The sequence below is a fragment of the Actinomycetospora chiangmaiensis DSM 45062 genome, assembly GCF_000379625.1.
GTDB lineage: Bacteria > Actinomycetota > Actinomycetes > Mycobacteriales > Pseudonocardiaceae > Actinomycetospora > Actinomycetospora chiangmaiensis.
The window spans coordinates 54,249-99,793 of the sequence record NZ_KB903217.1; the positions used below are offsets into that span (position 1 = coordinate 54,249).

A 45,545-nucleotide genomic window follows, 5' to 3' on the forward strand; every position below is an offset into this window, starting at 1 on the left:
TGGGCGTCGCGCGAGCCCCTGCCCAGGGCGACCGGACCCTGCTACGGTGCGCCGGTGATTGCAAAGTGCAACTGCTGGGGGTTCGGATGACGGACACGACCTGCCACATGTCGATCTCGGTGGACGGCTTCGCCGCGGGCCCGGACCAGAGCCGCGAGAACCCGCTCGGGAAGCGGGGGATCGAGGTGCACGGCTGGCACATCGGGGACCCCCGGGCCACCGAGGCCGACGAGACCGCGACCGGCTGGCTCATGCGGCCGCGCGGGGCCTACGTGATGGGCCGCAACATGTTCGGGCCCGTCCGCGGCGAGTGGGACGAGGACTGGCGCGGCTGGTGGGGCGACGAGCCGCCGTACCACGCCCCCGTCTTCGTCCTGACCCACTACGCGCACGACCCGATCGAGATGGCCGGCGGGACGACCTTCCACTTCGTCACCGACGGGTTCGACGCCGCCTACGCGCAGGCGCGGGAGGTCGCGGGCGACCGCGGCGTCGACATCGCCGGGGGCGCCTCGACCGTGCGGCAGGCGCTGATCGCGGGCGTCGTCGACGAGTTCACCCTCGACATCGCACCCACGCTGCTCGGGTCGGGGGAGCGCCTCTTCGACGGGGTCGGCAGCTTCGACTTCGAGCCCGTCGAGGTCCTGCACTCGCCGCTGAGCACCCACATCCGCTACCGGCGGACGTGAGGGTCAAGCAGCCGCGAGCACCATCCCCGCCGCGACCACGCCGCCGGCGGTCCACGCGACGACGCGGTACCGGTTGGTCCGCACGAGCCGGGCGAGGACCTCGTCGTCGTACCCCTGCGAGAGCCGCTGGTGGCAGGGCACCGACACCAGCACGGTCACGACGACGGTGGCGGCGCCGCACACCCCGGCGAGCGCCGCCGCCCAGAACGGCACGCCCGCCGGGCGCCAGACCAGCAGCACCGCGCAGGTGACGCCCTGCACCGCCCACGGCGCGGACACCGTCCACGCCATCAGCCGGGTGTGCCGGTCGTGCCAGGCCGACCACGCCGACCGGTCGATGCCGGCGAACCCGGGGTAGACGAGCACCTGGACCACCCACACGAGCCCGACGCAGAACCAGACGGCGGCGGCGTGGACGACGAGGAGCGGCACCGCCTAGCAGTACCCGCGCCCGGCGCCGTCAGGCACCGAGCCGGGCCGAGAGGTCGGCGGCCGCCTCCACCGTCGCCGCGACGATCTCCGGCAGCGCCGGGCGCACCCGGCCGACCGGCCCCGAGACGTTGACCGCGGCGACCACCCCGCCGTGCACGTCCCGAACCGGGGCCGACGCGCCCGCCAGGCGGCGGTCCAGCTCGCCGTCGACCACCGCGTGCCCGTCGCCGAGCGTGCGGCGGGCGATCGCGGGGTCCAGCCCGGCTGCGGTCAGCCTGCGGACGAGCAGGGCCTCGTCGCGGAAGGCGAGCAGCACCCGGCCCGCCGAGCTGACCTCAACCGGCACGTCGGACACGTCGAAGGCGACGCGGGGCGGCGACCCGTCCCCGGCCACCGTCAGGACCGTGGCCACGGCGTCGCCGTGCAGGCGGCAGAGGTGCGCCCCGGTCGCGAGGCGGGCGGCCAGCACCGTCAGCACCCGACCCGCCGTCCGGACCAGCCGCGCCTCGGTGGTCCGGGCCGCGAACGCGTACAGCCGCCACCCGAGCGCGTACCGCCGGGTGCGGGCGTCCCGCTCGACGAGGCCCTGCCCGGCGAGGGCGGCGAGCGCGCGGGACACCTGGCTCTCGGTGCGCCCGGTGAGGACGGCGAGCCGGGCCACGCCCAGGCCCCCGGCCTGCGCCTCGGGGGCGGCGAGCGCGTCGAGCAGGTCCACGTCGCGTCGCAGCCCCTCCATCAGGCCAGGCTACTTGCGCTCACCGCAAGAGTCCCTTGCCCGCCGGCGGGACCGCGGGTGCACTCCACGCCGGGAGGTGGCGGCCGTGAAGATCACCGACATCCGCGTCACGGAGCACGTCGTCGAGCTGGACCCGCCGATGCACGCGGCGTGGGACCCGGACCCGCGGCACACGTTCGCGGCGACCGTGGTGCGGGTCGAGACCGACGCCGGCATCACCGGGGTCGGCTCCGGCGACACGATGGCCGGGTTCGCCCCGCACGTCGGTCACTTCCTCGGCACCGACCCGCTCGCCATGGCCGTCCAGGTGCGCCGCATCGAGTCCGTCGCCTTCCACGGCGGACGCTTCTGGCCGCTCGAGGCCGCGCTGTGGGACGTCGTCGGACAGGCCACCGGACTCCCGGTCTCGGTGCTGTTCGGCGGGACGGCCGACCGGCTCCCGGTCTACGCGTCGTGGTGCTCGGTGCAGCCCGCCGCGCGCCGGGCGCAGGACGCCGCCGACCTCGAGGCGCTGGGCTTCCGGGCGGTCAAGGTCCGGGTGGACCCCCGCGACCCGGAACCGGGGATCGCCTCGGTCGCGGCGGTGCGGGAGTCCAGCGACCTCGACGTGCTCGTCGACCTCAACCAGGCCTGGCGCATGGCGGGCGACGTCCGGCCCGCCGTCGAACTGGTGGAAATCCGGCGGCTGGTGCGCCTCCTCGCCGAGTTCGAGCCGGGCTGGATCGAGGAGCCCCTGCCGTACGACGACGTCGAGGGTCACCGGCTGCTGCGCGCCGAGAACCCGGGGCTGCGGATCGCCTCGGGGGAGATGTGCGACAACCGGCCCCAGCTCGACGCGCTCACCGACGCGCTCGACGTGGTCCAGACCGACGTCGTGCTCTCCCTCGGGATGTCGCGCACCCGGACGCTGGCCGAGTCGCTCGCCGCCCGCCACCGCCGGTTCACCCCGCACACCTGGTCCAACGGCCTCGGCCTGCTCGCGAACCTGCACGTCGCGGCCGGTGTCGGCGCCGGGCCGTACCTGGAGTTCCCCTACGACCCCGCCGGCGGCTGGACCCCCGAGCGGCGGGACTTCCTGCTCGCCGACCCGCTGTGGCCGGCCGCCGACGGCACCCTCGCCGTCCCGCAGGCGCCCGGCCTCGGCGCCGTCCTGCACCCCTCGCTCTCGGACACCTGACCCCCCACCGCCGCTGACCCCGCACCCGACGGAGCCCCCGATGACCACCGTGCCGACCGGTGCCTGCGCCTGCCCCGCGACCACGCCGTTCCTGCACGAACCCGGCCCCGCGGTCGACTCCGGTCCCGGGGCGCTCGCGCGGCTCGGCGACCACGTCCTCGACGTGCACGCCGGCGCCCGCTCCGGCGGGGCCGTCGTCGTCACCGACGCCGGGCTCCGCGCCACCGGCATCGTCGACGAGGTGCTCTCCGTGCTCGCCGCGACGGGCTGCCCGACCGTGGTCGTCGACGACGTCCCCGGCAACCCGACCGTCCCCGCCGTCGAGGCCGGCGCGCGCATCGTCGCGGAGGCGTTCCCGGGCAGCCGACCCGTCGTCGTCGCGGTCGGCGGGGGCTCGGCGCTCGACGCGGCCAAGGGGATCGCGCGGCTCGCCGCCGACCCCACCGGACCCGGACTCCCGCTCGTCGCGATCCCGACGACGGCGGGCACGGGCGCCGAGACCAACGGCTTCGGCGTCCTCGAGGACCCGGCCCGGCGCTGCAAGGTCTACTGCGGCGACGGCACGACGACGCCGCGGGTCGCGCTGCTCGACCCGCTCCTGACGCACGGCCTCCCGCCCGGTGCCACCGCGGCGACCGGGGTCGACGCCCTCGTCCACGCCCTCGAGTCGCTCGTGAGCCGCGGCCGCAGCCCGATCTCGGAGGCGTATGCGGCCGAGGCGCTGCGACGGGTCTGGCGGTGGCTGCCGGTCGCCCACGCCGACGGGTCCGACCCCACCGCCCGCGCCGAGATGCTGCTGGGCGCGCACCTCGCCGGGCAGGCCCTGACCCGCTCCGGGCTCGGCCTCGTGCACGGCCTGGGCCACGCCCTCACCGCCCACCACGGCGTGGTCCACGGCCGGGCGCTGGCGATGGTGCTGCCGGAGGTGGTGGCCTGGTCGCTCGACGACGTCGGGTCCACCGACGCCGGCGCCTGGGCCCGCGTCGCCGACCTGCTCGGCCTGCGCCACCCCGCGGAGCTGCCGGGAGCCCTCGCGCGCTGGACCGACGCCGTCGGGGTCCCGCCCGGGATCGACCGCGCCGCGCTCGCGCTCGGGCCCGCCGGGATCGAGGCCCTCGCCGCCACGGCCGCCGCCGATCCGGTGTGCCGCAACGCACCCCGGACGGCCGACCGGGGGGCACTGTCGGGTCTGCTCACACGCTCCGCACACTGAGCCCGCGCGCTTTGTGGAGATGCAACAGAACCCGTGAGCCACTCGTCGCTTCGGCTGTAGAGACGCGGGGGAAGGCGTCCTTACCGTCGAGAGCATGATCGCTGGAGTGCTCGCCCGGGCCACGCGTGCGTTGACCACGCCGCTGCTGCCCGACGACTGCCTGGCCTTCGTCAACCCGCTGTGGTCGGTCCGCGTGCCGCGGGGGCGCATCGTCGCGACCCGTCCCGTCGGTCCGTCGACCACCGAGCTCACCCTCCGCACCGGCGCGGGCTGGGGCGGCCACCGGCCGGGCCAGCACGTCGGCCTCGGGGTGGACCTCGGCGGTCGCCGGCACTGGCGCACCTACTCGATCACCTCGGCCCCCACCGACGAACACCTCACCGTGAGCGTCACCGCCGTGCCGGACGGGTCCGTGTCGACCCACCTGGCACGCGTGGCGCGCCCGGGCGACCTCGTCGGCCTCGGTCCGGCCGCGGGCGGGTTCACCGCCGAGGGGTCGCTCCTGATGATCTCCGGCGGCAGCGGCATCACCCCGATGCTCGGCCTGCTGCGCGGCGGGACCGCCGACGACGTCGTGCTCGTCCACTCGGGGCGTGGCGCCCACGTGCACGCCGACGACCTGGCCGGGCTCCCCGCCACGGTCCACCGCCACGACAGCACCACCGGGCACCTGCGGCCCGCCGACCTCGACGCGCTGGTGCCCGACTGGCGCTCGCGCACGATGCTCGTCTGCGGCCCCGCCGGGATGCTCGAGACGTTCACCGCGGCGGCCGCGGCCGCCGGCGTGCCCTGCGTCGTCGAGCGGTTCCGCCCGCCCGAGCCGGTGGCGGCCGGGACCGGCGGCACCGTCACCTTCACGACGTCGGGTGTCACCGCGGAGGCCGACGCCGTCACCCCGCTGCTGCGCGCCGGCGAGGACGCCGGCGCCCTGCTGCCCAGCGGCTGCCGCATGGGCATCTGCCACACCTGCGTCGGACGACTCACCGCCGGCGCCGTCCGCAACCTGCACACCGGCGAGCTCGAGACCGCGGACGACGGCGAGGTCGTCGTCCGCACCTGCGTCTCGGCCGCCGCCGGCGACTGCGCCGTCGACCTGTAGCCCTCCGCTCCCCAGCTCCGAGGAGACCCCATGACCGCCCTCGACCATCGCCCGCTCACCGATCCCGAGGTCATCCCGGACCACGTGACCCGGATCAACGAGGCCAAGACGCCCACCGGCCCCGGCCGCCCGGGCGCCTCGACGGCGCACATCACGGCGTCGACGGCCCACCTGTCCGTCGAGGACATCGAGCGCATCGGGTCGGAGCTCGAGGCCATCCGCGACGAGGTCATGTCCTCGCTCGGCGAGGCCGACGCCCGCTACATCCGCCGGGTCATCCGCACCCAGCGCGGCCTCGAGATCGCGGGCCGCATCCTCCTGCTCGGCGCGCTCTTCCCGCCGGCCTTCGTGCTCGGGTCCGCGTCGCTCGGCGTCGCGAAGATCCTCGAGAACATGGAGATCGGGCACAACGTCCTGCACGGCCAGTGGGACTGGATGCGCGACCCGGAGATCCACTCCACCACCTGGGAGTGGGACCACGTCTCCACCGCGTCGTCGTGGCAGCAGACGCACAACTACCTGCACCACACCTACACCAACGTCCACAACAAGGACCGGGACATCGGCTACAACGTGCTGCGGGTGGACCCCGACCAGCCGTGGCACCCGACCCACCTGTGGCAGACCGTCACCAACCTCGGCCTCGCGCTGATCTTCGAGTACGGCATCGCGGCCTTCGACCTCGAGATCGACCAGGTCCAGCGCGGCGAGAAGACCTGGGCCGAGAAGATGCCCGAGATCAGGGTCATGCTGCGCAAGGCCGGCAAGCAGGCGCTCAAGGACTACGTGGTCTTCCCGGCGCTCTCCGGGCCCTCGTTCGTGCCCGCGCTGGTCGGCGGCCTGCTCGCCAACACCATCCGCAACGTGTGGTCGCACGCGGTGATCTTCTGCGGGCACTTCCCGGTCGAGGTCGAGACCTTCGACGAGGAGCGCCTCGAGAACGAGTCGCAGGCCGAGTGGTACGTGCGCCAGATGCTCGGTTCGGCGAACATCGAGGGCTCGGCGCTGCTGCACATCATGACCGGGAACCTGTCCCACCAGATCGAGCACCACCTCTTCCCGGACATGCCGTCCAACCACTACGCCGCGATCGCGCCCAAGGTGCGCGACCTGTGCCGCCGCTACGGGCTGCCCTACCACTCGGGCCCGATGTGGAAGCAGTACGGCGGCGTGCTGTGGAAGATCGCGCGGCTGTCGTTCCCCGGCGGGCACGAGACGATCGACAAGCGTCGTCGTCGGGCGCTGCCGGTGGGCCGGAAGGCGGCGGCGACGCTGCGCCGGTTGCGGCAGCGGGCGGTGCCCCAGGCCGCCTGAGCCCGCGTCGGCTCCGCGCCGCACCCGCTGTTGCCTATGATTCGTCCGTGACGGACGAACGTCGGTGGCAGGAGGATCGGGAGCGGTTCGTGGACAGCAACTCCGACGACGCACTGGGGCCGCTGGCCGAGCAGTTCGTGGCGCTCGGCCAGTCGCTGGTCGGGGCGCCGGACGACGGGGTGACCGCGGTGCTCGATCGCATCGTGCAGGCGGCCCGGGAGGTCACGGGCGTCGACGTCGTGTCGGTGACCCTGCGCGAGGGCGACGGCTTCACCACGCCCGTGGAGACCGACCCGGTGGCGAGCAAGGCCGACGCCGTGCAGTACGAGGTCGGCGAGGGACCGTGCGTCGCGGCCACGGTCGAGGAGGGGCTCGGCTACGCGGCCTCCTCCGACCTCGCGAACGACACCCGCTGGACGCGCTTCGGACCCGCCGCGGCCGAGCTCGGGCTGCACTCGGTCTTCGCCACCGGGATGTTCCCCTCCGGCGACCAGCCGCGGCTCGGCGCGCTGAACTACTACTCGCGCCAGGTCGGCGGGCTCGACGACGTCGACCGCGACATGGCGCTCATCTTCGCCACGCACGCCGCGGTGGTGCTGCGCAGCGCCCAGGCCGTCGAGGCGGCCGAGCTGCGGGCCGCGCAGCTGCAGGAGGCGGTGCGCTCCCGCGACGTCATCGGCCAGGCCAAGGGCATCCTCATGGAGCGCCGCGGCCTCACCGCCGACCAGGCGTTCGACACGCTGCGCCGCACCTCGCAGGAACTCAACGTCAAGCTCCGCGACCTGGCGGCGACCCTCGCGTCGCGTCGGGCGGACCTCTGACCGGTTTACGACACCCGTTCGAACGGGCACCCACTGTCACCCGTGGAGACCTTGCGGGACGCCATGTCGCACAGTCTCCGGAGGTTCCCGTGGCCGCCCCCACCCCGTCCGAACTCCCCGCCGGTCTGGCCGAGCGCCGTCGGCACGCCCGTTCCGCCGCCGCGCGTCGCGCCGTCGCCGGGGTCGGCACCAGCTGGTACGACGACGGGTGCGTCGCCCTCGCCGTCGTCGGTGTCGCCGGCCCCTGCCAGGTCAGGGCGCTCCGGGAGCTGCGTCCGCAGCTCGCGCGGGAGGCGTGGGCGGAGCTCGTCATCGACCTGTCCCACCTCGACGGCGAGTGCGGCCCGGCGCTCGTGCGGGTGCTCGGCCAGCTCCGCGTCCAGCGGCTGACCGCCGGCGCGCGGGTCGAGGTGCATGGCGCGCCGGCCGAGGCCGTCGCCGAACTCGGGGCCCGGCGCGCCACCACCTTCACCGTGCGGGACGAGCCGGCCCGGAGCCGGTGACCTACCCCTCGACGGCGGGTTCGGCGGCGGCGAAGGCCCCGCCGAACCGCAGCGCCAGCGCCACCTCCAGCCGGGCCACCGGGTCGTCGAGCGCGCCGGCGAAGGACTCCTTGAGGCGCGCGAGCCGGTAGCGCACGGTCTGCGGGTGCACGTGCAGCGTGCCCGCCGCCTCGGCGACGTCGCCGTGCGCGTCGAGCCACGCCCGCAGCGTCTCCACCGCCCGGTCCCGGGCCGAGGCCGTCATCCGGCGCAGCGGCTCCAGGCGCTGGGCCACGAGGTCGGCCGTGACCGACACGTCGGCGTGCAGCAGCAGCGTGAGCAGGTGGTCGTCCGAACGCACGAGCCGCGACGGCGGGCGGTGGCCGCGGGAGGGCCCGTCGTCGGGAGCCGCGATGTCCCCGGCGGCGACCAGGGGCCAGGCCGAGCGGGCGCGCGTGACGGTGCGGGGGATCTGGTCGAGGCCGACGGTCGGGCCGACGACCGCGGCCACCCCCGCCGTGGCGTCGGCGAGGTAGTCGGCCCGGCCCGGCCCGTCGGGGTCCGGGACCACGACGACGCCGAGGCCGTCCACACGCGACCCGAGGGCGTCGGGCGGCAGCCGGCGGAACACCGCCTGCAGCGACTCCTCGTCGCAGATCATGACGGCCAGGCGCCGCGGCAGGGACCACTCGGCGTCGCGGGCGAGGCGTTCGAGCTCCGGACCCTCCGGCGGCGGGGTGCGCAGCAGCGCCGAGACCAGCGTGTGCCGGCGGGCCTGGCGCGACCCCGCGGTGAGGCTCTGCTCGTGGGCGTACCCCGCGACCGACGCCGCGGCGAGCTGCTCGGTGTAGGCGAACAGCGCCTCGGCGAGCCGGAAGATGTCGTCGGAGGTGAGGCCGTAGTCGTCGCTGCCGGCGGAGATGCGCCGCCAGAGCACCCGGGTGCCGACGCGGTAGGCGGTCTGCAGCGCGTCCATCGTCCGGCCGTGGCGGTGCTCGACGCGGCCGAGCTCGAAGTAGACGCGGGTGTCGGGCAGGTCGGCGTCGGTACCGAGCAGCTGCAGGAACTGCTCGAGGGCCACCGAGACGCCGCGGCGGATGTTCTGCCCGAACACGCCGTTCATCGACAACGCGTACTCGGCGACCTGGGCGCGGACCTGCTCGATGATGTCGTCGGAGGTGTCGAGCACGACCGCGCGCATGCGGTCCGCCGCGGCCGGAGGCACCTCGGCCCACGGATGGCGCCGCGCCGGATGGGTGTGCGCGCAACCGTCGACGGCGCGCAGGGGCGTCCGCGCCGCATCGGCGGCGCACGCGTCCACACCCACTCGCTCGGTCACGGCGCCATTGTGGCGCAGACGCGGCGACGCGGGGGAGATTCGGCGATCCGGGACACAGCACCTGCACAGGGGCGGAGCGCAGGGTTGAGGGACATGATCGGGGTGGGTACGGGAGGCGGCGAGGGGGTGGCGCGTGCCGGACACCGAGGCGGTGCCGCGTCGCCGGGCGACGGGGGAGCTGCTGGCGCTCGTCGGCGGGGCCGCCGCCACGCTCGTGACGACGGCGGGCTACCGGCCGCTCACCCGGCGGTGGCCCGCGGCCATCGGGGCGTCGCTGCTGGCCGCCTTCGCCACGGAGCTGCCGCGCCCGACCGCGGCGCTCACCGGCGGGGTCGCCCTCGTCGCTGCCCGTCGCGGGGCGGGTCGGACCGTCACCGGCCGCGTCGGCCTCGCACTCGCGACGGGCTCGGTGGCAGCGCTGCTCGCGCTGGACCGCCGGGCCCGGGCCACCGACGGCGTGCTGCGCGACGCGCTGGTGACCGCGTTCGGCCGGTCGGGACCCGAGCCGGAACCGGCGGCCTGGTTGTCCCCCCGGGCGGTCACCGCGCCGCGGCGCTTCCGGGCCGCGGGGGCGCGGGACGTGGCGTACGGGCCCCACGGGGTCGCGAACCTGCTCGACGTCTGGCGCCACCCGGACCTCCCCGACGACGCCGCCGCCCCCGTCCTGGTCGAGATCCACGGCGGGGCGTGGTCGTCGGGGCGCAAGGAGGGCGAGGGGAACCCGCTCATGGCCTACCTCGTCGCGCGGGGCTGGGTGTGCGTCACCGTGAACTACCGCCTCGGCCCGCGGCACCGGTGGCCGGCCATGATCGAGGACATCCGGGCGGCCCTGGGCTGGGTGCACACCCACATCGACGAGCACGGGGGCGACCCCGGGTTCGTCGCCGTGAGCGGAGGCTCGGCCGGGGCCCACCTCGCGGCGCTGGCCGCGCTGACCGGGCGCGACGACGACCACAGCCGGGTCGACGCCGCCGTCACCCTCTACGGCATCTACGACCTCACGGCCGACGACGGCAGCGGCACCCTCGACCAGCTGCTGACCGAGACGATGATGTCGGGCACGGCCGCGGGCTGGACCGCCGCCTCGCCGACCCACCGCGTCTCCGCGGCCGCACCGCCGTTCTTCGTGCTGCACGGCACCGGTGACGCGATCGTGGTGCCCGAGCAGAGCCGGGGGTTCGTGCGGGCGTTGCGGTCGGTCTCCCGGGCACCCGTGGCCTACGCCGAGCTGCCGTACGCCCAGCACTCCTTCGACGCGCTGCCGACCCCGCGGACCATGCTCGTGGTCCGCGCCGTCGAGGCGTTCCTCATCGGCGTCCTGGGCCACCGTCCGACCCGGCCGGGCGCGGCGGCCCTCGTCGCCGGGCAGGGACCCGGGGGTGCACCGGCCGGGCCCGCCGCCCCGAACGGTGTCGGGGGCGGTCGATAGGCTGGAGGGACCGCGGGGGAGTCCGTCCGCCGCACGGGATCCCAGGAGTTCCAGCGTGTCCTCGCCAGCCTCGCCCGCGTCCACCCAGCACGTCCGGGTCGCCGCGGGCACGACGGCGGGTCAGGCCGTCCGCGAGGCGGGGTTCCCGGGCAGCGGGCCGCAGGCCGTCGTCGTCGTGAAGGCCCCCGACGGCACGCTGAAGGACCTGGCCTGGGCCCCCGAGGAGGACGTCGACGTCACCCCGGTCGCGGCCGACACCGAGGACGGCCGCGCCGTCATCCGGCACAGCGCCGCGCACGTGCTCGCCCAGGCCGTGCAGCAGAAGTTCCCGGACGCCAAGCTCGGTATCGGGCCGCCCGTCACCGACGGCTTCTACTACGACTTCGCGGTGGACACCCCGTTCACGCCCGAGGACCTCGCCGACCTCGAGAAGTCGATGAAGAAGATCATCAAGGCGAAGCAGCGGTTCGCCCGCCGCGAGTACTCCTCGCTCGACGAGGCCCGCGCGGAGCTGGCGGACGAGCCCTTCAAGCTCGAGCTGGTCGACCTCAAGGGCAACTCCGACGCCGAGGCCGACGGCGAGATCATGGAGGTCGGGGCGGGCGAGCTCACCGCCTACGACAACATCCACGCCCACACCGGCGAGCGGGTGTGGGGCGACCTCTGCCGCGGCCCGCACGTGCCGACCACGGGCTACATCCCGGCCTTCAAGGTCACCCGCAGCGCCGCCGCCTACTGGCGCGGCGACCAGCGCAACGCCCAGCTGCAGCGCATCTACGGCACCGCGTGGGAGTCGCAGGAGGCGCAGGACGCCTACCTCGAGCGGCTCGCCGAGGCCGAGCGCCGCGACCACCGCCGGCTCGGGTCCGAGCTCGACCTGTTCAGCTTCCCCGACGAGATCGGCTCCGGCCTCGCCGTCTTCCACCCCAAGGGCGGGGTGATCCGCAAGGAGCTCGAGGACTACTCGCGGCAGCGGCACGCCGAGGCCGGCTACGAGTTCGTCAACACCCCGCACGCCACCAAGGGGTCGCTGTTCGAGCTCTCCGGGCACCTCGACTGGTACTCCGAGGGCATGTACCCCCCCATGCAGCTCGACGAGGAGCGGGGTCCCGACGGCGAGCTCAAGCGGGCCGCCGTCGACTACTACCTCAAGCCGATGAACTGCCCGATGCACAACCTGATCTTCCGGTCGCGCGGGCGGTCCTACCGGGAGCTGCCGCTGCGGCTCTTCGAGTTCGGCACGGTCTACCGCTACGAGAAGTCCGGCGTGGTCCACGGTCTGACCCGGGCGCGCGGCTTCACCCAGGACGACGCGCACATCTACTGCACGCGCGAGCAGATGGCCGGCGAGATCGCCTCGCTGCTCGAGTTCGTGCTGAACCTGCTGCGCGACTACGGCCTCGACGACTTCTACCTCGAGCTGTCGACCCGCAACCCGGAGAAGTCGATCGGCTCCGACGAGGCGTGGGAGGAGGCCACCGAGGCGCTGCGGCAGGCCGCGTCGAGCTTCGGCCTCGACCTCGTGGACGACCCGGGCGGCGCCGCGTTCTACGCGCCGAAGATCAGCGTCCAGGCGAAGGACGCGATCGGCCGCTACTGGCAGATGTCGACGATCCAGGTCGACCTCATGCTGCCCGACCGCTTCGAGCTCGAGTACACCTCCAGCGACGGCTCCCGGCAGCGTCCCGTCATGATCCACCGCGCGCTGTTCGGCTCGATCGAGCGGTTCTTCGGGGTGCTCACCGAACACTACGCGGGCGCCTTCCCGGCCTGGCTCGCCCCGGTGCAGGCGGTCGCGATCCCGGTGTCGAACGACCAGTCCGACTACGTCGACGGCATCGTGGCGAAGCTCCGGGCCCTCGGGCTGCGGGTCGACGCCGACCACTCCGACGACCGGATGCAGAAGAAGATCCGCACGCACACCCTGCAGAAGGTGCCGTTCCTGCTGCTCGCGGGCGGCAAGGACGCGGAGGCCGACGCGGTGTCGTTCCGGTTCCGCGACGGCAGCCAGGTGAACGGGGTCCCGGTGGACCGGGCGGTCGAGGCGGTCGCGGACTGGGTGGCGCGCCGCGAGAACGCCTCGCCGGACGAGACCACCTTCGGACCCCGAGTGACCGGGTGACGAGTGCCTGAGCCGTCCAGCACGATGGAGCCGTGGTGACCGACGGGGTGACGTCAGGTCGGCCGCCCCAGCCCGGGCGGCCCGACTCCGGTGTCCCGCTCGAGCACCCGCAGGGTGCCGACGAACTGGCCGGGGCGGGCACGCCCGACGGCTTCCGTCGTCTCTGGGCCCCGCACCGCATGGCCTACATCGCGGGGGAGGAGGGGACCGGTGAGGTCGACGGCGGGTGCCCGCTGTGCGCCATCCCCGGCCGCTCCGACGCGGACGGGCTCGTCGTCGCCCGCGGCGACACCGTGTACGCGGTGCTGAACCTGCACCCGTACAACCCGGGGCACCTCATGGTGGTGCCCTACCGTCACGTCGCGAAGCTCGACGAGCTGACCGACGACGAGTCGACCGAGCTGATGCGCCTCACGCAGCAGGCGGTCCGGGCGCTCCGGGTGATGTCGTCCCCCCACGGCTTCAACGTCGGGATCAACCTCGGCCACGTGGCCGGCGGGTCCCTCGCCGACCACCTGCACCAGCACGTCGTCCCCCGCTGGGGCGGCGACGCCAACTTCATCACCGTCATCGGCCAGACCAAGGTGATCCCGGCGCTGCTCGCCGAGACCCGGGAACGGCTCGCGGAGGTCTGGACCTCGACATGATCAACGACTGGGGCCGCGCGGCCATCAACCGCAGCCTCGAGCCGGCCGGACGGTGGCTCGTGCGCCGCGGTATCCACCCCGACGCGATGACCGTCTTCGGGACGGTGGGCGCCACCGGCTTCGCGATCTGGCTCATCCCCACGGGGCACCTGTTCGCGGCCGCCATGCTCGTGTGGGGGTTCGCGATGCTCGACGTCCTCGACGGGGCCATGGCCCGCGCGCGGGGGGTGACGAGTCCGTTCGGCGGCGTCCTGGACTCGCTGTGTGACCGGATCGTCGACGGCTCCGTGTTCGCCGCCATCGCGTGGTGGGCGGCCGCGAACGACCGGTGGGTGGTCGTGGCGCTCGCCCTGATCTGCCTGGTCTCGGGCCAGCTCATCTCCTACATCAAGGCGCGGGCCGAGGCCGCCGGGCTGCGGGGCGGCGGCGGGGTCGTCGAGCGTGCGGAACGGCTGATCCTCGGGCTCGCCGGGATCGGGCTCACCGGGCTCGGTCTCCGGTGGGCGGTGGACGTCGCCCTCTGGCTGCTCACGCTCGGCTCTCTCGTGACGGTCGGCCAGCGCATCCACACCGTCTGGACCAGCGCCCGCGAGCAGTACGGCGCCGCGACCGGCCGCACGGACCTCCCCTCCGACGTCTCCACCGTCGTCGAGCCCGGCGGGCCCCGCCGCGCGCCGGGTCGGGACGCCGGGTGAGCTGGTCCGACCGCGCCGTCGACCTCGGGTACGCCGCCGGCTGGCAGGTCGTGCGGGGCCTCCCCGAGCCGGTCGCCCGCGGGGCGTTCGACCTCGGCGCCGACCTCGCGGCCCACCGCGGCGGTCGGGGTGTCCGGCGCCTGCGCGCGAACTACGCGCGGGTGCGGCCCGACCTGTCCGACCCCGCCCTCGGCGACCTGACCCGGGCCGGCGTCCGGTCCTACGCCCGGTACTGGCGCGAGGCGTTCCGGCTGCCGTCGATGAACCCCAAGGCGCTCGCGGAGGAGGTCGACGACGACGTCGTCGGCCGCGAGCACCTCGACGCGGCCCTCGCCCGCGGCCGGGGCGCGGTCGTCGCGCTCACCCACTCCGGGAACTGGGACGTCGTCGGCACCTGGGCGGTGCAGCGCTACGGCGGGTTCGCGACGGTGGCCGAACGCCTGCGCCCGGAGTCGCTCTTCCAGCGGTTCGTCGCCTACCGGGAGTCGCTCGGCTTCGAGATCCTGCCCATGACCGGGGGAGAGGCGCCGGTCCGCGGGCTGCTGCGGGCCCTGCGGGCGGGCCGGATCGTCTGCCTCGTGGCCGACCGCGACCTGTCGCACCACGGGGTCGGCGTGGACTTCTTCGGCCACCGTGCCGCGATGCCGCCCGGACCCGCGTCGCTCGCGGCCGCCACCGGCGCCCCGCTGCTCCCGCTCGGCTGCTGGTTCACCGAGCGCGGCTGGGGCTTCCGCATCAACCCGCCGATCACGGTCGGCTCCCGGGCCGAGGTGCCGGCCGCGACCCAGGCGATGGCCGACGCCTTCGCCGGGGAGATCGCCGCGCACCCGCAGGACTGGCACATGCTGCAACGGATCTGGCCGGACCTCACCGTGGGGTGAGCCGGGCGCGCAGGGCGGCCAGACCCGGCGTCAGGACGGCGAGGTCGTCCCCGCCGAGATGGTGCCGCAGCTCGTCGGCCACGACGGCCTCGGCGCGGTCGTGCGTCTCCCGCCCGGCGGGCGTCGGGGTGAGGACCGACGAGCGCCGGTCCTCGGGATGGGGGACACGCACGACGAGGCCGCCGGCGACGAGGCGGTCGGTCAGCTTGCTGGCGGCGCCGACCGTCACGTGCAGCGCGGTCGAGATGTCCTGGACGCGGCAGGACGGCACGCGCACCACGGCCCGCAGGGCCTCCACGCGTCCGAGGGGGAGGTCCAGGTCGCGGCGGACGCGGCGGTCGACCGCCTCCCACAGGACGATCTGCACGCGGACCAGGTCGTCGAAGACCTCGACGATCGCGGTAGATTCCATGGAAGCATTTTCCACGGAAGGGTGTTGGAGGTCGACATGAGCCTTCCCGAGACCATGCGAGCGGCCGTCCTCGACGGGCCCGGCCCGCCGGAGTCGTTCCGGCTGCGCGACCTGCCGGTGCCGGTCCCGACGCCCGGCCGGGTGCTGATCCGCGTCACCGCCTCCGGGGTCAACCGCTCCGAGCTGCACACCCGCCTCGGCCTCGCGGAGGGGGTCACCTTCCCGCGGGTGCTCGGCATCGAGACCACCGGCGTCGTCGCGGCCTGTCCGGGCGGCGAGTTCGCGGTGGGCGCCCGGGTGGTCGCGATGATGGGCGGGATGGGCCGTCAGTTCGACGGTGGGTACGCGGAGTACACGAGCGTCCCCGCCGGGCAGGTCATCGAGATCCACACCGACCTGGCCCCGGAACTCGTCGGGGCGCTGCCCGAGATGCTGCAGACCGCGTACGGCTCGCTGTCGGTCGGGCTCGACGCCCGCGCCGGGCAGACCCTGCTCATCCGCGGCGGGACCTCGTCGGTGGGGCTCGCGACCGCGGTGCTGGCCAAGCGGATCGGCATGACGGTGCTGTCGACGACCCGCGACCTCGGGCGCTCGGGCCTGCTGACCGCGGCCGGCGTGGACCACCCCGTGCTGGACGACGGGGCGGTCGCGCCGCGGGTGCGCGAGCTCGTGCCGGAGGGGGTCGACGCGGCCCTGGAGCTGGTGGGGACCCCGACCCTGCGCGACACGCTGCAGGCCGTCCGGGTCCACGGCGTGGCGTGCGTGTCCGGGATGCTGTCCAACGTCTGGACGATCCCGGACTTCTACCCGATCGACTACATCCCGCGCGGGGTGCGGATGACCGGCTACGGCGGTGACGCCTCCGACCTGCCGGCGGAGGTCCTGCAGGGCTTCCTCGACGACCTCGCCGCAGGCCGCGCCTCGATCCCGACCGGACGGGTGTTCGGACTCGACGAGGTCGCCGACGCGCACCGCCTGATGGAGTCCGGGCACGCGGGCGGCAAGCTCGTGCTCGTGCCCTGATCAGAGGTCCGGAATCATGTCCACGGTGACGTCCACCGCCACGTCCACGCGGCTGTCGTCGAAGGCGACGAGGCCGGTGATCGCGGTGAGGGCGACGGTCGGCGCGCCGTAGCTCCACGCCACGTCCCCGAGGTCCTCGGCGGCCCACCAGTCGGTGGTCACGCCCTTGTACGGGCAGCGGGTGACGGTGGCGGTCCGGGTCAGCAGCGACCAGGCGACCGTGGTCGGGTCGAGGTACCACCGCGGCGGCAGACCGGTCTCGAACACCGCGACCGGCGCGGTCGACCGCGCGAGCACAGCGCCCGAGCCGGGCACCCGGACCGTCACAGTCCGCTCCGCGCGCAGGGCGTCCACCCGCACGTAGGGGCTGCGGGGATGGCCCCGGACGCGCTCGGACTCCTCGAACCAGGCGACGTCGTCGTCGAGCGGCACGACGACGTGGTCCGTGAGGTGGCTCTCGGGCGGGGTGGGCCGGGACCGTGCCAGCAGCCGGTCCGGGAGGTCCGCCCGGGGCACCGCGTACTGCGGGTAGTACGGGTGCTCCCAGACGTAGGACGCGCGGGTGGTGTCGAGGACCGACCCGTCGTCGAGCCGGGCCCGGAGCCGTCGCGGGCACGGGGCGACGTGCCCCGCGACGACGGGCGGACCGGGGAAGTGGCCGGGCGCGAGGCCCTCGGCGGCGGGACGGGAGGTGGTCACGGAACCGGCTGCCCGCCGGCCGGCCCGAGGACACAGAACTCGGTGCCCTCCGGGTCGGCGAGCACCACCCACGGGTGGTCGGGAGCGGGGTCGACCACCCGGGCGCCGAGGCCGGTCAGCCGCACGACCTCGTCCTCGGCGGTGCCGTCGTCCGCCCGCAGGTCGAGGTGGACGCGCGCCTTCCCGGGCGTCGGCTCGGCCACCTGCTGGACGAGGAGATCCGTCCCCCCGTCGACGGGGACGGCGACGTAGGTCGTGCCGTGGGCGTCCGTGGAGCGTGCGCCCACCGCCACGCCGAGGGCCCGGGCCCAGAACGTGGCCACCGCCACGGGGTCGACGACGTCGATGGTGACGGCGAGCAGGGTCGAGCGGCTCACGAGGTCACCGCCGTCGTCGCGGCCGCCCGTGTGAGCAGGACGCGGTGGAGGTCGTCCCACTGGCCGGGCCGCCCCACCCACCGCACACGGCCGGGCGACCGGCGGAGCTCCTGGAGCAGGGTTAGCCGGTCGGTGGCGCTTCCCGGGGCGTCGAGCACCGGGTGCGCCCGGAGCGCCGCCCGCCACCGCGGGGGATCGAGGACGACGACGTGGTCCGCGGCCAGCCCGGCGATCGCCCGGGGGTCGGCGGGGGCGACCCGGGCGTCGGCGAGCCCGGACAGCAGGGCGACGGCCCGGGCGGCGGCGCCGCGCCCCCGCGCGTCGGGGCGGACGGGTACGACGAGCACGCTCGGGAGCGGCGAGGGTGACATCGGCATCTCCTGCTAAGGGGTAAAGTGTCGCTGACACGCTTACCGTAGGAGAGGGTGAGTAAGGGGTGCAAGTATCCTTTGACGATTACGTGTGGTCGGGGGGTGTCGTGACGGACCTCGTGAACAGCGCTCCCGAGGTGTGGCGCGGGGTCGAGCACCTCCCCGACGCCGAGGCCCTCCGCGCGTTCCTCGCCGAGCACGGCCTCGCCGGATCCACCTCCGCGCCCCGACCCGTGGGCGACGCCGACCTCGCCCCGGTGCACGCGCTGCGCACCCGGCTGCGCCCGCTGGTCGAGGGGTCCGACCCGGAGCACCGGATCGCGGAGGCCGGCGCGCTCACGGCCGCGCTCGCCGGCATCACGCTGGCCGACGGCTGGGCGGGCACCGTGCCCGACGACGTCCCGGTCGCGGACCTGCTCGGTGTGGTCGCCGGCGTGGGCCTCCTCGCCGTGCAGCTGCACCTCGGCCCCGAGCGCTTCCGCCCGTGCTCCTCGGACACCTGCGAGGGGGTCTTCATCGACACCAGCCGTCCCGGGCGCCGCCGGTACTGCATGCCGGGTCAGTGCGGGAACCGGGCGAACGTGGCCGCCCACCGCGCCCGGCGTCGCGCCGCCGGGACGGGGTGAGGGCGGTTCGCTCCCCGTCGCACACGGCCGATCGTGGACCGTTCAACAGCGTAAACGGTTACGGGTACCGGGGGTACCGGACACCCTGGTAGGACGACAGGATGGTCCGATCGCGCGTCGCGCACGTCCAGGCGGAGGTGGAGCGGCTGTGCCGTGTCCTCGGCCCGGGTGCGCTGCTCCCCGGGGAGCGCGAACTCGCCCAGACGTGCGCGGTGTCCCGCTCCACGGTGCGGCTCGCGCTCGCCGACCTGACCACCCGCCGCGTCGTCGAACGCCGGCACGGCGCCGGGACCTACGCCCGCCGCACGTCGCCCGCGCACCCGCTCGACGCGGTGTCCTTCCACGACGACATGGCCCGCCGCGGCTTCCGGCCGGCCACCCGGGTGCTGTGGAGCGACGAGGTCCCGGCCGACGAGGAGCTGGCCGCCGCCCTCGAGGTCCGGGCCGGGGACCCCGTCGTCCGGGTCGCGCGGCTCCGACTCGCCGACGACGAGCCGATGGCGCGCGAGGTGCTGCACGTGCCCGCCGCCGTCGCGCCGGGACTCTGCGCCCACGACCTCGACGGCGGCGCCTCCTGGTACGAGCTGCTCGAGGTCCGGCACGGCCGGCGCGTGGCCGACGGCCGCCAGACCGCGGAGCCGGTGCTCGCGCTGGGGGACGACGCCGTGCTGCTCGACGTGGCGCCCGGGAGCCCGGCGTGGCGTTTCGTGCGGACCTCGCGCGACGAGCACGGCGAGGTGGTGGAGCGGGTGGACGCGCTGGTGCGCGCCGACCGCTACCTCGTCGAGCTGCCCATCACCCGACCGCGCGGTCGGGGGCACTGAGCGGCGGCGGACCTCCCGGCCCCGCCCGTAGGGTGACGCGTCGTGACGGCCACCAGCGCACCGCCCGGGCCCCGGCACCGCGTCGGCGGGGTGCTGGCCGGTGTCGTGCTGCTCCTGCTCGGCGCGGTGGCCGTGCTCCTGCTCCTGGTCGCCCTCGGCGCGCTCGTGCCGGGACTGGGTTCGCTCTCGGGGAACGCCACGGCCGCGGTCCAGGCCTACGGACCGCCACTCGTGGTGATCGGCCTGGTCGCGACGCTCGTGGCCCTCGTCGTCCGGCTGCGGCTGCGGCGCGCGGGCACCGTCGTGGTCGGGCTCGGGGCGCTGGGCACCGTCGCGCTCGGCGTGATCGTGGGGCTCGTCGTCGCCGCGGCGGGTGCCGCGGGCGGCGCGGTCGACCTGATCCGCGCGGTCGACCCGCACGGCGACGTCTCGCTGCCCGACGGCTACCCGCAGTACGGCACCGGGCCGGACGGCGCACCCCTGCGCGCGGCGATCTACCGCCCCGGCGGCGCCGTCGGTCCGTCCCCGATCCTGCTGTACGTGCACGGCGGCGGCTGGGCGGCGGGCTCCGAGCTCGACAACTCCTCGGACCTGCGGTGGTTCGCGGAGCGCGGCCGGCTCGTGATCAGCGTCGGCTACACCCTGGCGACCGCGCAGCGCCCCACCTGGGACCTCGCCGCCGCACAGGTGGCGTGCGTGCTGGCCCAGCTCCCGGCGCTCGCCCCCGGGCTGGGTGGCGACCCGACCCGCATCGTGCTCTCCGGCGACTCCGCGGGCGGTCAGCTGGCCGTGTCGGTGGCCTACCACGCCGCGTCGCGCACGCAGCCCTCCGCGTGCGGCGGACGCGTGCCGGTCCCGCAGGGGGTGCTCGTGCAGTACCCCGCCGTCGATCCCGTCGGCGCCTGGCGCGACGGCCACTTCCCCGGACAGCCCGATGTCCCCGGACGGGTGCTGCTCGAGACCTACACCGGCGGCACTCCGACACAGGTGCCGGACCGGTACACCGCGATCGGCGGGATCCCCGCCATCACCCCGGCGGCGCCGCCGACCCTGGCGATCGTGCCGGCCGACGACGAGCTGGTGCCCCCCGCCGGCCCGGACGCGTTCGTGGCCGCCGCCCGGTCCGCGGGCGTCGACGCCACGCTCGTGACCGTGCCGTTCGCCGACCACGCCTACGACGTCGACGGCATCGACTCCCTGGGCAACCAGGTGCGGCGCACCGTCAGCGACCGGTGGCTCGCTAACCGGCGCTGGTGAGCCGCGCCGCCGTCGGTCGGGCGTCGCGCAGAACACCGGGCCGGGGGTTGACCCGCCCGGAGACGCGGGTGTTCAGTGATCACCGGTGTTCCACGCGAGACGAGGAGGTGCGCGATGAGTCCCGGTCACAGTCCCGGCGCCGGATTCCGGCTCCGCTCGGCCCGCCCCTCCTCGCCCGCCTCCCGCCCGGCCTGACGTCGGCGCGCGGTGCGGGTGTGCCCGCACGCGTCCCGGAAGCACGAAGCCGCCATGAGCATCACCGTCACGTTCACCATCCCCGCGCCCACGGTCCTCACGCGCCGTCCGGACCTCACCTGGCGCTCCGTGCGCCCGTTCGTCCCCGTCCTGCTCGCCGGCGCCGAGCAGCTCGTGCCAGGACTCGGCCTCGTCGTCGCGATCGCGGGCCTGGTCGGGGTCACGGCAGCGGTCGAGGTCCCCGCCGGGGACCTCCCCGTCGTCGACGAGGCGACGACGGACGACGCCGAGGAGCGGTTACTGCGGCTCGTCGCCTGATCCCGGCGCGGGTGGTTCACCAGGCGGGCCCGGTCGCCGGGCTCGCGTGGCGCGCCCCTCGCGCGGCGGGGACGGCACCTCGCCGGGTCACGACCCCGACGACACGCCCGTGAGGTCCACGACCGCCAGGGTGCCGGCGTCGCGCACGGCCTTCGGGTCGCCCTCCCCGGCGAGGTCGGCGAGCGGCCGGTAGGTCAGGCGCCGCGGGTCGAACCCGAGGGCGGCCGCGTCGTCGGCGTCCAGCCGCTCCACGAGGGTCTTCGACACCAGCGTCTGGCCGCCTCGCGCGACCTGCTCCACCCGCGCACACTCGTTCACCTCGTCGCCCAGCGCGGTCACCTCCAACCGGCCGCCGGTGACGATCTGTCCGATGTAGAGGTCGGCACCCCAGTGGACGCCGACGTTCACCCGGCAGTCGTCGGGACCGACCCCGGCACCGTCGGCGGCGAGGGCCTCGACGATGGTGCACACCTCCTCGGCCAGGGTCAGCCCGACGGCCAGCGCCGCCCGGGCCGCGGTGGACTCCGACCCGGCCCCCGGACCCGCGGCGCAGTCCGCGAGGAAGAACGCCGAGGCCCCGTCCCCGGCGTGCTTGCCGACGATCCCGCCGTGCCGGGCCACCAGGTCGTCGAAGACCGTGGTGAACCGCCGCACGAGATCGAAGTAGACCGGGGTGGGCAGCCGGCGGGCGAGCGGCCCCGACGAGTCGATGTCGGCGAACAGGACCGCGGTCGGCCGCCGGCCGGGCTCGGTCAGGTCGGCCATGCGCGTGAACATCGCCTCGTCGCCCTCGCTGACCAGGGCGAGCACCCGGGCGGGGAGCAGCGGCGCGAAGACCAGCGCGGTGCCCGCGGGCCGTCCATCGGGGGCCCGGAGGCTCAGCCCGAGCATCCCGACGGGCCGCGTGCGCCCGGCGAGGTTCAGCTCGACGGGTGACACCCACAGCGGGGGAAGGTCGTGGGCCGGTTGCAGCCGTCGCGCCAGGTCGGCCCGCAGCTCCTCCCGTGTCGACTCCGACAACATGCCCGACCAGATCGGCAGGTCCAGGCCCTCGTCGAGGTGCAGGCCGAGGCCGACCTCGGTCGACGCGTCGGCCCCCGCGAGCTGGAGCAGCTGCTCGGAGACCCACTCCAGGCGGCCGTCGTCGTCGTGCACCTGGGCGGCGGTGCGGCTGTCGACGAGGGCCTCGATCACGGCCTGCCGCAGTGTGCGGAGCTCTGCCTCGGAATCGGCCACCGGGCGGACGCTAGTGCTGCTCCGGATGCCCCGCCGCGAGAGTGGGTGAGGCCGCCGTTCGATCGGAGAGTGACACAGGCCACAGCACGGGGCTAGATTCATCGGATGAACGCGGCGAGGCCCGGTTCCCCGGCGGGCCTGCGGGAGGCGAACCGTCGGCGGGTGCTCGACGCCGTGCTCGCGGCGGGGGAGCCGACCCAGTCCGGCATCGCCGCCGCGACCGGGCTGGCGCCGGCGACCGTCTCGAACATCGTGCGCGACCTCTGCCGCGAGGGCCGCCTGACCGCCTCCACGGCCGTGCGGGGCGGGCGTCGGGTGCGGGCCGTGCGCCTGACCCCGGTCCGGGGCGTGGTCGCCGGGGTCGACTTCGGTCACCGCCACGTGCGGGTCGGGGTGCAGCCCGCCGCCGCGCCGGGGGCGGACCGGTTGCTCGCCGAGCGGGCCACGGATCTCGCGGAGGGCCACGACGCGGGCGTCGGGCTGGACGCCGCGGCGGCCCTGCTCGACGACGCGCTGACCGCCGCCGGGATCCCGCGGGCCGAGCTGCTCGCCGTCGGGATCGGGCTCCCCGCGCCCGTCGACGCCCGCACCGGCGTGGTGGGGGAGCCGGGCATCCTGCCCGGCTGGGTCGGCATCCGGCCCGCCGCGGTGGCGGCCGAGCGGCTCGACGTCCCCGTGGTGGTGGACAACGACGCGCTCCTCGGCACCCTCGCCGAGCAGGCGTGGGGCGCGTTGCAGGAGGTGAGCGACGGTGTCTACCTCAAGCTCTCGGACGGGGTCGGTGCCGGGCTCGTGCTCGACGGCCGTCCCTACCGCGGACGGGCGGGCACCGCGGGCGAGCTCGGCCACGTCGTCGTCGACGACTCCGGCGGACCGCCCGGCGGGGCCGTGTGCCGCTGCGGCAACCGCGGGTGCCTCGAGACGTGGGCCTCGACCGCGACCGTCGTCGGCCTGCTCGAACCGCTGCTCGGGGCGCCGCTGACCGTCGAGGAGGTCGTCGCCCGGGCCCGCGGCGGGCACGCCCCGTCACGACGGGTCCTGGCCGACACCGGCGGCCACGTCGGACGGGCGCTCGGCGGGCTGTGCAGCGTCCTCACGCCCGCCCGGATCGTCGTGGGCGGCGAACTGGCCCAGGCGGGCCACCTCCTCCTCGACCCGCTGCGCAGCGCCCTGGACCGGTGGGCGCTGCCCGGGGCGGCCGACGGCGTCGAGGTCACCACGGCCCGGCTGGGTCGCCACGCCCACGTCCTCGGGGCCGTCGCGCTGGCGCTCGAGCACGTCGTCGCCTCGCACGGCTGACGGGTCCCGGCCCGCAGGACACGGGCGGTCACGCGTGCCAAGATCGGCGCCGCGCGTTCATCCGTTGACCGCGTGATGCCCCGGAACTAGCCTGTGAAGCGTGTCACAGACCGACCGCTGACCGTGGTCGAGCGGGTCGTGGCCCACGCCGACGTGGAGGTCGCAACAGATGAGCGCGCGTGCGTCGCAGCTGCCCGGTCCGGCCGAGGTGCTCGCGGACCGGGGCGACGGCCGCGTGCCGGCGGTCTTCCTCGACTACGACGGCGTGCTCACCCCGATCGTCGACACCCCGTCCGACGCGGTGATGACCGACGAGATGCGCCGGATCGTGTCCGACCTCGCGAAGCGCACGAACGTCTGCGTCGTGTCGGGCCGCGACCGCGCGGTGGTCATGGAGCTCATGGGCCTCGACGACCTCGTGGTCGCCGGCAGCCACGGCTTCGACATCCACCACCCGCGCACGGGCCGCATCACCCACGACGCCTCGACCGGCTTCGAGGAGCTCGTCGAGGAGGTGACGTCCGAGGTCACCGAGCGCGCCGCGGAGATCCCGGGCACCCTCGTGGAACCGAAGCACGCCTCGGTCGCCCTGCACTACCGCGGGGTCGACCCCGCCGAGCACGACCGGGTGCAGCACCTCGTCGACGACGTGCTCGCCGCGCACCCCGACCAGCTGCGTGTGACCCCCGGGAAGTTCGTCCACGAGATCCAGCCGAAGATCGACTGGAACAAGGGACGCGCCGTCGAGCACCTGCTCGACGTCCTCGACCTGCGGGACGCCGCGGTCCTGCCGATCTACGTCGGGGACGACGTCACCGACGAGGACGCCTTCAACGCCCCGAGCATCGCCGACGGCGGGCTCGGCGTCCTCGTCATCGACCCGGCCGACGCCGACGCCCGCGAGACCGCCGCCGCGGCGGTGCTGCCGGACGTCGAGGCGGTCGGCGCCTTCCTCGACGGCCTCGCCCGCTGAGGGACACCCAGAACCCGCCGAGCACCCGCCCGAGACGCTGCCGCTGCAGGAGGAGACCGACGGTGACCACCGACGAGCCGACCGACCACGGGCACGACCCCGAGGGCTGGACCCTCACCTGGCGGGGCATCGACCCCGAGGAGGAGGGCCTGCGCGAGGCGCTGTCCTCCACCGGGAACGGCTACTTCTGCACGCGCGGTGCCGCGGAGTGGGAGGAGACCGACCCGCCGAAGCACTACGCGGGCACCTACGCCCACGGCGCCTACAACCGCGAGACGACGATCCTCGGCGGCCGGCCGGTGCTCAACGAGGACCTGGTCAACCTGCCGAACTGGCTGACGCTGATGCTGCGCATCGAGGGCGAGGAGGCCATCACCCTCGACAACGTGGAGGTGCTCGACTACGAGCACAGCTACGACATCCGCACCGCGCTCGTCACCCGCACGCTGCGCTTCCGCGACCGCAAGGGCCGCGAGACGAGCCTGCGCAGCCGCCGCTTCGTGTCGATGGCGCACAGCCACCAGGCAGCGCTGGAGTGGGTGCTGACGCCGGAGAACTGGTCCGGCCAGATCGGGATCGTCACCGCGATCGACGGGCGCGTCGACAACGACATGGTGGCCCGCTACCGCGACCTCGAGGGCCGCCACCTCGACCCGGTGAGCCCGCGCACCTTCGGCCCGGAGATCATCGCGCTCAAGGTCCGCACCCGGCAGTCGAACCTCTACATCTCCGAGGCGGCGCGCACCCGGGTCGCGCGCAGCCGGGGGCGCTCGTGGCAGGCCGTCGAGCCGAAGCGCACGTTGCACCAGATGAACGACTACATCCAGCAGGTGCTCGACCTCGAGGCGCACGAGGGCGAGTCGATCAAGGTCGAGAAGCTGGTCTCGTTCTTCACCAGCCACGACAACGCGATCACCGAGACCCTCACCGCGGCCGGGCGGCACGTCGAGCGCTACCCCGACTTCGCCGAGGCGTTCGCCGAGCACGAGTCCGCGTGGACCGAGCTCTGGGACGTCTGCGCGATCGACCTGCCGTCGGAACCCCGCGTGCAGCTGCTGCTGCGGTTCCACACCGCGCACATCCTGCAGGTCTGCTCCCGGCACACCGCCCGACACGACGCCGGCGTCCCGGCCCGCGGGCTCAACGGCGAGGCCTACCGCGGCCACGTGTTCTGGGACGAGCTCTACGTCTACCCGTTCCTCAACTTCCGCCTGCCCGAGATCACCCGCGGCCTGCTGATGTACCGCTACCGGCGCCTCGCCGAGGCGCGTGCGGCGGCCGCCGAGGCCGGTTACTCGGGCGCGATGTTCCCGTGGCAGTCCGGCTCGGACGGGACCGAGGAGACGCAGGTCGTCCACCTTAACCCGCTCTCGGGCCAGTGGGACCCCGACCACTCGCACAACCAGCGCCACGTCAACGCCGCGATCTTCTACAACGTCTGGCAGTACTACCAGGCCACCGACGACCTGGAGTTCCTGCGCGACTACGGCGCCGAGCTCATGCTCGAGATCGCGCGGTTCTGGGCCTCGATCGCCCACAAGAACCCGCAGACGGGCCGCTACGAGATCCACGGCGTGATGGGTCCCGACGAGTTCCACGAGGGCTACCCGGGGGCCGACACCGGCGGCCTGCGCAACAACGCCTACACCAACGTCATGGTGGCGTGGATCTGCTCGACGGCCCCGAAGGTGCTCGACCTGCTCACCGCCAGCCGCCGCCGCGCGCTGCGCAGCCGCCTCGGCATCACCGACGCCGAGATCGCGCGCTGGGAGGAGATGACGCGGCTGATGTACGTGCCCACCCACGACGTCGGGGACGGGCACCGCGTGGTCAGCCAGTTCGAGGGCTACGAGGACCTCGAGGAGCTGGACTGGGAGGGCTACCGCGCCAAGCACACCAACATCCAGCGCATGGACCGCATCCTCAAGGCCGAGGGCGACGACCCCGACCGCTACAAGGTGGCCAAGCAGGCCGACGCGGTGATGCTGTTCTTCCTGTTCTCCGACGTCGAGCTGCGCGAGGTGCTCGACCGGCTCGGCTACGGCGAGATCGCCGACGACCCGGAGTTCGCCCGCCGTGCCATCGACTACTACGACCACCGCACCTCGCACGGCTCGACGCTGTCGCTGGTGGCGCACGCGGCCGTGCTGGCCGGCATCGACCCGTCGTCGTCCTGGGAGCGCTTCCTCGTCGCGCTGGAGTCCGACGTCGGCGACGTGCAGGGCGGGACGACGAAGGAGGGCATCCACATGGGTGTCATGTCGGGCACGCTCGACCTCCTGCAGCGCGCCTACGTCGGGTGCGACGTCCGCGGCGGCGTCCTGCAGTTCGCCCCGCGGGTGACCAGCCGGCTCGACGGGCTGCGCTACTCGATGGTCTTCCAGGGCACGTCGCTGCAGGTGTCGATCACCGGGGGCGAGCTCGTCGTCGAGGTCGCCACCGAGGGGTTCTCCCACCCCGTGAAGGTCGACGTCGGCGGCGAGGTCCGCGAGATGGGGGCCGGGGACCGGGCCACCGTCCGGCTCGTCGACGACCCGTCGCAGATTCCCGGTCCCACCGAGCTCGAGCACGTCTGAGGAGAATCGATCGTGGCAGCTTTCAAGGGCGGCATCTTCGACGTCGACGGCGTCCTCGTCGACTCGCCCCACGAGCAGGCGTGGCGGGAGTCCCTGCAGGAGCTGATGGAGGGCCCCTGGTCCGACATCCGCGACCAGACGTCGTGGAGCCCCGAGGCCTTCACGTCGGAGGTGTACCACCAGCGCATGTCCGGGAAGCCGCGCAAGGCGGGAGCGACCGCGGCGCTGGAGTACTTCGGGGTGCCGGACATCGACCGGCGGGTCGAGGAGTACGGCGACCACAAGCAGGAGATGATCATCCGGCTGATCAAGGACGGGAAGTTCTCCGCCTACGACGACGCCGTGCGCTTCGTCATCGCCGTCAAGGACGCCGGCATCCCCATCGCGGCGGCCTCGTCGTCGAAGAACGCGAAGCTCTTCCTGGAGCGGATCGACCTCGCGAACTACGGCGGCTCGGGCAACCTGCACGAGGCCTTCGACGTGGACGTCTCGGGGCGCGACTTCGCGCAGGGCAAGCCCCACCCGGAGATCTTCCTGACGGCGGCGGAGGAGCTCGGCGTCGACCCGCACGACGCGTTCGTCTGCGAGGACGCCACCAACGGCATCCAGGCGGCGAAGGCCGGCGAGTTCGCCGCGATCGGCGTCGCCCGGGCGGACGACACCGACGCGCTCGCGGCCGAGGGCGCGGACCTGGTCGTCACCGACATGGGGACCATCGACGTCGAGAAGTTGACGTCCCACGAGTTGTCGACGAAGTAGGTGGGATCATGACGGGAGACGCAGCGGAGCGGAGCTCGGCCCCGCCGGAGAGTCCCGAGGACGTTCCCGACGACGGGTTGACCGTCGGGGTGGACGTCGGCGGCACCAAGATCGCGGCCGGTGTGGTCGACGGCGACGGCAAGCTGATCGCGCACACACGGCGCGAGACCCCCGCGCAGTCGACCGAGGGCGTGCTGTCCGGGATCGCCGACGCGGTCCGGGAACTCACGGCGGCCCACGAGGTGCACGCCGTCGGGATCGGCGCGGCCGGCTTCGTCGACGCGGACCGGTCCACGGTGATGTTCGCCCCCAACCTCGCGTGGCGCGACGAGGACCTGCGCACGAAGCTCTCGGTCCAGCTCGGCCTCCCCGTCGTCGTCGAGAACGACGCGAACGTGGTCGCCTGGTCGGAGTCCCGCTTCGGGGCGGGCCGCGACCACGACGACCTGGTGGCGATCACGATCGGCACCGGGGTCGGCGGCGGCATCATCTCGAGCGGCCGGCTCCTGCGCGGCGGCTTCGGCGTCGCCGCCGAGATCGGCCACGTCACGATGGTGCCCTACGGCCGTCGGTGCGGGTGTGGCCTGCAGGGGTGCTGGGAGCAGTACGGCTCCGGCCGGGCGCTGGTCACCGAGGCCCGGGAGATCGCCCGGCACTCGCCGGCATTCGCCGCGGGCCTGCTCGACCGTGCTGGAGGCGACCCCGACGCGATCACCGGCGAGATGGTCACCGAACTCGCCCAGCGCGGCGACGTCGGCGCCCTGCACTGCTTCGACGAGATCGGCCGCTGGATCGGGTTGGGCTGCGCCCAGCTCGCCGCCGTGCTGGACCCGTCGTTGTTCGTCATCGGTGGTGGGGTGTCCGAGGCGGGGGAGGTGCTGCGGTCGCGCGTGGAGGCGACCTTCCGCGGCAACCTCACCGGCCGCGGGCACCGTCCGGTGGCGGAGGTCCGTCTCGCCGAACTCGGCTGGGAGGCGGGCATGGTCGGCGCGGCCGACCTCGCACGGACACATCCCGACACCGCAGTCACGAAGGGCACCCCATGACCACTGACTCACCGGCGGGCCCGGGGGGCTCGTCGGTCTCCGGCACCACCCAGCCGAAGACGACGACGAAAGCCATCCTGGTCTCGATCGTCGCCGCCGTCGGCGGCTTCCTGTTCGGCTTCGACTCGAGCGTCATCAACGGCGCGGTCGACGCCCTCAAGACGAACTTCGAGCTGACCAACAGCCCGCTGCTCTCCGGCTTCGCCGTGGCGTGCGCCCTGCTCGGCTCCGCCGCCGGTGCCTGGTTCGCCGGGCCGGCGGCCGACCGCTACGGCCGCGTCCGGGTCATGCTCATCGCAGCGGCGCTGTTCGCGATCAGCTCGATCGGCTCCGGCCTCGCCTTCGCGGTCTGGGACCTGATCATCTGGCGCATCCTCGCCGGCGTCGGGATCGGCATCGCCTCGGTGATCGCGCCCGCCTACATCGCCGAGATCGCCCCCGCGCACATCCGCGGCCGGCTCGGCTCGCTGCAGCAGATGGCGATCGTGCTCGGCATCTTCGTCGCCCTGCTCTCCGACGCCCTGCTGGCCGGGGTGGCGGGTGGCGCCGCGAACCAGTTCTGGTTCGGCCTCGAGGCGTGGCGCTGGATGTTCATCGTCGGCATCATCCCGTCGGCCATCTACGCGATCCTCGCGCTGCGCATCCCGGAGTCGCCGCGCTACCTCGTCGCCAAGGGGGAGCTGGACAAGGCCGGCCAGGTGCTGCAGTCCGTCGAGGAGTCGCGGTCGCCGGAGTCCGTCCGGCGCAAGGTCGCGGAGATCGAGGACTCGCTGCGCCGGGACGTGAAGCCCTCGCTGCGCGACCTCACCGGGGAGCGCTTCGGCCTCAAGCCGATCGTCTGGGTCGGCATCCTGCTGTCGGTCTTCCAGCAGTTCGTCGGCATCAACGTGATCTTCTACTACTCGACGACGCTGTGGCAGGCCGTCGGTTTCTCCGAGTCGCAGTCGTTCCTGGCCTCGGTGATCAACGGGCTGATCAACGTCCTCTCGACGGTCGTCGCGATCCTCATCGTCGACAAGGTCGGCCGCCGTCCGATGCTGCTCGGCGGCTCGCTCGGGATGACGGTCACGCTCCTCGTGATGGCGATCTCGTTCTCGCAGGCCGTGCCGACGGTGAGCGAGAGCGGCAAGGCCTCCGTCCAGCTGCCCGGGGTCTGGGGGCCGATCGCCCTGGTCGCGGCGAACCTGTTCGTCGTCTCGTTCGCCATCACGTGGGGCCCGGTGGTCTGGGTGCTGCTCGGCGAGATCTTCCCGAACTACCTGCGCGCCGCCGCCCTCGCAGTCGCGGCCGCCGCGCAGTGGATCGCGAACTTCCTCATCACCGTGACGTTCCAGTCCCTGGCGGACGTGAGCCTGACGCTCGCCTACGGCCTGTACACGGCGTTCGCGGCGCTCAGCTTCATCTTCGTCTACCGGGCGGTGTCCGAGACGAAGGGCAAGGAGCTCGAGGAGATGGTGGCCTGACGCAGTGAGCGCAGGGTGGAGCCGCCGGAGGCCTGCTTGAACAGGTACTCGGCGCGCTCGTAGGACAACCGCCGACGCCCGGTGTGCGGACAGAGGTCCCGCGCACCGGGCGTCCGCGTCGGTGCGGGGCGCCGGTCGGAGAGGAACAGCGGCCCGGCGGTCCGGGTCCCGACGAGGGCCCGCAGCAGACCCGCGGTCGCAGGGGAGAAGCGCACCGGCCCGGCCCGGTGCGCCGCGAGGTCGAGGTCGGTGACGTCGAGGGCCAGCACGGCGGTGACGGTGGCGCCGGAGTCGGCGAGCACCGCCCAGAGCGTCCGCTCGCGGAGCGCGCCGTCGGGGACGGTCGCGGTGGGTCGGGGCTCCCGACGTGCCGGGGTGCGGACGGGGAGCCCACCCGCGAGCTCCGGGCGCCCCAGCGAGCCGGCGAACGACCGCAGCGCCGCGCGGTGGCGGTTCCACGTCGCGGGGGAGACCGCGTCCCAGGTGGTGGTGACCGTCGCGGTGACCGTGTCCACGTCCAGGCCGGCGAGCGGCAGCGCGTCGCCGAGGGCGCGCACGAGCCGGTGCAGCGTCTGCCCGTAGGACCGGCGCGAGGCGGGGGACAGGTCCTCGCGGGCGAGGAACCGGTGGACGGCGGGACCGAGGGTCGGGCCCGTCGTCGCGGCGGCCGCTAGTGCGTCGGCGCGACGCAGCAGCACGGCCCGCTCGGCGGCGTTGGCAGTCAGGGCGGCCGCCCGCCGCCACTCGATCCGCGCCTCGGGGTCCCGACCGAGCCGGCCGAGCAGGTCGGCCCGCACGGCGGGGAGCAGATGGTAGTCGGGGAGCCGGCCCTCCCCGACGAGCGCGTCCACCAGGTCGAGGCCCGCCTGCGGACCGTGCGCCCGCCCGTGGGCCACGGCCCGGTTCAGCCGGACCACCGGGGTCGGCAGGACCGCGACGAGCAGGTCGTACAGCGCGACGACCTGCGGCCAGTCCGTGCCCTCCGGGCGGGCGTGCCCGACGGCGATCGCGGCCTGCAGCACGTACGGCCCCGGCGGGCCCACCTGGACCTCGCGGGCGTGCAGCAGCGCGGTCAGGCCACGGCGGACCGCCGCGGCGTCCCAGCGGGACCGGTCCTGCTCGGCGAGGGGCACCGGCGCGCCGGTGGCGTCGGTCCGGGCGGCCGAGCGGGAGGCCTGCAGCTCCATCAGGGCCAGCAGGCCGTGCACCTCGGGGTCGTCCGGGACGTGCCCGGCGAGCAGCCGCCCGAGGCGCAGGGCCTCGTCGACGAGGGCCGGACGCAGGAGGTCGTCCCCGGCGGTCGCGGTGTAGCCCTCGTTGAAGACCAGGTACACGACCTCGAGGACGGATCCCAGCCGGTCGGCCGTGCCCGACGGGGGATCGACGCCCAGCTCCGCGAGCCGACGCTTCGCGTGCGCGATCCGGGCCACCACCTGCGGTTCGTGCAGCAGCAGGGCACGGGCGATCTCGGCCGTGGAGAGCCCGGCGACGAGACGCAGGGTCATCGCCGTGCGCTCGTCGCGGGCGAGGGCGGGGTGACAGGTCAGCAGCACCAGGCGCAGGACGTCGTCCGGGGCCGCCGGGTCGGCGACCGCGGGGGACGCCTCGTCGTCGGGAAGGTCGGCCAGCCGTCCCGCGCGGCGCAGGTGGTCCACGGCGCGACGGCGGGCGACCGTGGTCAGCCACGCCGCGGGCGCGTCGGGGACCCCGGCGGCCGGCCACTGCTCGAGGGCGGCGACCAGCGCGTCCTGGGCCAGCTCCTCGGCGAGGCCGACGTCGCCGACCATCCGCACCAGGCCCCCGACGATCGTCGCGGACTCGGCGCGCCAGACGGCGGCGGCGACCTCCCCGGCGTCCATCAGGGCGTGAAGACCTGGTGGATCGTGGACTGCCCGTCCCCGACGATGGCCCGGAAGCGGCGGGCGAACGCCATCGCGTCGTCCCAGGTCTCCGCGTCGATGATCGCGAAGCCGAGGACCGCCTCCTTGGCCTCGACGAAGGGGCCGTCCGTCACGGTCACCTCGTCGCCGGCCGACTCCATCCGCCGGGCGTCCGGCGCGAGGCCGCCGGTGAGGACGAGGTGCCCGGCCGCGGTCATCTCCTCGATGAAGGCGCCCATCTCGGCGAAGAGGGCCTCGTCGGGGCGGCGGCTGTTCTCACCGGTCGTCATGAGGAATCGCATCGAAATCTCCCGGGGTGGAGCGGATCGGTCGTCATGACGTCGGGTGGGTCGATGTGACAGGGAATGTAATCGTTCCCTGTCACATCGCGTGGTCCGACGTCCTCCCGACAGCCCGATCCGAGGAGGACGCCATGACCACCACGCTCACCCGCCCCGCCGCCGAGACCACCCCGACCACCCCGACCACCCGCCGGCTGCTGCTCGCCGGGGCGATCGCCTCCCCGCTGTGGGGCGCCCTCGCCCTCGGCCAGGCGGCGACGCGGTCGGACTTCGACTTCACCGTCGAGCCGCTCTCGGCGCTCTCGACCGGATCGCTGGGCTGGCTGCAGATCACCAACTTCGTCGTCGGCGGTCTGCTCACCGTCGCTGGCGCCCGCGGGCTCGGGCGCACGGTCTCGCGGGCCGTCGGGCGGTGGTGGACGGTGAGCGGCCTCGGACTCGTCGCGGCCGGCGCCTTCGTGCTCGACGCGCCGGGCAGCGGCACCCTGACCTGGCACGGGGCGGGTCACCTGCTGGCCGGCACCGTCTCGTTCGCGGCGCTGGCCGTCACCTGTGTGCTGCTCGCGGCGCACTTCCGGCGGGCGGGACGTCGTGGTGCCGCCGTGGTCTCGGTCCTGGCCGCGGTCAGCGTCGTCGCCGGCAACGCGTGGGCGACGACCGGCGGCGCGTACGGCTCGATGACGCTGGGGTTCGGCGTGCTCGCGGCGATGCTCTGGGTGTCCGGGGTGTGCGCTGCGCGCAGGTGAGCACCAAGTGGGCCTATAGCCCCACTTAGTGCTCACGAGCGAAGCACCTACAGATCGATCAGCACCTTCATCCGTGCGCCCTTGCGCAGCTCCTCGTAGACCGTGAGCAGGTCGTCGAGCGGCGCGTGGTCCACCCAGCCCTCGGGGCTGATCTCGCCGCGGGACATCGCGGCGATGACGGCGCGGTAGTCGTCGTCGGTGTAGGTCAGCGAGGCCACGATCTGCGCCTCGCCGAGCAGCAGGGCCGTCGGGTTGAGCTCCATCGCCTGCTCGTGGATGCCGACGACGACCACCTTGCCCTGCGGTGCGAGGGCCCCGATCCCGGTGAGGATCGCGGCCCCCACCCCGGCGGCGTCGAACACGATCTGCGCGCCGAGCCCGTCGGTCGCCGCCGCGGCGGCCGCGGCCACCTCGGTCTCCGTCGGGTCGATGACGTACCCGGCCCCGAGCGCGGTGAGGATGTCGCGGCGGGCCGCCGACGGGTCGCTCGCGATGATGTTCTCGACGCCCCGGGCGCGGAGCGCGAAGAACAGTCCGACCCCGATCGGTCCGAGGCCCGCGATGACCGCGCACTCCCTGGACCCGATGCCCGACACCTCGACGGCGTGGAAGGCCACGGCCATCGGCTCGACGAGCGCCCCCATCTCCAGCGAGACGTTCTCGGGCAGCGGGAACACCATGCTGTCGGGCAACACCGTGAACTCCGAGAGCCCGCCGCCGTGCCCGGACAGGCCGTGGAAGGCGAGCACGCGGCAGGTGTTCGGCGACCCGGCCCGGCAGGACGGGCACTGCCCGCAGGTGATGGTCGGCCGCGCCGCCACCCGGTCGCCCTCGGCCACCCCGGTGACGCCCTCGCCGACGGCGACGACCGTCCCGGAGAACTCGTGTCCCAGGACGACGGGGGCGCTCACCCCGGTCTGCGGGTGCGGCTCGACCGGCACGAACGTCTCCGCGGCGAAGTACTCGTGCAGGTCCGAGCCGCACACGCCGTTGTGCGCGACCCGCAGCTTCACCTGCCCGGGCCCGGGGTCCGGCTCGTCGAGCTCGGAGATCCGGACGTCGTGGGGACGGTGGTAGACGGCGGCGCGCATCGGTGGGGTCCTCTCCTGGCGACGGGTGGGTGGGTTTAGCCGCTCATGCCGCCGTCGATGGCGAAGGTCGAGCTGGTCACCATCGCGCTCGCGTCGGAGGCGAGGTAGAGGGCGGCCTGCGCGATCTCGTCGACCGTCGTGTGCCGGCCGAGCGGGATCATGGCGTCGAAGTCGCGGGCGGCGTCGGCCTGCGACTTGCCCGTCGCGGTCATCTCGATGTCGTCCTGGAAGGGCGTCGAGGTCGGCCCCGGGTGCAGGGTGTTGACGCGGATCCGCCGGGGCGCGCACTCCTTGGCGGCCGAGCGCATCAGGCCCACCTGGCCGTGCTTGGCCGCGACGTAGGCCGAGAGGTCCCCGAAGCCGACGAGCCCGACGACGCTCGAGGTGATGATGACGCTGCCGCCGTCGTTCATCCGGGGCAGCGAGTGCTTGAGGACGTGGAACGCCCCGCCGATGTGCACGGCGAGCGTGCGGGCGAAGACGTCCTCCGGGTAGTCGGGGATCTTCGCGACGGCGCCCGAGATGCCGGCGTTGGAGAACACCACGTCGAGCGGCCCGAACTTCTCGACGCCCGCGGTGACGGCGGCCGCGACGGCGGCGGAGTCGGTCACGTCGGCGACGACGGCGAGCGCGTGCTCGGAACCGATCTCCTTCTCGGCGGCCTCCAGCGCGGCCTGGTCGATCCCGACGAGGACCACCTTCGCGCCCTCGCGCACGAAGAGCTTCGCGGAGGCGAGACCGATCCCGCTCTCACCGCCGGTGATCAGGGCGACCTTGTCCTGGAGCTGCGTCATGCCAGCAGTGGTAGGGGATGGGGGCCCCGGTGAGCAAGGCCACACTGCCCGACCGGCCAGGTCCGGTCGAACGATCATCCGGTCCTCGTCGTCCACGACTGGACACCAGCGCAGGCCCGACGCATCATGGTGGACACATGGCCAGTCCGGCGGTCGGCGATCCCGAGCGGCGGACGGTGTCGAGGCACCGCGACCCGGTGGAGAGACCCTGATGGAGACCTACGTCCTGCTCGGCGCGGACGGACGGCTGAGCGACGAGCCGGCCGCGCGCGACGTCACCCCCGAGCTGTGTCGGGGCCTGTACCGCGACATGGTGCTGGCCCGGCGACTGGACTCCGAGGCCTACAGCCTGCAACGCCAGGGCGAGCTCGGGCTCTGGCTGCAGTGCCTCGGTCAGGAGGCCGCCCAGGTCGGCTCGATCCGCGCGATCCGCGACGACGACCCGGTGTTCCCCTCCTACCGCGACCACGCCGCCGCGCTCTGCCGCGGCATCGGCCCCGAGGCGCTGCTCGCGCAGTGGCGCGGGGTCCGGCAGAGCGGCTGGGATCCGGCCGAGCACCGCTTCGGCGTCTACACGCTGGTGCTCGCCGCCCAGCTGCTCCACGCCGTCGGCTACGCGATGGGTGTGCAGCGCGACGGGACCGACGAGGTGGTCCTCGCCTACTTCGGCGACGGCTCCTCGAGCGAGGGCGAGGCGAACGAGGCGTTCAACTGGGCGGCGACGGTGAACGCCCCGGTGGTGTTCTTCTGCCAGAACAACCAGTGGGCGATCTCGACGCCGACGAGCCGTCAGTTCGGTGCCCCGCTCCACCGGCGCGCCGCCGGGTTCGGGCTCGCGACGGAGCTCGTCGACGGCAACGACGTCCTCGCCGTCCACGCGGCGACGCGGCGCGCGGCCGAGACCGTCCGCCGGGGCGGGGGACCGGCGCTCGTCGAGGCCACCACCTACCGCATGGCCGGGCACTCGACCTCCGACGACCCGACCCGGTACCGGACCGAGGCCGAGCTCGACCACTGGCGGGCGCGCGACCCGATCGACCGGCTCCGGACCCTGCTGGACCGCGAGGGCTGGGCGGACGAGGCGTTCCACGCCGACCTCGACGCCGAGGCCGACGCGTTGGGCGCCGAGACGCGGCGGGTGTGCCGGGCGATGCCCGACCCGGACCCGTCGACCATGTTCGACCACGTGCTGCCGGGCGGCTCGCCGGTCCTCGCCGCGCAGCGCGACGGCTACGCGGCCTACCTCGCCTCCTTCGAGGACGCCTCGTGACCACCACCCTGTCCCGCGCGCTCACCACCGCCCTGCACCACGCCCTCGAGACCGACCCGAAGGTCCTGGTGATGGGGCAGGACGTCGGCGGCCTCGGCGGCGTCTTCCGCGTGACCGACGGCCTGCAGAAGGACTTCGGGCCGGACCGCGTGATCGACACCCCGATCGCCGAGGCGGGCATCGTCGGGACCGCCATCGGGCTCGCGCAGCGCGGCTACCGCCCGGTGTGCGAGATCCAGTTCGACGGCTTCGTCTACCCGGCGTTCAACCAGATCGTCTCCCAGCTCGCGAAGATGCACGCCCGCACGGGCGGCGCGATCACACTGCCGGTGGTCATCCGCATCCCGGTGTCGGGCGGTATCGGCGCGGTCGAGCACCACTCGGAGTCCAACGAGGCCTACTTCGCCCACACCGCCGGGCTGCGGGTGGTCGCCGCGGCCACCCCGCAGGACGCGCACTGGCTCTTGCGCCAGGCCATCGAGTCCGACGACCCGGTGATCTTCTTCGAGCCGAAGTGCCGGTACTGGTCGAAGGGCGAGGTCGCGGACGGGCCCGACCTCCCGATGCACGCCGCCCGCACCGTCCGCCCCGGCGGCGACCTGACCCTGCTGACCTGGGGCTCCATGGTCGAGACCTGCCTCGCCGCGGCGGCCGCCGCGGAGGAGGAGGGGCACGACCTCGAGGTCGTCGACCTGCGCTCGCTCGCGCCGATCGACGTCGAGGCCCTCGTCGGGGCGGTCGGGCGGACCGGACGCGCCGTCGTCGTCCACGAGGCCCCGGTCACCGGCGGGCTGGGCGGCGAGGTCGCCGCGTCCCTGGCCGAACGCTGCTTCGACCGCCTCGAGGCGCCGGTGCGCCGCGTCGGCGGCTTCGACGTGCCCTACCCCGCCGCCCGGCTCGAGTCCCACTACCGCCCGGACCTCGACCGCGTCCTCGACGCCGTCGACCGCACGCTCGCGTACTAGGGGGCGCCGTGACCCGCGAGACCTTCCGCCTCCCCGACGTCGGGGAGGGGCTGACCGAGGCCGACGTCCTGCAGTGGCACGTCGCCGTCGGGGACACCGTGACCGTCAACCAGACCCTCGTCGAGGTCGAGACCGCGAAGGCGGCCGTCGAACTCCCGTGCCCGTTCGACGGGACGGTGCGGGAGCTCCTCGCGGCCGAGGGCGACACCGTCGCGGTCGGCTCCCCGCTCATCACGATCGCCACCGGGGCCGAGGAGCCGGAGCCGGCACCCGCCGCGTCGGAGGGGTCCGGGGCCGTCCTCGTCGGCTACGGCACCAGCGCCGCCGCGACCCGCCGTCGTCGACGGCGACCCGTGACGCCCGAGCCGGCCCGACCCGACGTCGGGAACGGGAACGGGGAGCGCCCCCGCGCGACGCCGCCGGTGCGGAAGATGGCCAAGGACGCCGGCGTCGACCTCGCGGCGGTGGCCCACGACGGCGAGCGCATCTCACGCGAGGACGTCCGCCGCCACCTCGAGCGGGACGAGGCGCCGTCGACGCCGGCCGAGCCGGGAGAGACCCGCGAGCGCATCGCGGGCGTCCGCAAGGCGACCGCGGCCGCCGTCACCGCGAGCGCCTTCACCGCGCCGCACGTCACCGAGTTCCTCACCGTCGACGTCACCGAGACCGTGGCGACGGTCGCCGCGCTCAAGGAGCACCCAGCGTTCGCCGGGGTGCGCGTGACGCCGTTGCTGCTGGTCGCCCGCGCGCTGCTCTCCGCGATCCGCCACCACCCGGAGGTGAACGCGCGGTGGGACGAGGCGAACCAGGAGATCGTCCGGCTCCGGACGGTGAACCTCGGGATCGCCGCCGCCACCGGGCGCGGCCTCATCGTGCCCAACGTTCCCGACGCCGGGTCGCTGACGCTGCCCGGGCTGGCCCGGGCCCTGGAGGACCTGACGACGACGGCGCGCGCGGGCCGGACGCCGCCGGAGCGGATGCGGGGCGGGACGGTGACGATCACCAACGTCGGGGTGTTCGGCGTGGACGCCGCGACCCCGATCCTGAATCCAGGGGAGTCGGCGATCCTCGCCGTCGGCGAGATCGCCCGGCGACCCTGGGAGTACCGCGGGGAGGTGGCGTTGCGCGAGGTCACGACCCTCTCGCTGAGCTTCGACCACCGGCTGGTCGACGGCGAGCTGGGCTCGAGGGTGCTGGCGCGCGTCGCAGCCGTGCTGCGCGATCCCGCGCGGGAGTTGCTCCTCGACTGACTACTCCTCGACCGACCCCGTGCGGCGGCGCGTGTCCAGGATGATCATCGTCTCGCTGTGCTGGAAGTCCGCAACCGACCAGACGTCGGCGAGGAGCACCTCGCGCAGGTGGTTCTGGTCGCGGACCAGCAGGGTCAGCACGAGGTCCCAGCGCCCGGTCACGAGCTGGATGGAGCGGACCTCGGAGATGCCGGAGAGCAGGTCGATCGTCGTCTCGACCGGCTTGCCCTGCCGCAGCTCGATCGCGACCAGCACCTCGAGCCCGTAGCCGAGGGCGGCCGGGTCGACGTCGAGGGTCCAGCCCCGGATCACGCCACGCTCCTGGAGGCGCTCGAGGCGCTCGCCGACCGCGCCGGGGGACATGCCGATGGCGCGGGACAGGCTCCGGGCCGACGCCCGCGGATCGGCGCCGAGCAGACGCAGCAGCTGCCGGTCGACGTCGTCCACCGAGGCCATCGGTGCACGGTACTCCTGCCGTGGGCTGCCACACTGTCACCAATGCGCGTCGGCATCGTGTGTCCCTACTCGCTGGACGTGGCGGGCGGCGTGCAGGCCCACGTGCTGGATCTGGCCCGCGCACTGCAGGGTCTGGGCCACGACGTCGACGTGCTCGCGCCGGCGAGCGAGTCGACCCCGGTGCCGGCGTTCGTCACCCGGGCGGGCCGGGCGGTCGCCATCCCGTACAACGGCTCGGTCGCGCGGCTGACGTTCGGCCCGGTGTCGATGCACCGGGTGCGGCGCTGGCTCGCGGCGGGCGACTTCGACGTGCTGCACCTGCACGAGCCGACCGCCCCGAGCCTGTCGATGCTGGCGCTCGCGGTGGCCGAGGGACCCGTCGTCGCCACCTTCCACACCTCGACCCCGCGCTCGCGGACCATGCTCGCGTTCCAGCCCCTGCTGCGGCCGCTGCTCGAGCGCGTCACGGCCCGGATCGCGGTGTCGCCGCTGGCCCGCCAGGTCTACGTCGAGCACCTCGGCGGGGACGCGGTGGAGATCCCGAACGGGGTCGACGTCCCGGCGATCTCGGCGGCGGCCGCCGACCCGTTGCCGCGCCCCCCGGGACCGCCGACCGTCGGCTTCGTCGGCCGGTTCGACGAGCCGCGCAAGGGGATGCCGATCCTGCTCGAGGCGCTGGCGCCGCTGGAGGCCCGCCTCCTCGTCGTCGGGCGCGGCGACGTGGCCGACCTGCGCCGCCGGCTGCCCGCGGCCCTGACCGACCGGGTCGACGTGCTCGGCGCGGTCGACGACCGCACGAAGGCCCGCGCGCTCGGCGCGATGGACGTGCTGGCCACCCCCAACACCGGCGGCGAGAGCTTCGGCATCGTCGTCGCCGAGGGGCTCGCCGCCGGCACGCCGGTGGCGGCGAGCGACATCGAGGCCTTCCGCCGGGTGCTCACCGACCCCGAGACCGGGGCGCCCGCCGGGCTGCTCCTCCCGCCCGACGACCCCGCCGCGTGGACCGCCGGACTCGCCGCGCTCCTCGGGGATCCGTCCCGACGACGGGCGCTCGCGACGGCCGGGCGGGCCCGCGTCCGGGCCTTCGACTGGAGTGCCGTGGCGGCCGCCGTGCTGCGGGTCTACGAGGTCGCCGTGGCGGCCGACCCGCGGCCGGTGGCGGCCCTCGCCGAGCCCGCCCTGCGCGCCGGGCGGGCCGTGCCCCGGCGGTAACCTCCCCGGGTGAACGTGTTCGGGCCGGGCGGGTGGGTCCTCGTCGTCGTCATCGCCGTGGTCGTCGTGCTGCTGCTGGTGACGGCGCTCGTCGCGATCGGCCGCGCCCGCCGGCTCGACCGGCTGCACGTACGGGTCGACGCCGCACGGCGCGGGCTCGTCGCGGCGCTGGACCGGCGGGCCGCCGTGGTCCGCGCGGTCGCCGCCACGGCCCCGCCGTCGGCGCTCTCGCCGACCGACCGCCGGGCGCTGCGCGCGGCCGCCCGCGTCGCGGAGGCGACGGGGGAGGGGCGGGGCCGCGAGGCCGCGGAGAACGACCTCGTGGCGCGCCGCTCGCCGCTGGAGACCGCGACGCTCCCGCCGGACCTCTCCGCCGAGCTCGCCGACGCCGACGCCCGGGTGGTGGTGGCCCGCCGGATCCACAACGACGCGGTGCGCGACACCCGGGCGCTGCGCGGGCGTCGGATGGTCCGGGCCCTGCGCCTGGCCGGGACCGCGCCCTACCCGGAGTACTTCGACATCGCCGAGCCCGCGGCCGACCCGGGACCCACCGGGTCGTCGGGTGGGGCCGGCGAACCGGCGGTCGCCCGCGACGCGGCGCGCATCGTGGTCCTGGATCCCGACGAGCGGGTCCTGCTCTTCGAGGGCGTCGACCCGGCCCGGCCGACCGAGGCGTTCTGGTTCACCCCCGGCGGCGGGATCGAGCCGGGCGAGGAGCCACGGGAGGCCGCGTCGCGCGAACTGCGCGAGGAGACGGGGATGGCTGGGGAGCTCGCCGACCCGGTCTGGGTGCGCGACGTGGTGTTCAGCCACGACGGTGTCGCCTACGCGGCGCGCGAGCTGTTCTTCCTGCTGCGGGTGGACCCGGTGCCCGAGATCGACGTCTCCGGCTTCACCGAGCTCGAGCGGCGCACGGTGCGGCGCCACCGCTGGTGGACCCGCACGGAGCTGGCCGCCACCGTCGACGTCGTCTACCCCCGCCAGCTCGCGGACCTGCTCGGCGATCCCGGGTCGATCGACCCGGTCGACGCGCCGGTGCCGATCCAGTAGGGCGGTTCCCGGTCGATTCAGGACGTCGGTCCGGTGGGGCGTGACCGATGACGCCCTGACGTCGTCGGGGGTCGCGTTTAGCATCGGACGCGTACCCACCGTCGTCGTTGGAGGCCCGCTCGTGACCCGCCCGACCCAGACCACCACGCCCCAGACCGGCTCCGACGGGGTGAAGCGGGGCCTGGCCGACATGCTCAAGGGCGGCGTCATCATGGACGTCGTCACCCCGGAGCAGGCGAAGATCGCCGAGGACGCCGGCGCGGTCGCCGTCATGGCGCTCGAGCGCGTGCCCGCCGACATCCGCGCGGACGGTGGCGTGGCGCGCATGTCCGACCCCGAGATGATCACCGGGATCGTCGAGGCCGTCTCCATCCCGGTCATGGCGAAGGCCCGCATCGGCCACTTCGTCGAGGCCCGCGTGCTGCAGTCGCTCGGCGTGGACTACGTCGACGAGTCCGAGGTGCTCACGCCGGCCGACGAGGCGCACCACATCGACAAGTGGGCCTTCACCGTCCCCTTCGTCTGCGGGGCGACCAACCTGGGCGAGGCGCTGCGCCGCATCGGCGAGGGCGCGGCCATGATCCGGTCGAAGGGCGAGGCGGGCACCGGCAACGTCGTCGAGGCCACGCGCCACATGCGCGCGATCCGCGGCGAGATCCGCCGTCTCTCGCGGATGGACACCCAGGAGCTCTACACCGCGGCCAAGGAGCTGCAGGCCCCGCTGCCGCTGGTCCGGGAGATCGCCGAGTCGGGCCGTCTCCCCGTCGTGCTGTTCACCGCGGGTGGGATCGCCACCCCCGCCGACGCCGCGATGATGATGCAGCTGGGCGCCGAGGGCGTGTTCGTCGGGTCCGGCATCTTCAAGTCCGGCGACCCGGCCCGCCGCGCCGAGGCCATCGTCAAGGCCACTACCTTCCACGACGACCCGGACGTGATCGCCAAGGTCTCCGCCGGCCTCGGGGAGGCCATGGTCGGGCGCACCACGGCCGACATGCCCGACTCGGAGCGGCTCGCCACCCGCGGCTGGTAGGCGGCCGCACCAGGGCCACACACGCGGATGGGAGGATCGCGGGCGATGACCGCGGAGACGAACCAGGACGCCCGCCGGCGCGTGGTGCCGATGCAGCCGGTCGACGCACCCACGGACGTGCTGCCCGTTGTCGGCGGCCGACGCCCGGCCCGCCCGACGCCGGGTCCTGCCGCTCCTCCGGTGCCGCCCGCGCCACCGCGTGCGGCGGCCCGGGAGGCGGCACCCGAGCCGGAACCGGCCGAGCCGGAGCGACGCGCGGGGATGGGCCTGCCCGCCCTCGTGCTCGGCCTGCTGGCGGCGGCGACCGCGTGGAGCGGCTGGGCCGGGGTGGTGCTCGGCCTCTTCGCCGTCGCGGCCGGCTTCCTCGGGGCGCGCCGTGCGTGGCGCGGACTCGCCACCGACGGCGCCTTCTCGCTGGGCGGGCTCGTGCTCGGTGCGGTCGGCCTCGTCTGGGGTGCGGTCGTGGTGTCGCAGACCCTGTTCGGCTCCGGGGCGTTCGGCGACGGGCTGACGCTCGACCAGTGCCTCGCCCAGGCGACGTCCTCGTTCGAGATGCACATGTGCAAGTCGCAGCACATCACCGAGTTCAACCAGCGGTTCCCGAACGCCGCGGAGTAGGCCGCCGACCGGGCGTGGGACCATCCTGCGCATGACGACCTCCCGCCCCGCCGACGTCTCCGACCAGGGCCGGGGTCTCGCCGGGTGGGGCACGCCGGCGCTCGTCCTCGGCGTCATCGCGGCGGGCAGCGCCTGGGTTCTCGGCTGGGTCGGGATCGTGGCCGGACTCGCGGCGATCGTCGTGGGATTCATCGGGGCCCGCCGTGCGTTCCACGACCCGGAGCGCTCCGGCGGTGCCGCCCTCGCCGGACTGGCCCTCGGGCTGGTCGGGCTGATCTGGGGGGCGGCGGTCGTCGTACCCGCCCTGCTCGGGACCGGCAGCTTCGGCGAGGGACTCACCCTCGACCAGTGCATGTCCCAGGCGAACGGCCAGCAGGAACAGCGCATGTGCGCGACGCAGCACCTGGACGAGTACCGGGCCCGCTACCCGGGCCGGGCCAACATGTAGGGACGGAGACGGGGACCATGACGGTGACGACCGGAGGGGGCGCCGCGCCGCCCGTCGGGGTCCTGGCGCTGCAGGGCAACGTCGCCGAGCACCTCGACGCACTCCGCGCGTGCGGCGCGGACCCGCGGCCGGTGCGCCGGCCCCGGGAGCTGGACGAGGTCGCCGGGCTCGTGCTCCCCGGGGGCGAGTCCACCACGCTGTCCAAGCTGCTCGTGGCGTTCGACCTCCTCGAGCCGCTGCGCGACCGGCTTGCCGCGGGCATGCCCGCCTTCGGCTCGTGCGCCGGCATGATCCTGCTGGCCCGCGAGGCGATCGACGCCCGACCCGACCAGCACCAGCTCGGCGCCCTCGACGTCGTGGTCCGCCGGAACGCCTTCGGGCGGCAGGTGCAGTCGTTCGAGTCCGACCTGGCCGTCACCGGCATCCGTGGGGGTCCCGTGCGGGCGGTGTTCATCCGGGCGCCGTGGGTCGAGTCGACCGGACGCGGGGTGGAGGTGCTCGCCCGCATCCCGGGCAGCGTCAGCGGCCCGGCGTCGGGAAAGGTCGTCGCGGTGCGCCAGGGGCCGGTCATGGCGACGGCGTTCCACCCGGAGCAGACCGGCGACGCGCGGCTCCACGACCTCTTCCTCCACCGCGTGCGCGAGTACACGGCCTGAGTCCCGGCCCGCCACCCAGCTATCCTCGGCGCATGGACTGGCGCGAGCTCGACTCCGCGACCTGCTCGATCGCGCGCACGATGACCGTGCTCGGCGAGCCCTGGACCGTGCTCGTGCTCCGCGACGTCCTGAACGGGGTGCGGCGCTTCGACGAGCTCGTCGACCACCTCGGCATCGCCCGCAACGTCCTGACCCGGCGTCTCGGCACGCTCGTCGACGCCGGCCTCGTCGAGACCCGGGAGTACCGCGAGCCGGGCCGACGGGCGCGGCGGGAGTACCGCCCGACCACGGCGGGCTACGACCTGCGGCCCGTCCTCCTGGCGCTGATGGCGTTCGGGGACCGGCACTCCGCGGGGGAGGCCGGCCCGCCCGCGGTTGCGGTGCACGAGTGCGGCGCCCCCGTGGTGGTGCAGGAGGTGTGCGCGGACGGGCACGTGCTCGTTCCGTCCGACCGGGTCCGGGTGGTGCCCGGCCCGGGGGCGCGCCGCCGGACGGCCTGACATCAGTTCAGCAGCAGGCAGCTCGACGTGGCCTCGCCGAGGAGGCGGCCCCTGGCGTCCGTGAGCGATGCTCGGGCCAGGACGACCCGCCGCCCGGCCGACACCACCGTGCCCTCGCACCGCACCGGTCCGGTGTCCGAGGACATCGGGCGCAGGAAGCGCACGCTCAGGTCGAGGCTCGTGTACCCGACCCCGGCGGGCAGCGTGGACTGGACCGCGCAGCCGCAGGCCGAGTCGAGCAGCGTCGCGAACACGCCGCCGTGCACGGAGCCGATCGGGTTGTAGTGGAACTCCGCCGGCGTCAGCGTGAACACGACCCGCCCCGCCTCGACCGACTCCACCCCGGCCCCGATCGTCGCCATGATCGGCGGTGGCGGGAGCTCGCCCGACACCAGCGCCTGCAGGAACTCCAGCCCCGTGCGGCCCGCGATCTGCCCGGCGAGCGCGCGGGGGTCCTCCCACGTGTAGGCGCGTTCGCGGACGACGGGCGGGGTGTCGGTGCTCATCGAGCCCTCCTGGGTTGCGCTGTGAAACCCAGACGCTACTGCACGATCTGAGGGATGGTCAGAACGGCGGGTCGCTGTCGTGGGGGTCGGGCGGCTGGTGGTGCTGTTGGCGTCTCCGGTTGTCGAGGTCGTGCAGGGTCGCTCGTTGCGGCTCGGTGAGGTGGCCGTGGCGGTCGGTCCTGGGCCGCCAGGGTGTCGGGATGCGGGGTTCGCCGCGGGTGTCGGTGATGCCGTGGTCGTA

At 74.5% G+C, this 45,545-nt stretch carries 49 protein-coding genes; 34 read left to right on the forward strand and 15 right to left on the reverse strand.

The features are described from left to right. Positions 1-86 precede the first annotated feature (86 nt). Positions 87-689, forward strand: a complete 603-nt coding sequence (locus A3CO_RS0100345; RefSeq protein ID WP_026204133.1) for a dihydrofolate reductase family protein — start codon at positions 87-89, stop codon at positions 687-689. A 3-nt stretch (positions 690-692) separates the two neighbouring features. Here A3CO_RS0100345 and A3CO_RS0100350 read toward each other — a convergent pair whose 3' ends face one another. Next, on the reverse strand, positions 693-1,121 hold the full coding sequence (locus tag A3CO_RS0100350; protein ID WP_018330245.1) for a hypothetical protein: 429 nt from the start codon (positions 1,119-1,121) through the stop codon (positions 693-695). A 28-nt stretch (positions 1,122-1,149) separates the two neighbouring features. Next, positions 1,150-1,857, reverse strand: coding sequence for an IclR family transcriptional regulator (locus tag A3CO_RS0100355; protein WP_018330246.1), 708 nt, complete (start codon positions 1,855-1,857; stop codon positions 1,150-1,152). 85 nt (positions 1,858-1,942) lie between these two features. Between A3CO_RS0100355 and A3CO_RS0100360 the strand changes: the two genes are divergently transcribed. The 6 genes from A3CO_RS0100360 to A3CO_RS0100385 all read left to right on the forward strand — a co-directional run bounded on the left by A3CO_RS0100360 (position 1,943) and on the right by A3CO_RS0100385 (position 7,984). Continuing rightward, a complete protein-coding gene (locus A3CO_RS0100360) occupies positions 1,943-3,034 on the forward strand; it encodes a mandelate racemase/muconate lactonizing enzyme family protein (RefSeq protein WP_018330247.1) in 1,092 nt (363 codons plus the stop codon). A gap of 40 nt (positions 3,035-3,074) precedes the next feature. After that, complete coding sequence (locus tag A3CO_RS0100365; protein WP_018330248.1) at positions 3,075-4,247, forward strand: iron-containing alcohol dehydrogenase family protein; 1,173 nt, start codon at positions 3,075-3,077, stop codon at positions 4,245-4,247. 94 nt (positions 4,248-4,341) lie between these two features. Further along, complete coding sequence (locus A3CO_RS0100370; protein ID WP_026204136.1) at positions 4,342-5,346, forward strand: flavin reductase family protein; 1,005 nt, start codon at positions 4,342-4,344, stop codon at positions 5,344-5,346. Between the two features lie 150 nt (positions 5,347-5,496). Then, complete coding sequence (locus A3CO_RS0100375; RefSeq protein WP_033413339.1) at positions 5,497-6,660, forward strand: fatty acid desaturase family protein; 1,164 nt, start codon at positions 5,497-5,499, stop codon at positions 6,658-6,660. A gap of 47 nt (positions 6,661-6,707) precedes the next feature. Further along, positions 6,708-7,481 (forward strand): GAF and ANTAR domain-containing protein, encoded by a 774-nt coding sequence (locus tag A3CO_RS0100380; RefSeq protein WP_018330251.1) that lies wholly within the window; start codon positions 6,708-6,710, stop codon positions 7,479-7,481. A gap of 89 nt (positions 7,482-7,570) precedes the next feature. Beyond that, positions 7,571-7,984, forward strand: coding sequence for a hypothetical protein (locus tag A3CO_RS0100385; RefSeq protein ID WP_018330252.1), 414 nt, complete (start codon positions 7,571-7,573; stop codon positions 7,982-7,984). Between the two features lies 1 nt (position 7,985). Here A3CO_RS0100385 and A3CO_RS29325 read toward each other — a convergent pair whose 3' ends face one another. Next, positions 7,986-9,302, reverse strand: coding sequence for a PucR family transcriptional regulator (locus A3CO_RS29325; RefSeq protein ID WP_157646895.1), 1,317 nt, complete (start codon positions 9,300-9,302; stop codon positions 7,986-7,988). A gap of 133 nt (positions 9,303-9,435) precedes the next feature. On the opposite strand from A3CO_RS29325, the gene A3CO_RS29330 reads away from it, so the two are divergent. From A3CO_RS29330 to A3CO_RS0100415, 5 genes are read left to right on the forward strand one after another with little or no spacing between them, the layout of a single operon-like run. Beyond that, entirely contained in the window at positions 9,436-10,731 is a 1,296-nt protein-coding gene (locus A3CO_RS29330; protein WP_018330254.1) for an alpha/beta hydrolase, read from the forward strand. A 55-nt stretch (positions 10,732-10,786) separates the two neighbouring features. Beyond that, positions 10,787-12,853, forward strand: a complete 2,067-nt coding sequence (gene thrS, locus A3CO_RS29335) for a threonine--tRNA ligase (RefSeq protein ID WP_018330255.1) — start codon at positions 10,787-10,789, stop codon at positions 12,851-12,853. Between the two features lie 32 nt (positions 12,854-12,885). Further along, a complete protein-coding gene (locus tag A3CO_RS0100405; RefSeq protein ID WP_018330256.1) occupies positions 12,886-13,500 on the forward strand; it encodes an HIT family protein in 615 nt (204 codons plus the stop codon). After that, positions 13,497-14,195, forward strand: coding sequence for a phosphatidylinositol phosphate synthase (gene pgsA, locus A3CO_RS0100410; RefSeq protein ID WP_018330257.1), 699 nt, complete (start codon positions 13,497-13,499; stop codon positions 14,193-14,195). Before A3CO_RS0100405 ends, pgsA begins: the two co-directional genes overlap by 4 nt. Further along, the gene (locus A3CO_RS0100415) at positions 14,192-15,076 is read left to right on the forward strand and encodes a phosphatidylinositol mannoside acyltransferase (protein WP_018330258.1); all 885 of its coding nucleotides are present in this window, start codon (positions 14,192-14,194) and stop codon (positions 15,074-15,076) included. The genes pgsA and A3CO_RS0100415 overlap by 4 nt, the downstream gene beginning before the upstream one ends. Here A3CO_RS0100415 and A3CO_RS0100420 read toward each other — a convergent pair. Further along, a complete protein-coding gene (locus A3CO_RS0100420; protein ID WP_018330259.1) occupies positions 15,063-15,488 on the reverse strand; it encodes a MarR family winged helix-turn-helix transcriptional regulator in 426 nt (141 codons plus the stop codon). The genes A3CO_RS0100415 and A3CO_RS0100420 overlap by 14 nt on opposite strands. A 54-nt stretch (positions 15,489-15,542) precedes the next feature. Here A3CO_RS0100420 and A3CO_RS0100425 point away from each other — a divergent pair, with 54 nt between their 5' ends. After that, complete coding sequence (locus A3CO_RS0100425) at positions 15,543-16,511, forward strand: zinc-binding dehydrogenase (protein ID WP_018330260.1); 969 nt, start codon at positions 15,543-15,545, stop codon at positions 16,509-16,511. Here A3CO_RS0100425 and A3CO_RS29340 read toward each other — a convergent pair whose 3' ends face one another. Genes A3CO_RS29340 through A3CO_RS0100440 form a run of 3 tightly spaced genes read right to left on the reverse strand, consistent with a single transcriptional unit; the run spans position 16,512 to position 17,958 of the window. Next, positions 16,512-17,210 carry a DUF427 domain-containing protein gene (locus A3CO_RS29340; protein ID WP_018330261.1) on the reverse strand — a complete coding sequence of 233 codons (699 nt, stop codon included), beginning with the start codon at positions 17,208-17,210 and terminating at the stop codon, positions 16,512-16,514. It abuts the gene before it with no gap. Next, positions 17,207-17,587 carry a VOC family protein gene (locus A3CO_RS0100435; protein ID WP_018330262.1) on the reverse strand — a complete coding sequence of 127 codons (381 nt, stop codon included), beginning with the start codon at positions 17,585-17,587 and terminating at the stop codon, positions 17,207-17,209. Before A3CO_RS0100435 ends, A3CO_RS29340 begins: the two co-directional genes overlap by 4 nt. Continuing rightward, on the reverse strand, positions 17,584-17,958 hold the full coding sequence (locus tag A3CO_RS0100440; protein ID WP_157646896.1) for a hypothetical protein: 375 nt from the start codon (positions 17,956-17,958) through the stop codon (positions 17,584-17,586). The genes A3CO_RS0100435 and A3CO_RS0100440 overlap by 4 nt, the downstream gene beginning before the upstream one ends. A 107-nt stretch (positions 17,959-18,065) precedes the next feature. Between A3CO_RS0100440 and A3CO_RS0100445 the strand changes: the two genes are divergently transcribed. The 4 genes from A3CO_RS0100445 to A3CO_RS0100460 all read left to right on the forward strand — a co-directional run bounded on the left by A3CO_RS0100445 (position 18,066) and on the right by A3CO_RS0100460 (position 21,178). Continuing rightward, positions 18,066-18,584: a CGNR zinc finger domain-containing protein gene (locus A3CO_RS0100445; protein WP_018330264.1), complete on the forward strand. Its 519-nt coding sequence runs from the start codon at positions 18,066-18,068 to the stop codon at positions 18,582-18,584. A 101-nt stretch (positions 18,585-18,685) separates the two neighbouring features. Beyond that, positions 18,686-19,408: a GntR family transcriptional regulator gene (locus A3CO_RS0100450; RefSeq protein ID WP_018330265.1), complete on the forward strand. Its 723-nt coding sequence runs from the start codon at positions 18,686-18,688 to the stop codon at positions 19,406-19,408. Positions 19,409-19,450: 42 nt separating this feature from the next. Beyond that, positions 19,451-20,665 carry an alpha/beta hydrolase gene (locus tag A3CO_RS29345; RefSeq protein WP_018330266.1) on the forward strand — a complete coding sequence of 405 codons (1,215 nt, stop codon included), beginning with the start codon at positions 19,451-19,453 and terminating at the stop codon, positions 20,663-20,665. Positions 20,666-20,914: 249 nt separating this feature from the next. Further along, positions 20,915-21,178 carry a hypothetical protein gene (locus A3CO_RS0100460; RefSeq protein ID WP_157646897.1) on the forward strand — a complete coding sequence of 88 codons (264 nt, stop codon included), beginning with the start codon at positions 20,915-20,917 and terminating at the stop codon, positions 21,176-21,178. 87 nt (positions 21,179-21,265) lie between these two features. Here A3CO_RS0100460 and A3CO_RS0100465 read toward each other — a convergent pair whose 3' ends face one another. After that, positions 21,266-22,414 (reverse strand): adenylate/guanylate cyclase domain-containing protein, encoded by a 1,149-nt coding sequence (locus A3CO_RS0100465; protein ID WP_018330268.1) that lies wholly within the window; start codon positions 22,412-22,414, stop codon positions 21,266-21,268. Positions 22,415-22,519: 105 nt separating this feature from the next. Between A3CO_RS0100465 and A3CO_RS0100470 the strand changes: the two genes are divergently transcribed. From A3CO_RS0100470 to A3CO_RS0100495, 6 genes are all read left to right on the forward strand, one after another. After that, on the forward strand, positions 22,520-23,713 hold the full coding sequence (locus tag A3CO_RS0100470) for an ROK family transcriptional regulator (protein ID WP_026204141.1): 1,194 nt from the start codon (positions 22,520-22,522) through the stop codon (positions 23,711-23,713). Between the two features lie 169 nt (positions 23,714-23,882). After that, on the forward strand, positions 23,883-24,686 hold the full coding sequence (otsB, locus tag A3CO_RS0100475) for a trehalose-phosphatase (RefSeq protein ID WP_018330270.1): 804 nt from the start codon (positions 23,883-23,885) through the stop codon (positions 24,684-24,686). A gap of 62 nt (positions 24,687-24,748) precedes the next feature. Further along, on the forward strand, positions 24,749-27,262 hold the full coding sequence (locus tag A3CO_RS0100480) for a glycoside hydrolase family 65 protein (RefSeq protein WP_018330271.1): 2,514 nt from the start codon (positions 24,749-24,751) through the stop codon (positions 27,260-27,262). A gap of 12 nt (positions 27,263-27,274) precedes the next feature. Beyond that, a complete protein-coding gene (locus tag A3CO_RS0100485) occupies positions 27,275-28,021 on the forward strand; it encodes an HAD family hydrolase (protein ID WP_018330272.1) in 747 nt (248 codons plus the stop codon). 8 nt (positions 28,022-28,029) lie between these two features. After that, positions 28,030-29,067, forward strand: coding sequence for an ROK family glucokinase (locus tag A3CO_RS29350; RefSeq protein ID WP_157646898.1), 1,038 nt, complete (start codon positions 28,030-28,032; stop codon positions 29,065-29,067). Continuing rightward, positions 29,064-30,530 carry a sugar porter family MFS transporter gene (locus tag A3CO_RS0100495; protein WP_018330274.1) on the forward strand — a complete coding sequence of 489 codons (1,467 nt, stop codon included), beginning with the start codon at positions 29,064-29,066 and terminating at the stop codon, positions 30,528-30,530. The genes A3CO_RS29350 and A3CO_RS0100495 overlap by 4 nt, the downstream gene beginning before the upstream one ends. Here the strand turns inward: A3CO_RS0100495 and A3CO_RS40175 are convergent. Both A3CO_RS40175 and A3CO_RS0100505 read right to left on the reverse strand, forming a co-directional pair. After that, positions 30,476-32,389 (reverse strand): DUF6596 domain-containing protein, encoded by a 1,914-nt coding sequence (locus A3CO_RS40175; RefSeq protein ID WP_018330275.1) that lies wholly within the window; start codon positions 32,387-32,389, stop codon positions 30,476-30,478. The genes A3CO_RS0100495 and A3CO_RS40175 overlap by 55 nt on opposite strands. Next, positions 32,389-32,712 (reverse strand): YciI family protein, encoded by a 324-nt coding sequence (locus tag A3CO_RS0100505; RefSeq protein WP_018330276.1) that lies wholly within the window; start codon positions 32,710-32,712, stop codon positions 32,389-32,391. Before A3CO_RS0100505 ends, A3CO_RS40175 begins: the two co-directional genes overlap by 1 nt. Positions 32,713-32,843: 131 nt before the next feature. On the opposite strand from A3CO_RS0100505, the gene A3CO_RS0100510 reads away from it, so the two are divergent. Further along, positions 32,844-33,458 (forward strand): DUF998 domain-containing protein, encoded by a 615-nt coding sequence (locus A3CO_RS0100510; RefSeq protein ID WP_018330277.1) that lies wholly within the window; start codon positions 32,844-32,846, stop codon positions 33,456-33,458. A 47-nt stretch (positions 33,459-33,505) separates the two neighbouring features. On the opposite strand, the gene A3CO_RS0100515 is transcribed toward A3CO_RS0100510, so the two are convergent. Both A3CO_RS0100515 and A3CO_RS0100520 read right to left on the reverse strand, forming a co-directional pair. Then, positions 33,506-34,549: a 2,3-butanediol dehydrogenase gene (locus A3CO_RS0100515; protein ID WP_018330278.1), complete on the reverse strand. Its 1,044-nt coding sequence runs from the start codon at positions 34,547-34,549 to the stop codon at positions 33,506-33,508. Positions 34,550-34,584: 35 nt separating this feature from the next. Then, positions 34,585-35,343, reverse strand: a complete 759-nt coding sequence (locus A3CO_RS0100520) for an SDR family NAD(P)-dependent oxidoreductase (protein WP_018330279.1) — start codon at positions 35,341-35,343, stop codon at positions 34,585-34,587. 211 nt (positions 35,344-35,554) lie between these two features. Between A3CO_RS0100520 and A3CO_RS0100525 the strand changes: the two genes are divergently transcribed. The 3 genes from A3CO_RS0100525 to A3CO_RS0100535 are packed head-to-tail and all read left to right on the forward strand — an operon-like array spanning position 35,555 to position 38,828. Beyond that, positions 35,555-36,613: a thiamine pyrophosphate-dependent dehydrogenase E1 component subunit alpha gene (locus A3CO_RS0100525; RefSeq protein ID WP_018330280.1), complete on the forward strand. Its 1,059-nt coding sequence runs from the start codon at positions 35,555-35,557 to the stop codon at positions 36,611-36,613. Continuing rightward, complete coding sequence (locus tag A3CO_RS0100530; protein ID WP_018330281.1) at positions 36,610-37,578, forward strand: alpha-ketoacid dehydrogenase subunit beta; 969 nt, start codon at positions 36,610-36,612, stop codon at positions 37,576-37,578. The genes A3CO_RS0100525 and A3CO_RS0100530 overlap by 4 nt, the downstream gene beginning before the upstream one ends. Positions 37,579-37,586: 8 nt before the next feature. Continuing rightward, positions 37,587-38,828, forward strand: coding sequence for a dihydrolipoamide acetyltransferase family protein (locus tag A3CO_RS0100535; RefSeq protein ID WP_018330282.1), 1,242 nt, complete (start codon positions 37,587-37,589; stop codon positions 38,826-38,828). On the opposite strand, the gene A3CO_RS0100540 is transcribed toward A3CO_RS0100535, so the two are convergent. Next, a complete protein-coding gene (locus A3CO_RS0100540) occupies positions 38,829-39,284 on the reverse strand; it encodes an Lrp/AsnC family transcriptional regulator (protein WP_018330283.1) in 456 nt (151 codons plus the stop codon). A 42-nt stretch (positions 39,285-39,326) separates the two neighbouring features. Between A3CO_RS0100540 and A3CO_RS0100545 the strand changes: the two genes are divergently transcribed. From A3CO_RS0100545 to A3CO_RS0100575, 7 genes are all read left to right on the forward strand, one after another. After that, on the forward strand, positions 39,327-40,496 hold the full coding sequence (locus tag A3CO_RS0100545) for a glycosyltransferase family 4 protein (RefSeq protein WP_018330284.1): 1,170 nt from the start codon (positions 39,327-39,329) through the stop codon (positions 40,494-40,496). A 9-nt stretch (positions 40,497-40,505) separates the two neighbouring features. Further along, entirely contained in the window at positions 40,506-41,546 is a 1,041-nt protein-coding gene (locus tag A3CO_RS39895) for an NUDIX hydrolase (RefSeq protein ID WP_018330285.1), read from the forward strand. A 121-nt stretch (positions 41,547-41,667) separates the two neighbouring features. Then, the gene (gene pdxS, locus A3CO_RS0100555) at positions 41,668-42,576 is read left to right on the forward strand and encodes a pyridoxal 5'-phosphate synthase lyase subunit PdxS (protein WP_018330286.1); all 909 of its coding nucleotides are present in this window, start codon (positions 41,668-41,670) and stop codon (positions 42,574-42,576) included. A gap of 45 nt (positions 42,577-42,621) precedes the next feature. Beyond that, entirely contained in the window at positions 42,622-43,194 is a 573-nt protein-coding gene (locus A3CO_RS35150) for a hypothetical protein (RefSeq protein ID WP_018330287.1), read from the forward strand. Between the two features lie 31 nt (positions 43,195-43,225). After that, entirely contained in the window at positions 43,226-43,642 is a 417-nt protein-coding gene (locus A3CO_RS35155; RefSeq protein WP_018330288.1) for a hypothetical protein, read from the forward strand. 17 nt (positions 43,643-43,659) lie between these two features. After that, complete coding sequence (gene pdxT / locus A3CO_RS0100570) at positions 43,660-44,298, forward strand: pyridoxal 5'-phosphate synthase glutaminase subunit PdxT (RefSeq protein ID WP_018330289.1); 639 nt, start codon at positions 43,660-43,662, stop codon at positions 44,296-44,298. 32 nt (positions 44,299-44,330) lie between these two features. Then, complete coding sequence (locus A3CO_RS0100575; RefSeq protein WP_018330290.1) at positions 44,331-44,798, forward strand: winged helix-turn-helix transcriptional regulator; 468 nt, start codon at positions 44,331-44,333, stop codon at positions 44,796-44,798. A gap of 2 nt (positions 44,799-44,800) precedes the next feature. Here A3CO_RS0100575 and A3CO_RS0100580 read toward each other — a convergent pair whose 3' ends face one another. Then, the gene (locus A3CO_RS0100580; RefSeq protein WP_018330291.1) at positions 44,801-45,304 is read right to left on the reverse strand and encodes a PaaI family thioesterase; all 504 of its coding nucleotides are present in this window, start codon (positions 45,302-45,304) and stop codon (positions 44,801-44,803) included. A gap of 58 nt (positions 45,305-45,362) precedes the next feature. Continuing rightward, positions 45,363-45,545: hypothetical protein (locus A3CO_RS38575; RefSeq protein ID WP_026204144.1), on the reverse strand; the 183-nt coding region annotated here is incomplete at its 5' end.

Coding starts and splice junctions, on each gene's coding strand:
- A3CO_RS29350 (WP_157646898.1), top strand. CDS start 28,030: ATGACGGGAGACGCAGCGGAGCGGAGCTCGGCCCCGCCGGAGAGTCCC.
- A3CO_RS0100540 (WP_018330283.1), bottom strand. CDS start 39,284: ATGGCCTCGGTGGACGACGTCGACCGGCAGCTGCTGCGTCTGCTCGGC.
- A3CO_RS40175 (WP_018330275.1), bottom strand. CDS start 32,389: ATGGACGCCGGGGAGGTCGCCGCCGCCGTCTGGCGCGCCGAGTCCGCG.
- A3CO_RS0100515 (WP_018330278.1), bottom strand. CDS start 34,549: ATGCGCGCCGCCGTCTACCACCGTCCCCACGACGTCCGGATCTCCGAG.
- A3CO_RS0100365 (WP_018330248.1), top strand. CDS start 3,075: ATGACCACCGTGCCGACCGGTGCCTGCGCCTGCCCCGCGACCACGCCG.
- pdxT (WP_018330289.1), top strand. CDS start 43,660: ATGACGGTGACGACCGGAGGGGGCGCCGCGCCGCCCGTCGGGGTCCTG.
- A3CO_RS0100355 (WP_018330246.1), bottom strand. CDS start 1,857: ATGGAGGGGCTGCGACGCGACGTGGACCTGCTCGACGCGCTCGCCGCC.
- otsB (WP_018330270.1), top strand. CDS start 23,883: ATGAGCGCGCGTGCGTCGCAGCTGCCCGGTCCGGCCGAGGTGCTCGCG.
- A3CO_RS0100510 (WP_018330277.1), top strand. CDS start 32,844: ATGACCACCACGCTCACCCGCCCCGCCGCCGAGACCACCCCGACCACC.
- A3CO_RS0100470 (WP_026204141.1), top strand. CDS start 22,520: ATGAACGCGGCGAGGCCCGGTTCCCCGGCGGGCCTGCGGGAGGCGAAC.
- A3CO_RS35155 (WP_018330288.1), top strand. CDS start 43,226: ATGACGACCTCCCGCCCCGCCGACGTCTCCGACCAGGGCCGGGGTCTC.
- A3CO_RS0100450 (WP_018330265.1), top strand. CDS start 18,686: ATGGTCCGATCGCGCGTCGCGCACGTCCAGGCGGAGGTGGAGCGGCTG.
- A3CO_RS0100495 (WP_018330274.1), top strand. CDS start 29,064: ATGACCACTGACTCACCGGCGGGCCCGGGGGGCTCGTCGGTCTCCGGC.
- A3CO_RS0100525 (WP_018330280.1), top strand. CDS start 35,555: ATGGAGACCTACGTCCTGCTCGGCGCGGACGGACGGCTGAGCGACGAG.
- A3CO_RS0100460 (WP_157646897.1), top strand. CDS start 20,915: ATGAGCATCACCGTCACGTTCACCATCCCCGCGCCCACGGTCCTCACG.
- A3CO_RS0100575 (WP_018330290.1), top strand. CDS start 44,331: ATGGACTGGCGCGAGCTCGACTCCGCGACCTGCTCGATCGCGCGCACG.
- A3CO_RS0100440 (WP_157646896.1), bottom strand. CDS start 17,958: ATGTCACCCTCGCCGCTCCCGAGCGTGCTCGTCGTACCCGTCCGCCCC.
- A3CO_RS0100580 (WP_018330291.1), bottom strand. CDS start 45,304: ATGAGCACCGACACCCCGCCCGTCGTCCGCGAACGCGCCTACACGTGG.
- A3CO_RS0100505 (WP_018330276.1), bottom strand. CDS start 32,712: ATGCGATTCCTCATGACGACCGGTGAGAACAGCCGCCGCCCCGACGAG.
- pgsA (WP_018330257.1), top strand. CDS start 13,497: ATGATCAACGACTGGGGCCGCGCGGCCATCAACCGCAGCCTCGAGCCG.
- A3CO_RS0100425 (WP_018330260.1), top strand. CDS start 15,543: ATGCGAGCGGCCGTCCTCGACGGGCCCGGCCCGCCGGAGTCGTTCCGG.
- A3CO_RS35150 (WP_018330287.1), top strand. CDS start 42,622: ATGACCGCGGAGACGAACCAGGACGCCCGCCGGCGCGTGGTGCCGATG.
- A3CO_RS0100420 (WP_018330259.1), bottom strand. CDS start 15,488: ATGGAATCTACCGCGATCGTCGAGGTCTTCGACGACCTGGTCCGCGTG.
- A3CO_RS0100520 (WP_018330279.1), bottom strand. CDS start 35,343: ATGACGCAGCTCCAGGACAAGGTCGCCCTGATCACCGGCGGTGAGAGC.
- A3CO_RS0100545 (WP_018330284.1), top strand. CDS start 39,327: ATGCGCGTCGGCATCGTGTGTCCCTACTCGCTGGACGTGGCGGGCGGC.
- A3CO_RS0100345 (WP_026204133.1), top strand. CDS start 87: ATGACGGACACGACCTGCCACATGTCGATCTCGGTGGACGGCTTCGCC.
- A3CO_RS0100370 (WP_026204136.1), top strand. CDS start 4,342: ATGATCGCTGGAGTGCTCGCCCGGGCCACGCGTGCGTTGACCACGCCG.